Annotated in this window: 59 protein-coding genes and 1 pseudogene (1 of these 60 only partly in view); 31 read left to right on the top strand and 29 right to left on the bottom strand. The window is 69.3% G+C overall.

All coding sequences use genetic code 11. The annotated features are described in order from the left end of the window. Positions 1-938, bottom strand: partial view of a galactose oxidase-like domain-containing protein gene (locus ACWDOP_RS32565; RefSeq protein WP_456348117.1) — the start only. 1390 nt of this gene lie to the left of the window's left edge; the window shows 938 of its 2328 coding nt (coding positions 1-938); its start codon is at positions 936-938; its stop codon lies beyond the left edge, outside the window. A gap of 177 nt (positions 939-1115) precedes the next feature. Here ACWDOP_RS32565 and ACWDOP_RS32560 point away from each other — a divergent pair, with 177 nt between their 5' ends. Both ACWDOP_RS32560 and ACWDOP_RS32555 read left to right on the top strand, forming a co-directional pair. After that, positions 1116-1334, top strand: a complete 219-nt coding sequence (locus tag ACWDOP_RS32560) for a heavy-metal-associated domain-containing protein (RefSeq protein WP_454208069.1) — start codon at positions 1116-1118, stop codon at positions 1332-1334. Positions 1335-1430: 96 nt separating this feature from the next. Next, the gene (locus tag ACWDOP_RS32555; RefSeq protein WP_456348116.1) at positions 1431-2795 is read left to right on the top strand and encodes an MFS transporter; all 1365 of its coding nucleotides are present in this window, start codon (positions 1431-1433) and stop codon (positions 2793-2795) included. Positions 2796-2906: 111 nt separating this feature from the next. Here ACWDOP_RS32555 and ACWDOP_RS32550 read toward each other — a convergent pair whose 3' ends face one another. Then, positions 2907-4460, bottom strand: a complete 1554-nt coding sequence (locus ACWDOP_RS32550; RefSeq protein ID WP_456348115.1) for an amino acid permease — start codon at positions 4458-4460, stop codon at positions 2907-2909. Between the two features lie 219 nt (positions 4461-4679). Between ACWDOP_RS32550 and ACWDOP_RS32545 the strand changes: the two genes are divergently transcribed. Next, positions 4680-5093 (top strand): hypothetical protein, encoded by a 414-nt coding sequence (locus ACWDOP_RS32545; RefSeq protein ID WP_454208066.1) that lies wholly within the window; start codon positions 4680-4682, stop codon positions 5091-5093. Between the two features lie 126 nt (positions 5094-5219). Here ACWDOP_RS32545 and ACWDOP_RS32540 read toward each other — a convergent pair whose 3' ends face one another. Further along, on the bottom strand, positions 5220-6161 hold the full coding sequence (locus tag ACWDOP_RS32540; RefSeq protein WP_454208065.1) for a M23 family metallopeptidase: 942 nt from the start codon (positions 6159-6161) through the stop codon (positions 5220-5222). A 457-nt stretch (positions 6162-6618) separates the two neighbouring features. Here ACWDOP_RS32540 and moxR1 point away from each other — a divergent pair, with 457 nt between their 5' ends. The 7 genes from moxR1 (at position 6619) to ACWDOP_RS32505 (ending at position 13228) form a co-directional block, all read left to right on the top strand. Then, positions 6619-7815, top strand: a complete 1197-nt coding sequence (moxR1, locus tag ACWDOP_RS32535; protein WP_454208064.1) for a chaperone MoxR1 — start codon at positions 6619-6621, stop codon at positions 7813-7815. A 26-nt stretch (positions 7816-7841) separates the two neighbouring features. Further along, a complete protein-coding gene (locus ACWDOP_RS32530; protein ID WP_454208063.1) occupies positions 7842-8816 on the top strand; it encodes a DUF58 domain-containing protein in 975 nt (324 codons plus the stop codon). Then, positions 8813-9817, top strand: coding sequence for a VWA domain-containing protein (locus ACWDOP_RS32525; protein ID WP_454208062.1), 1005 nt, complete (start codon positions 8813-8815; stop codon positions 9815-9817). Before ACWDOP_RS32530 ends, ACWDOP_RS32525 begins: the two co-directional genes overlap by 4 nt. A 280-nt stretch (positions 9818-10097) precedes the next feature. After that, a complete protein-coding gene (gene fabG1, locus ACWDOP_RS32520; RefSeq protein ID WP_456348114.1) occupies positions 10098-10814 on the top strand; it encodes a 3-oxoacyl-ACP reductase FabG1 in 717 nt (238 codons plus the stop codon). A 74-nt stretch (positions 10815-10888) separates the two neighbouring features. Further along, the gene (gene inhA, locus ACWDOP_RS32515) at positions 10889-11725 is read left to right on the top strand and encodes an NADH-dependent enoyl-ACP reductase InhA (protein ID WP_454204170.1); all 837 of its coding nucleotides are present in this window, start codon (positions 10889-10891) and stop codon (positions 11723-11725) included. A gap of 21 nt (positions 11726-11746) precedes the next feature. Beyond that, the gene (locus ACWDOP_RS32510; protein ID WP_456348113.1) at positions 11747-12805 is read left to right on the top strand and encodes a ferrochelatase; all 1059 of its coding nucleotides are present in this window, start codon (positions 11747-11749) and stop codon (positions 12803-12805) included. Positions 12806-12946: 141 nt separating this feature from the next. Continuing rightward, positions 12947-13228, top strand: coding sequence for a hypothetical protein (locus ACWDOP_RS32505; protein ID WP_454204172.1), 282 nt, complete (start codon positions 12947-12949; stop codon positions 13226-13228). 18 nt (positions 13229-13246) lie between these two features. Here the strand turns inward: ACWDOP_RS32505 and ACWDOP_RS32500 are convergent, their stop codons facing one another. Further along, complete coding sequence (locus ACWDOP_RS32500) at positions 13247-13939, bottom strand: hypothetical protein (RefSeq protein ID WP_456348112.1); 693 nt, start codon at positions 13937-13939, stop codon at positions 13247-13249. 90 nt (positions 13940-14029) lie between these two features. On the opposite strand from ACWDOP_RS32500, the gene ACWDOP_RS32495 reads away from it, so the two are divergent. Continuing rightward, the gene (locus ACWDOP_RS32495; protein WP_456348111.1) at positions 14030-14638 is read left to right on the top strand and encodes a hypothetical protein; all 609 of its coding nucleotides are present in this window, start codon (positions 14030-14032) and stop codon (positions 14636-14638) included. A gap of 41 nt (positions 14639-14679) precedes the next feature. Here the strand turns inward: ACWDOP_RS32495 and ACWDOP_RS32490 are convergent, their stop codons facing one another. Then, positions 14680-15267, bottom strand: a complete 588-nt coding sequence (locus tag ACWDOP_RS32490; RefSeq protein WP_456348110.1) for an HD domain-containing protein — start codon at positions 15265-15267, stop codon at positions 14680-14682. A gap of 176 nt (positions 15268-15443) precedes the next feature. Here ACWDOP_RS32490 and ACWDOP_RS32485 point away from each other — a divergent pair. Next, positions 15444-15779: pseudogene (locus ACWDOP_RS32485) on the top strand (alpha/beta fold hydrolase); the annotation flags it as partial. Here the strand turns inward: ACWDOP_RS32485 and ACWDOP_RS32480 are convergent. The 5 genes from ACWDOP_RS32480 to ACWDOP_RS32460 all read right to left on the bottom strand — a co-directional run bounded on the left by ACWDOP_RS32480 (position 15743) and on the right by ACWDOP_RS32460 (position 20523). Then, positions 15743-16714: a glycine betaine ABC transporter substrate-binding protein gene (locus ACWDOP_RS32480; RefSeq protein WP_456348109.1), complete on the bottom strand. Its 972-nt coding sequence runs from the start codon at positions 16712-16714 to the stop codon at positions 15743-15745. The pseudogene ACWDOP_RS32485 and the gene ACWDOP_RS32480 overlap by 37 nt on opposite strands. Further along, complete coding sequence (locus ACWDOP_RS32475) at positions 16711-17448, bottom strand: ABC transporter permease (RefSeq protein ID WP_456348108.1); 738 nt, start codon at positions 17446-17448, stop codon at positions 16711-16713. The genes ACWDOP_RS32480 and ACWDOP_RS32475 overlap by 4 nt, the downstream gene beginning before the upstream one ends. Continuing rightward, positions 17445-18770 (bottom strand): ATP-binding cassette domain-containing protein, encoded by a 1326-nt coding sequence (locus tag ACWDOP_RS32470; RefSeq protein WP_454204181.1) that lies wholly within the window; start codon positions 18768-18770, stop codon positions 17445-17447. The genes ACWDOP_RS32475 and ACWDOP_RS32470 overlap by 4 nt, the downstream gene beginning before the upstream one ends. Further along, complete coding sequence (locus ACWDOP_RS32465; RefSeq protein ID WP_456348107.1) at positions 18767-19411, bottom strand: ABC transporter permease; 645 nt, start codon at positions 19409-19411, stop codon at positions 18767-18769. The genes ACWDOP_RS32470 and ACWDOP_RS32465 overlap by 4 nt, the downstream gene beginning before the upstream one ends. Positions 19412-19593: 182 nt before the next feature. After that, a complete protein-coding gene (locus ACWDOP_RS32460) occupies positions 19594-20523 on the bottom strand; it encodes a TauD/TfdA dioxygenase family protein (protein ID WP_456348106.1) in 930 nt (309 codons plus the stop codon). A gap of 111 nt (positions 20524-20634) precedes the next feature. Between ACWDOP_RS32460 and ACWDOP_RS32455 the strand changes: the two genes are divergently transcribed. The 3 genes from ACWDOP_RS32455 (at position 20635) to ACWDOP_RS32445 (ending at position 22198) form a co-directional block, all read left to right on the top strand. Then, entirely contained in the window at positions 20635-21069 is a 435-nt protein-coding gene (locus tag ACWDOP_RS32455) for a hypothetical protein (RefSeq protein WP_456348105.1), read from the top strand. 121 nt (positions 21070-21190) lie between these two features. After that, the gene (locus ACWDOP_RS32450; RefSeq protein ID WP_456348104.1) at positions 21191-21580 is read left to right on the top strand and encodes a hypothetical protein; all 390 of its coding nucleotides are present in this window, start codon (positions 21191-21193) and stop codon (positions 21578-21580) included. Positions 21581-21979: 399 nt separating this feature from the next. Next, positions 21980-22198 carry an EF-hand domain-containing protein gene (locus ACWDOP_RS32445; RefSeq protein ID WP_454204187.1) on the top strand — a complete coding sequence of 73 codons (219 nt, stop codon included), beginning with the start codon at positions 21980-21982 and terminating at the stop codon, positions 22196-22198. A 6-nt stretch (positions 22199-22204) separates the two neighbouring features. On the opposite strand, the gene ACWDOP_RS32440 is transcribed toward ACWDOP_RS32445, so the two are convergent. Beyond that, the gene (locus ACWDOP_RS32440; protein WP_456348103.1) at positions 22205-23347 is read right to left on the bottom strand and encodes an acyl-CoA dehydrogenase family protein; all 1143 of its coding nucleotides are present in this window, start codon (positions 23345-23347) and stop codon (positions 22205-22207) included. A gap of 75 nt (positions 23348-23422) precedes the next feature. On the opposite strand from ACWDOP_RS32440, the gene ACWDOP_RS32435 reads away from it, so the two are divergent. From ACWDOP_RS32435 to ACWDOP_RS32425, 3 genes are read left to right on the top strand one after another with little or no spacing between them, the layout of a single operon-like run. Continuing rightward, entirely contained in the window at positions 23423-24016 is a 594-nt protein-coding gene (locus ACWDOP_RS32435) for a TetR family transcriptional regulator (protein ID WP_456348102.1), read from the top strand. Positions 24017-24065: 49 nt separating this feature from the next. Next, positions 24066-24560: a pyridoxamine 5'-phosphate oxidase family protein gene (locus ACWDOP_RS32430; protein ID WP_454204190.1), complete on the top strand. Its 495-nt coding sequence runs from the start codon at positions 24066-24068 to the stop codon at positions 24558-24560. Next, the gene (locus tag ACWDOP_RS32425) at positions 24560-25273 is read left to right on the top strand and encodes a helix-turn-helix domain-containing protein (protein ID WP_456348101.1); all 714 of its coding nucleotides are present in this window, start codon (positions 24560-24562) and stop codon (positions 25271-25273) included. The genes ACWDOP_RS32430 and ACWDOP_RS32425 overlap by 1 nt, the downstream gene beginning before the upstream one ends. Positions 25274-25315: 42 nt before the next feature. On the opposite strand, the gene ACWDOP_RS32420 is transcribed toward ACWDOP_RS32425, so the two are convergent. Next, positions 25316-25708 (bottom strand): VOC family protein, encoded by a 393-nt coding sequence (locus ACWDOP_RS32420; protein WP_456348100.1) that lies wholly within the window; start codon positions 25706-25708, stop codon positions 25316-25318. 197 nt (positions 25709-25905) lie between these two features. Here ACWDOP_RS32420 and ACWDOP_RS32415 point away from each other — a divergent pair, with 197 nt between their 5' ends. The 3 genes from ACWDOP_RS32415 to ACWDOP_RS32405 all read left to right on the top strand — a co-directional run bounded on the left by ACWDOP_RS32415 (position 25906) and on the right by ACWDOP_RS32405 (position 27162). After that, positions 25906-26346, top strand: coding sequence for a DUF6069 family protein (locus tag ACWDOP_RS32415; protein WP_456348099.1), 441 nt, complete (start codon positions 25906-25908; stop codon positions 26344-26346). Positions 26347-26442: 96 nt separating this feature from the next. After that, entirely contained in the window at positions 26443-26577 is a 135-nt protein-coding gene (locus ACWDOP_RS32410) for a hypothetical protein (protein WP_454204194.1), read from the top strand. A 132-nt stretch (positions 26578-26709) separates the two neighbouring features. After that, on the top strand, positions 26710-27162 hold the full coding sequence (locus ACWDOP_RS32405; protein ID WP_456348098.1) for a flavodoxin domain-containing protein: 453 nt from the start codon (positions 26710-26712) through the stop codon (positions 27160-27162). 28 nt (positions 27163-27190) lie between these two features. On the opposite strand, the gene ACWDOP_RS32400 is transcribed toward ACWDOP_RS32405, so the two are convergent. The 5 genes from ACWDOP_RS32400 to ACWDOP_RS32380 form a co-directional block, all read right to left on the bottom strand. After that, positions 27191-28363 carry a thiolase family protein gene (locus tag ACWDOP_RS32400; protein ID WP_456348097.1) on the bottom strand — a complete coding sequence of 391 codons (1173 nt, stop codon included), beginning with the start codon at positions 28361-28363 and terminating at the stop codon, positions 27191-27193. A gap of 88 nt (positions 28364-28451) precedes the next feature. Then, positions 28452-29546 carry a chorismate-binding protein gene (locus tag ACWDOP_RS32395; RefSeq protein ID WP_456348096.1) on the bottom strand — a complete coding sequence of 365 codons (1095 nt, stop codon included), beginning with the start codon at positions 29544-29546 and terminating at the stop codon, positions 28452-28454. Then, a complete protein-coding gene (locus tag ACWDOP_RS32390) occupies positions 29539-30741 on the bottom strand; it encodes an AMP-binding protein (RefSeq protein WP_456348095.1) in 1203 nt (400 codons plus the stop codon). Before ACWDOP_RS32390 ends, ACWDOP_RS32395 begins: the two co-directional genes overlap by 8 nt. Before the next feature lie 844 nt (positions 30742-31585). Beyond that, positions 31586-32389, bottom strand: a complete 804-nt coding sequence (locus tag ACWDOP_RS32385) for a hypothetical protein (protein ID WP_454204199.1) — start codon at positions 32387-32389, stop codon at positions 31586-31588. Between the two features lie 72 nt (positions 32390-32461). Continuing rightward, a complete protein-coding gene (locus tag ACWDOP_RS32380) occupies positions 32462-33289 on the bottom strand; it encodes a DUF3097 domain-containing protein (RefSeq protein WP_456348094.1) in 828 nt (275 codons plus the stop codon). A 282-nt stretch (positions 33290-33571) separates the two neighbouring features. On the opposite strand from ACWDOP_RS32380, the gene ACWDOP_RS32375 reads away from it, so the two are divergent. Both ACWDOP_RS32375 and ACWDOP_RS32370 read left to right on the top strand, forming a co-directional pair. Beyond that, positions 33572-34003: an NfeD family protein gene (locus ACWDOP_RS32375; RefSeq protein ID WP_456348093.1), complete on the top strand. Its 432-nt coding sequence runs from the start codon at positions 33572-33574 to the stop codon at positions 34001-34003. Further along, positions 34004-35317, top strand: a complete 1314-nt coding sequence (locus tag ACWDOP_RS32370) for an SPFH domain-containing protein (RefSeq protein WP_456348092.1) — start codon at positions 34004-34006, stop codon at positions 35315-35317. 204 nt (positions 35318-35521) lie between these two features. Here ACWDOP_RS32370 and ACWDOP_RS32365 read toward each other — a convergent pair whose 3' ends face one another. From ACWDOP_RS32365 to ACWDOP_RS32340, 6 genes are all read right to left on the bottom strand, one after another. Beyond that, on the bottom strand, positions 35522-36508 hold the full coding sequence (locus tag ACWDOP_RS32365) for a TauD/TfdA dioxygenase family protein (protein ID WP_456348091.1): 987 nt from the start codon (positions 36506-36508) through the stop codon (positions 35522-35524). A gap of 65 nt (positions 36509-36573) precedes the next feature. Beyond that, a complete protein-coding gene (locus tag ACWDOP_RS32360; protein ID WP_454204204.1) occupies positions 36574-37917 on the bottom strand; it encodes an LLM class flavin-dependent oxidoreductase in 1344 nt (447 codons plus the stop codon). Between the two features lie 39 nt (positions 37918-37956). Continuing rightward, a complete protein-coding gene (locus ACWDOP_RS32355) occupies positions 37957-38844 on the bottom strand; it encodes an ABC transporter permease (RefSeq protein ID WP_456348090.1) in 888 nt (295 codons plus the stop codon). Then, positions 38837-39673: an ABC transporter ATP-binding protein gene (locus ACWDOP_RS32350; RefSeq protein WP_454204206.1), complete on the bottom strand. Its 837-nt coding sequence runs from the start codon at positions 39671-39673 to the stop codon at positions 38837-38839. Before ACWDOP_RS32350 ends, ACWDOP_RS32355 begins: the two co-directional genes overlap by 8 nt. Then, complete coding sequence (locus ACWDOP_RS32345; protein ID WP_456348089.1) at positions 39670-40752, bottom strand: ABC transporter substrate-binding protein; 1083 nt, start codon at positions 40750-40752, stop codon at positions 39670-39672. Before ACWDOP_RS32345 ends, ACWDOP_RS32350 begins: the two co-directional genes overlap by 4 nt. A 230-nt stretch (positions 40753-40982) precedes the next feature. After that, positions 40983-41789 (bottom strand): IclR family transcriptional regulator, encoded by an 807-nt coding sequence (locus ACWDOP_RS32340; RefSeq protein WP_456348088.1) that lies wholly within the window; start codon positions 41787-41789, stop codon positions 40983-40985. A gap of 484 nt (positions 41790-42273) precedes the next feature. On the opposite strand from ACWDOP_RS32340, the gene ACWDOP_RS32335 reads away from it, so the two are divergent. Together ACWDOP_RS32335 and ACWDOP_RS32330 are read left to right on the top strand one after the other, a co-directional pair. Beyond that, positions 42274-42603, top strand: a complete 330-nt coding sequence (locus tag ACWDOP_RS32335) for a transglycosylase family protein (protein WP_454204209.1) — start codon at positions 42274-42276, stop codon at positions 42601-42603. A gap of 193 nt (positions 42604-42796) precedes the next feature. Next, positions 42797-43267 (top strand): flavodoxin family protein, encoded by a 471-nt coding sequence (locus ACWDOP_RS32330; protein ID WP_456348087.1) that lies wholly within the window; start codon positions 42797-42799, stop codon positions 43265-43267. 51 nt (positions 43268-43318) lie between these two features. On the opposite strand, the gene ACWDOP_RS32325 is transcribed toward ACWDOP_RS32330, so the two are convergent. From ACWDOP_RS32325 to ACWDOP_RS32315, 3 genes are all read right to left on the bottom strand, one after another. Then, complete coding sequence (locus ACWDOP_RS32325; RefSeq protein ID WP_456348086.1) at positions 43319-44338, bottom strand: ABC transporter substrate-binding protein; 1020 nt, start codon at positions 44336-44338, stop codon at positions 43319-43321. A gap of 113 nt (positions 44339-44451) precedes the next feature. After that, on the bottom strand, positions 44452-45711 hold the full coding sequence (locus ACWDOP_RS32320) for an MFS transporter (protein ID WP_456348085.1): 1260 nt from the start codon (positions 45709-45711) through the stop codon (positions 44452-44454). Positions 45712-45944: 233 nt separating this feature from the next. Then, on the bottom strand, positions 45945-46340 hold the full coding sequence (locus ACWDOP_RS32315) for a nuclear transport factor 2 family protein (RefSeq protein ID WP_454204213.1): 396 nt from the start codon (positions 46338-46340) through the stop codon (positions 45945-45947). Between the two features lie 126 nt (positions 46341-46466). On the opposite strand from ACWDOP_RS32315, the gene ACWDOP_RS32310 reads away from it, so the two are divergent. Beyond that, the gene (locus ACWDOP_RS32310; RefSeq protein ID WP_454204214.1) at positions 46467-47084 is read left to right on the top strand and encodes a TetR/AcrR family transcriptional regulator; all 618 of its coding nucleotides are present in this window, start codon (positions 46467-46469) and stop codon (positions 47082-47084) included. A 10-nt stretch (positions 47085-47094) separates the two neighbouring features. Here the strand turns inward: ACWDOP_RS32310 and ACWDOP_RS32305 are convergent, their stop codons facing one another. Beyond that, positions 47095-47544 (bottom strand): MarR family transcriptional regulator, encoded by a 450-nt coding sequence (locus tag ACWDOP_RS32305; RefSeq protein ID WP_456348084.1) that lies wholly within the window; start codon positions 47542-47544, stop codon positions 47095-47097. A gap of 46 nt (positions 47545-47590) precedes the next feature. Here ACWDOP_RS32305 and ACWDOP_RS32300 point away from each other — a divergent pair, with 46 nt between their 5' ends. Then, a complete protein-coding gene (locus ACWDOP_RS32300; protein ID WP_456348083.1) occupies positions 47591-48457 on the top strand; it encodes an SDR family NAD(P)-dependent oxidoreductase in 867 nt (288 codons plus the stop codon). A 28-nt stretch (positions 48458-48485) separates the two neighbouring features. Here ACWDOP_RS32300 and ACWDOP_RS32295 read toward each other — a convergent pair whose 3' ends face one another. Next, a complete protein-coding gene (locus ACWDOP_RS32295) occupies positions 48486-49190 on the bottom strand; it encodes a nucleotidyltransferase domain-containing protein (protein WP_456348082.1) in 705 nt (234 codons plus the stop codon). A gap of 168 nt (positions 49191-49358) precedes the next feature. On the opposite strand from ACWDOP_RS32295, the gene ACWDOP_RS32290 reads away from it, so the two are divergent. Further along, positions 49359-49511 carry a hypothetical protein gene (locus ACWDOP_RS32290; RefSeq protein WP_456348081.1) on the top strand — a complete coding sequence of 51 codons (153 nt, stop codon included), beginning with the start codon at positions 49359-49361 and terminating at the stop codon, positions 49509-49511. On the opposite strand, the gene ACWDOP_RS32285 is transcribed toward ACWDOP_RS32290, so the two are convergent. Further along, a complete protein-coding gene (locus ACWDOP_RS32285) occupies positions 49512-50858 on the bottom strand; it encodes a hypothetical protein (protein WP_456348080.1) in 1347 nt (448 codons plus the stop codon). Positions 50859-51109: 251 nt separating this feature from the next. On the opposite strand from ACWDOP_RS32285, the gene ACWDOP_RS32280 reads away from it, so the two are divergent. The 3 genes from ACWDOP_RS32280 to ACWDOP_RS32270 all read left to right on the top strand — a co-directional run bounded on the left by ACWDOP_RS32280 (position 51110) and on the right by ACWDOP_RS32270 (position 54143). After that, positions 51110-52771 (top strand): bifunctional 3'-5' exonuclease/DNA polymerase, encoded by a 1662-nt coding sequence (locus tag ACWDOP_RS32280; protein WP_456348079.1) that lies wholly within the window; start codon positions 51110-51112, stop codon positions 52769-52771. A 61-nt stretch (positions 52772-52832) separates the two neighbouring features. Beyond that, complete coding sequence (locus ACWDOP_RS32275; RefSeq protein WP_456348078.1) at positions 52833-53549, top strand: TVP38/TMEM64 family protein; 717 nt, start codon at positions 52833-52835, stop codon at positions 53547-53549. Between the two features lie 57 nt (positions 53550-53606). After that, positions 53607-54143 (top strand): putative immunity protein, encoded by a 537-nt coding sequence (locus ACWDOP_RS32270; RefSeq protein ID WP_456348077.1) that lies wholly within the window; start codon positions 53607-53609, stop codon positions 54141-54143. Positions 54144-54456: the final 313 nt, after the last annotated feature.

Raw genomic sequence — 54456 nt, 5'->3', positions numbered from 1 at the left:
GCGGCGTGCCCGAGATCGGTCTCCAGTTCGAGGGTCCGCAGGTAGCCGGCGTTGGGTCCGTCCGGGGCGTCGATCACGCACAGCACGAGTTCCGGGGCCGGGCCGCCGGTGTCGAGCAGAGCCGTTGCCGCGCCCTGGTTCTCGGCGAAACGCCAGGGCGTCGTCGTCCATCCGCTCCAGCCGTCGATCGCGTGCCCGCTGCCGTCCAGGCCCCAGCCGATGGTGTAGACGCCGGTGTTGGGGCCGTCGGGATTGTCGACCGTGAACACCAGCAGTTCCGGTCTGCCGTCGCCGTCCAGATCGGCGGCCGCGATCCCCGCGCCCTGGTTCTGCCACCCGTACCAGTCCGGCACCGCCACCCACGGCGTCCACGCGGCGACCGTTCCGTCCGCAGTCAGGCCCTTGGCCAGGCGGAACTGCCCGGAGTTCTGTCCCGGTGGATTGTCCACGGTCAGCACCACGAGGGTGGCCTGTCCGTCGACGACGGTGAGGCAGATGTCGGCGCCCTGGTTCTCCCAGCCGTACCAGTCGGGCACGGGCAGCCACGGCGTCCAGCCGCCGGTGACCGCGCCGTCGGCGGCCAGGTCGCGGCCGATGCGGTAGTAGCCCTGGTTCTGGCCCGGCGGGTTGTCCACGACGAACACCACCAGGTCGAACGTGCCGTTGCCGCTCAGGTCGGCGACGGCGATGCCCGCGCCCTGGTTCTCCCAGCCGAACCAGTCCGGCACCGCCCGCCACGGCCCCCACGCGCGCACCGAGCCGTCGGGGCGCAGGCCAGCGCCGATCCGGTAGAGGCCGGCGTTCTGTCCCACGGGATCATCGACCATGAGCACCACCACGTCGGGCTCGCCGTCGCCGTCGACATCACCGATCGCGATACCGCAGTCCTGGTTCTGCCACGCGAACCACTCCGGAATCGGTACGAATTCTCCCGCCACACTTCGATACTCGCCGATCGCGTGCGATCTCGCCCGTCGACCGGCGAGGTTGTCCGGGGCTGCCCGAACGGTGCGAACCGGACGAGTTCACATACCCCTAGGGGGTAGGGGTTTACTTTCGTTCGATTTCGTCGTACGGTCTCCTCGGGAAAGCCCCGCGGCACAAGGAGGAGCGATATGAGCGCCGAGACGAGTACGAGCACCTACACCGTTTCCGGAATGTCCTGTGGCGGCTGCGTAGGCAAGGTCAAGAACGAGATCGGGAAGCTCGAAGGCATCGACGGCGTGGACATCGAACTCGCCACCGGCCGGATGACCGTCATCGGCGGCGCGCTCGATGACGACCTGATCCAGAACACCGTCCGAAACCTCGGCTACCAGCTCGTCCAGGACTGATTCCGCCCCGGGCGCCGATGCTCTCGGCGCCCGGGCCGGTGCCATTCTTGCGCCCTGGACGCGATGCGCGGCCCCTTCCCGGAAGGACCGACCCCGATGATTACCGCACTCCTGCGCAATCGTGACTACCTGCGGCTGTTCACCGCCCAGGTGTCCGCCCTGTTCGGCACCGGACTCACCACCGTCGCCCTGGGCCTGCTCGCCTACGAACTCGCCGGGGCGGACGCGACCGCCGTCCTGGGCACCGCCCTGACCATCAAGATGCTGGTCTACGTCACCGTGGCCCCGATCGTGGCCGCCTACGCCGACCGCCTCCCGCGCCGGGGATTCCTGGTCGCGCTCAACGTGATTCGCGCGCTGGTCGTGCTGGCTCTGCCCTTCATCGACCAGGTCTGGCAGATCTACGCGCTCATCGCCGTGCTGCAGACCGCCTCGGCCGCCTTCACCCCCACCTATCAGGCGATCATCCCGGACATCCTGCCGGACGAGCGCGACTACACCCGGGCGCTGTCGGCCGCGCAGCTGGCCGCGACCATGGAGACGCTGCTGAGCCCGATGCTGGCCGCCGCCGCGCTGCTGCTCATGAGCTACCACTGGTTGTTCGTCGGCACGGCGATCGGATTCGTGCTCTCGGCCGCGCTGGTGCTGGCGACCCGGATTCCGAGTGCCGGTGCGGTGAGCGCGGGCTCGTTCCGCGAACGCGTCGTGCTCGGCATGCGCATCTTCGCCGCCACCCCGCGCCTGCGCGGACTCATGGGGCTCAACCTGGTGGTCGCCGCGGCCGGCTCGGTGATCATGGTCAACACCGTCAACTATGTGCGCGACACCCTGGGCGGTACCCAGACCGGGGTGGCGATCCTGCTGGCGGCCAACGGTTTCGGCACCATGCTCAGCGCCCTGGCGCTGCCCCGGGTGCTCGATCGCGTCGACCCGCGCCCGGTCATGCTCACCGGCGCCGCCGTGCTGCTCACCGGACTCGGCTCGATCGTGGCGCTCTCGACCGCGCCGACCGGCGCATGGCGCTGGGGCGCGGCGCTGGCCGCGTGGGCGATCGTGGGCGCCGGCACCGCCGCGGTGCTGACGCCCACCGGGCAGGTGCTGCGTCGCTCCGCCCAGCCGGCCGATCGGCCCGCGCTGTTCGCCGCCCAGTTCTCGCTCTCGCACGTGGCCTGGCTGATCGCCTACCCGATCGCCGGATGGGTGACCGCGGGCGCCGGTTTCACCGCCGCCCTGGTGGCCCTGACCGCGCTCGCGGTGCTGGGAATCGGTGCGGCGGCGGGCATGTGGCCCCGCCACGATCCCGCCGAGATCACCCACCTGCACGCGGAGGGCACCATCGATCCCGCCCGCCTGGTCGACGCCGTCCGGGTGGGGGAGGGCATCTACCAGCACACCCACGCGTTCATCATCGACGCCGAACACCGGCGCTGGCCGCGTGGCCCGCTCGCCACGGTCGCGTAGCGCTCGCAACCCGCGGACCCTGCCGGCCTAACGCCCCATGGGAGACGATCCTCACGGATCGAGATCGCCGCCGGAAGTGATTCCGGCGGCGATCTTTTCGCCGGGTGGGCGTTACGCCGATTCCACGGCGGGCGCGCTCTCGGGCGGCTCGGCCACCGTTCGCTTGGGGCCGGTGAACCAGCGGCGCGCCGAGGCGAACCACCACACCGCGATCGCGCCCACCACCCCGACCAGGGTCAGCGGCGCGTAATTGACCGCGGTCCAGGTGAACTCGTCGTTCCACGGGTAGCCGCGGTCGTCCATCGGCAGGATGAACAGCAGGCTGATGAGCACGATCCAGACCAGGGCGACCGCGCCGACCGGGCGATACCAGCGGCCCAGTTGCCAAGGGCCGGTGTGGAATCGGCCGCCGTGCAGCTGACGCAGCAGAATCGGGATGCCGTAGGCGATGTACAGGCCGATGGTGGCGACCGAGGTGGCCGCGGCGTAGGCGGTCGGCGCGTTGGCCGCGGGCACCAGCATCGAGGGGATCAGCAGCACGAACGCGAAGAACGAGATGAACAACACCGCGTTCACCGGCACCTTGCGCGCCGAGAGTCGCGCCCACAGCGCCGAACCCGGCACCGCCCCGTCGCGGGCGAAGGCGAACAGCATCCGCGAGGCCGAGGTGACCGAGGCGTAGCCGCAGAACAACTGGGCGATCGCGGCGATCACCAGCAGCAGCCCGGACCAGAACGGGCTCAGCGCGTTCTCCAGGATGTAGATGACCGGATAGCCGCTGTTGAGCGCCGGATCCAGGGTCTTGTCCAGATCGCGGATCGCGAAGGTCACGGCCAGGATCAGCAGGTAGCCCGCCACCGCCGAGACGATGATCGTGTTGATGATGCCCTTGGCCGCCATCCGCGAGGCGTCGTGCGTCTCCTCGGACATGTGCGCCGAGGCGTCGTAGCCGGTGAAGGTGTACTGCGCGTGCAGCAGGCCCAGCAGGAAACTGAAGGCCACCCCGCCGAATCCGACGGCGCTGTTGTCCACGGTCTCGGTGAAGACCCAGCCCACGCTCTGATGGTGTTCGGCGCCGATTCCGAGCACCAGCACGAAGATGGCCACGCCGCCCACATGCCACCAGGCGGAAATGTTGTTGATGGCGGCGGACAGTTGCGGGCCTATCGCGTTCAATATCGCGTGCAGCACCAGAATGGCCGCGAACACCAAAAAGATTGCGGTGCGGTCGGTTCCGATTTCTATGCCGATCACATTGAGCACCGCGGTGGTGAAAATGGCGGCGCCGTAATCGATGGCGGCGGTGACCGCGATCTGCCCGATCAGATTGAACCAGCCGGTGAACCAGCCCCAGATGGGCCCGCCGAGTTCCGACGCCCACCAGTACAGGCCGCCGGAAGTCGGGTAGGCCGAGGCCAATTCGGCCATGGCCAGTCCGACGAACAGCACCATGAGCGAGACCAGCGGCCAGCCCCACGCCATGGTGATCGGCCCGCCGTTGGCCAGGCCGATGCCGTAGCTGGCCAGGCCGCCCGTGAGGATGGACACAATCGTGAAGCTGATGGCGAAGTTCGAGAACCCGGACCAGGACCGGGAAAGTTCCTGTTTGTAGCCGAGTTCGGCGAGGCGGCGTTCATCGTCGGACGGAGGAGAAGTAGCAGTCATTCGTGCTCCCGCGTGAAAACGCCGCTCGCGCACGGCGTTTGCCAGGAGATCAGTGTGCGGTAAGCGCGCCTGTCGCGCACGACAACGTGGAAACTGGTCGGTGTACGAATCGGGCCGCTACGGCGTGCCCGGCCGCCGGCGAGCGCCGGGGCCGAGTTGACGGCGGGGCCATTCGTGTGGAATATGCTTAGGCTAACCTATGCACAAGGAGACTTACCCATGATTCGCAAGTTCCTCGCGGCCTCGATGGCGACCGCCGGGCTGCTGCTGCCCGTGTCCGCCGCCGTGGTGCTCACCGCTCCCGTTGCGATCGCCGCTCCGGCCGCGCCTTCGGCCGGCGAGCTGCAGGGCAAGCTCCAGTCCGCGCTGAACGGCAATGCCTCCGAGCTCGAGTCGGGCAACGCCGCCGGCATCCAGGGTGTCGGCCGCACCATCGCCGCCATCCCCGGCTACAGCTGGGACATCGGCGGCCCGATCTCGGTGGACGGCGACGTGCTGAACGCGAACCTGAACAGCCGCCTCGGCGACCTCAACTACCCGATCCCGGTCACCTGGGTGAACGTCGGCGGCACCTGGAAGTTCTCGGCCGAGTCCGAGCAGCTGCTGATCGGCTACGCCTCGATGGCGGGCTAGTCACCCCACGCATCACCGACAACGGTCGGCGCACTGGAATCCAGTGTCGCCGACCGTTTGTCGTATCCGGGTGTGCGTTCGTACCGAGCCGCGCGGGTGCGCCCCGCGCGGCTCGGCCATACCGTGCTAGTCCGCGCCCCAGTGCTGTTCCATGATCACGCCCTTGGCGGCGAGCCAGGCCACGGGATCCATCTTGCCGCCGTTCTCGTCCCAGATCTCCAGGTGCAGATGCGGTCCGGTGGACTGGCCGCGGTTGCCGACCGAGGCGATCACGTCGCCCGCGTTCACCCGCTGCCCCTCCTGGGCGTAGATGTCGTTCACATGCCCGTAGACCGCGGTGGTGCCGTCGTCCTGCAGCACGCGCACCCACAGGCCGAAGCCCGAGGCCGGACCGGCCTCGATCACGGTGCCGCCCATGGCCGAGCGAATCGGGGTGCCCAGGGCGTCGGCGATGTCGACGCCGTAATGCATGGAGCCCCAGCGGGTTCCGAAGCCCGAGCTGATCTCGCCGCCGACCGGCAGGACCGCGGGCGCCGAGACCGGCGGGGCCAGCTGGGGAATCGCGGGCAACTGCGGAATGGCCGGCGCGGCCATCTGCTGGATGTTCTTGATGGCCTGTTCGGCCTGCGCCAGCGGTCCGCGAATCTCCTGGGGCAGATTCGCCAGACCGAAGGGCGCGGTCACCTCGGCCGCGGGGGCGGGCGCGACATCGCTGACGTCGCCCGGGGTTTCGGCGAAGACGGGCGCGGCCGGGGCGGCCGGCGGGGCCAGCTGCGGCACATAGGACGCGACCACGTCGACCGCGACCTGGAAGGGATTGGGCGCGACCGCGACCTCGGCCGCGTCGAGCGTGCCCTTGGCATCGGTGGGCGCGGCGGTCGCGGTGGCGGGGGTGAGCTGGACCGTGGTGGCGAGCAGCGCGCCCGCGGCGACGGCGGCGCCGGACAGGCCGCGCATGCCCCACGGCGAACCGCTGTCGGCGCGGTGACTGACCGCGCCGGCGGTGTCGGCTTCGCCGAGCAGGTCCAGGACGGATAGGGAACCGGGTGTCTCTCGGTGCAGCGGCACGGCACGTCCTCGGTAGATCAGCGAAGCAATCGGGGGGTCGGCGAACGCCGAATTCGATGTTGGTGTGGTGACGTTTCAGAAACTGTACCCAGGCGTGATCATTCCGTGTCCCTTTCGGTGAAATGCCCGGGCCTATTTTTCCGATGTGCTCTCGGGCCCCGGCCCGTCGCCGGTCCCGGACGCGCCCGAGCGCGGCGGATACCGGCGGGTTGCCGAACGTCCCGGTGACCGGCGTGCCCGAGCCGAGCTGGATCGGCGGCCGCGATCTCATCGTGATTCGACCCGGCGTTATAGCTAATGTGAATGCCCGGCCATTGTTCGGAGTTCGGGAATCCCGCGGGCGGCGTTCACCGATTTCGAGGCGGCTCGACACCCGCGATCGCAACCGGGTGCGGCGAACGCGCGGGATACCTGGAATAGTTGTGTCAGCACGCACAGGACCAAAGCGAAAGCGGGGATGTTGGTGACTTCGACTGATGGTGTGAGCGGGGTAAGCACGGTGAAGGACGCGCCGCCGCCGAACACCCTCGAGCGCGATGTCCAGACCCTGGAAAAGGCGATCTACGAAGTCAAACGAGTGATCGTCGGCCAGGATCGACTGGTCGAACGTTTGCTGGTCGGCGTGCTCGCGCGCGGCCACGTGCTGCTCGAGGGCGTGCCGGGTATCGCCAAGACCCTGGCCGTGGAAACGTTCGCAAAGGTGGTGGGCGGCAGCTTCTCCCGCGTGCAGTTCACCCCCGACCTGGTGCCGACCGACCTCGTCGGCACCCGCATTTACCGGCAGGGGCGCGAAGAGTTCGACACCGAGCTCGGCCCCGTCGTCGCGAACTTCGTCCTCGCGGACGAGATCAACCGCGCGCCGGCCAAGGTGCAGTCGGCGCTGCTCGAGGTCATGGCCGAACGGCACGTGTCCATCGGCGGCAAGACCTACCCGATGCCGAACCCGTTCCTGGTCATGGCGACTCAGAACCCCATCGAGAGCGAGGGCGTGTACCCGCTGCCCGAGGCGCAGCGCGACCGCTTCCTGTTCAAGGTGGTCGTGGACTACCCCTCCGTCGAGGAGGAGCGCGAGATCATCTACCGGATGGGCGTCACCCCGCCGGAGGCCAAGGCGATCCTGTCGCCCGAAGAGGTGGTGCGCCTGCAGAAGCTCGCCGCCAACACCTTCGTGCACCACGCGCTGGTGGACTACGTCGTGCGCGTCATCGCCGCCACCCGTAAGCCCGCCGAGTTCGGTATGCACGATGTCGCCGGCTGGATCTCCTACGGCGCCTCCCCGCGCGCCAGCCTCGGCATCATCGCCGCGGCCCGCGCGGTGGCGCTGATCCGCGGCCGCGACTACGTCGTGCCGCAGGACGTGGTCGAGGTGATCCCGGACGTGCTGCGGCACCGCCTGGTGCTCTCGTACGACGCGCTGGCCGACGAGATCTCGCCCGACGACGTGATCCGCCGCGTACTGCAGACCGTCGGTCTGCCGCAGGTCGCCCCGCAGGCCGTCGCCCCGGGTGCGAGCGCGCCCGCGCCGATCCCGTCCGCGCCGGCCGCCCCGCACGGCGGTGCGCCGCAGGGTATTCCGCAGCCGCCGCAGCAGAGCATCCCGCAGCCGCCCAACGGTCAAGTGCCCCAGGTCCCCGGCCAGCCCCAGCCTAAGTGAGGCGGGCCTCGGATCCGGTTGCGCCCGTGACGAACTCATCTCCCAGCGGTTCCCCGCACGCCCCGCCGTCGTTCCGGTCGGGCGAGCTGACCGACCCGCACCTGTCGGCCGCGCTCAAGACCCTCGAGCTCACCGTGCGCCGTCGCCTCGACGGCGTACTGCACGGTGATCACCTGGGCTTGATCCCCGGACCGGGTTCCGACGCCGGCGACGCGCGGATGTACCAGCCGGGCGACGATGTGCGCCAGATGGATTGGTCGGTCACCGCCCGTACCACGCACGCGCACGTGCGCCAGTCGATCGCCGATCGGGAGCTGGAGACCTGGCTGGTGGTGGACCTGTCCGCCAGCCTGGACTTCGGTACCGCGGCCTGTCAGAAGCGCGATCTCGCGGTGGCCGCGGCCGCCGCGGTCACCCATCTGACCAGCGGCGGCGGCAATCGCATCGGCGCGGTGGTCGCCAACGGCGAACAGCTGATCCGCATTCCGGCCCGCAGCGGCCGCGTGCACGCGCAGACCATGCTGCGCAAGATCGCCACCACCCCGCACGCCCGCGACGGGGTCCGCGGGGATCTGGCCGGGGCGATCGAGGCGCTGCGCCGTCCGCAGCGCAAACGCGGTCTGGCCGTGGTCATCTCCGATTTCCTCGGCGAGGTGAACTGGCAGCGTTCGCTGCGCGCCATCTCCGGCCGCCACGATCTGCTGGCGGTCGAGGTGCTGGACCCGCGCGATCTCGAACTGCCCGACATCGGCGATGTCGTGCTGCACGATCCCGAGACCGGCCGCACCCGCGAATTCAGTGTGACCCCTTCCCTGCGTGCGGATTTCGCACGCGCTGCCGAACGGCATCGCGTGCAGGTGGAGACGTCGCTGCGCAGCTGCGGCGCGCCGGTGATGAGCCTGCGCACCGATCGGGACTGGATCGCGGACGTGGTTCGATTCGTATCCACCCGGCGCCACACCTTCGGCGCCCCGACCTCCCGGCTGGTACCGCGACAGTGAGTATTTCAGGCTTCACTTCGTACATTTGGTTCCTGTTCCTCGCGGTGGTCGCGGCCCTCGCGCTGGGTTACGTGCTGGTGCAGCGCTCCCGGTGGCAGCACATGCTGCGCTTCAGCAACATGGAGCAGCTGGAGAAGGTCGCGCCGGCCCGGCCCGGCCCGCAGCGCCACATCCCGATGGCGCTGCTGCTGGTCGCCCTGGTCGCCTTCACCATCGGCGCGGCCGGTCCCACCGAGATCAAGAAGGTGCCGCGCAACCGCGCGACCGTGGTACTGGTGCTGGACGTTTCGCTGTCCATGGAGGCGACCGACGTGCCGCCCAGCCGTTTGCAGGTGGCGCAGGAGGCGGCCAAGGAGTTCGCCGACGGCCTGACCCCCGGCATCAACCTGGGGCTGGTCACCTTCGCGGGCACCGCCTCGGTGCAGATGTCGCCGACCACCAATCGGCAGGCGGTCAAGGCGGCCATCGACTCCATCAAGCTGGCCGAGCGGACCGCGACCGGCGAGGGCATCCTGACCGCGTTGCAGTCCATCGACACCCTGGCCTCGGTGCTGGGCGGCGCGGAGACCCCGCCGCCCGCGCGCGTGGTGCTCATGTCGGACGGTAAGCAGACCGTGCCCGCCGACGACGACGTGGACAATCCGCGGCACGGTTTCACCGCCGCGCGACTGGCCAAGGAGAAGGGGATTCCGGTCTCCACGATCTCCTTCGGCACCAGTTGGGGCACGGTGGAGATTCCGGATCAGGACGGCAAGGGCTCGCAGCGGGTCAAGGTGCCGGTCGACGACGACTCCCTGCGGGAGATCGCCAGGCTCTCGGGCGGCGAGTTCTACACCGCCCAGAGCCTGGAGGAGCTGACCCAGGTCTACGACACCCTCGAGGAGCAGATCGGCTTCGAGACCACCCGCGGCGACGCGTCGCGGCCGTGGATGTTGTTGGCGGGCTTGCTCGTCGCGGCGGGCGTGGGTGTGGGACTGATCCTGCGCCAGCGAATTCCGTAGCGGGATCATCGAACAGTGGCCGTCGCGCGAGTTTCTCGCGCGGCGGCCACTGTCGTTTTCACGGTCGCGGGGTGGGAATCCCATGATCATTCACAAGCGGTCATTCCAGACGAACGACGCATCCTACTGGTTTGAATGGGATCTGTTTCAGAAATGCGGGATCATGTCGCTGACCTGGGGTTCGCCGCACTCGAGGTAGGGTGTCGCGGCCCGCGCCGGGGAGAAGGAATTCCTCGCCCCAATGTAGGCAAAGGGAACGGCACCCGATAAGTTCTACGGCATGTCGAACACATCCAGGTCGGTTCTGGTTACGGGCGGCAATCGCGGTATCGGTCTCGCGGTTGCGCAGCGCCTTCTCGCCGACGGGCACAAGGTCGCCGTCACCCATCGTGGCTCGGGCGCGCCCGAAGGTCTGCTCGCGGTCAAATGCGATGTGACCGATGCGGCTTCGGTCGACGCGGCCTTCGCCGAGGTCGAGGCGAAGCAGGGTCCGGTCGAGGTCGTCGTGGCCAACGCCGGCATCGTGGAGAACACGCTCTTCATGCGCATGAGCGAAGAGGCTTTCACCAACGTCATCGACGCGAACCTCACCGGTGCGTGGCGAGTCGCCCAGCGCGCCAACCGCAACATGCTCAAGGGCCGCTGGGGTCGCGTGATCTTCCTCGGTTCGGTCGTCGGGCAGATCGGCGCGCCCGGTCAGGTCAACTACGCCGCCGCCAAGTCGGGTCTGGTCGGCATGGCCCGCGCCATCACCCGCGAGGTCGGCAAGCGCAACATCACCGCGAACGTGGTGGCCCCGGGTCTGATCGACACCGACATGACCCGCGAGGACATGACCCCGGAGATGCGCGAGAAGGCGCTCGAGTTCATCCCCGCCGGCCGCATCGGTCAGGCCGAGGACGTTGCCGGTGTGATCAGCTTCCTCGCCTCGGAAGACGCCTCCTACATCTCCGGCGCGATCATCCCCGTCGACGGCGGCATGGGCATGGGCCACTGAGCTTTTCGCTCCGATAGCCGCACCCGCACCACCAACCAGGCCAAGCACAGCACACGAGGAGAAGCGACCAACCCATGGGTGGATTGCTCGAAGGCAAGACCGTACTCATCACCGGCATCATCACCGACTCGTCCATCGCCTTCCACGCGGCCGCGGTCGCGCAGGAGCAGGGCGCGAAGGTGATCATCACCGGTATTCCGGAGCGGCTGCGGCTGATCGACCGCATCGCCAAGCGCCTGCCGCAGGAGGTGCCCCCGGCCATTCCCCTCGACATCACCAACGAGGAGAACCTGGGCGAGCTCGCCGCCAAGGTCCGTGAACTCGCGCCCGAGGGCGTGGACGGCGTGCTGCACTCCATCGCCTTCGCCCCGCGCACCCTCATGGGCCCCGAGGCGCTGCCGTTCCTGGACGCCCCGGGACCGGACGCCGCCAAGGCCTTCGAGATCTCGGCCTGGAGCTACGCCTCCCTGGCTCGCGCCGTGCTGCCCGCCATGAACGAGGGCGGCTCGATCGTGGGCATGGACTTCGATCCGCGCACCGCCATGCCGTTCTACAACTGGATGGGCGTGGCCAAGGCCGCCCTCGAGTCGGTGAACCGCTACGTGGCGCGGGAAGTGGGCGAGGCCAAGCGCATTCGCTCCAACCTGGTCGCCGCGGGCCCGATCAAGACCCTGGCCGCCAAGGCCATCGCCGGTACCGCCACCGACGACGCCAAGCAGCTGAACATGCTCAACACCTACTGGGACGGCGCGTCGCCCATCGGCTGGGACGTCGACGACCCGACCGTGGTCGCCAAGTCCGTGGTCACCCTGCTCTCGGACTGGCTGCCCGGCACCACCGGCTCGATCATCTACGTCGACGGCGGCGCCAGCCACAACACCTGGTTCCCGGAAAACGGTTTCACCAACTGAGCTGAAGGAGACCCGAGACCCGTGGCCGTCGAGGCACTGCTCCTGCTGTCCTTCGGCGGCCCGGAGCGCCCCGAAGACGTGATGCCCTTCCTGGAGAACGTCACTCGGGGCCGGGGCGTCCCACCCGAACGTCTCGCCGAAGTCGCACAGCACTACCTGCACTTCGGCGGGGTGTCGCCCATCAACGCGCTGAACCTGGACATCATCAAGGCAATCGAGGGCGAATTCGCCGCGCGCGGCATCGATCTGCCGGTGTACTTCGGCAATCGCAACTGGCATCCCATGGTCGAGGAGACCGTGGAGCGCATGCGGGCCGACGGAATCGGTTCGGCGCTGGTGTTTCCCACCTCGGCCTGGGGTGGCTACTCGGGGTGCCGCCAGTACCACGAGGACATCGTGCGGGCGCGCGCGGCGGTGGACGAGGCGCCGGAACTGGTGAAACTGCGCCAGTACTACGATCATCCGCTGTTGATCGAGGCGTTCGCGGACGGCATTCGCGCGGCGGTGGATTCGCTGCCGGAGCAGCGGCGCGCGGGCGCGCGGCTGGTGTTCACCGCGCACTCGATCCCGGTCTCGGCCGACAACGCCTCCGGGCCGCCCGGGGAGCAGGCGCTCTACAGTCGCCAGGTCGCCGAATCCGCGCGGTTGTGCGCCGCGGCAACGGGTTTCGACGACTACGACGTGGTGTGGCAGTCGCGGTCCGGGCCGCCGCAGGTGCCGTGGCTCGAGCCCGACATCGTCGATCACCTGGACGCGCTGGGGGAGCGGGGCGTGGACGCGGTGGTGGTCTGCCCGGTCGGGTTCGTCTCCGATCACCTCGAGGTGATCTGGGATCTGGACAACGAGGCGAAGGAGCGGGCCGCCGAGCTCGGTATGGCCTTCGCGCGGGCGGCGACGCCCGGACCGGATCCGCGGTTCGCGCGCATGGTCGTCGATCTGGTGCAGGAGCACCGCGTGGGGACCGCGCCCGAACGGCTCAGCGCCATGCCGGGTTTGGGCTGCACCGTGAACGGGGCGCCGTGCGTGGTCGGCTGCTGCGAGCTACCCGCGCGCCCGGCGGGCCGTCCGTCGGCCGGCTGAGGGCGCGCCCCGGGTGCCGCTCGGCGCGGACATCGCCGTCGTGCGGGCGGTACCCGGCCGATAGCGCGACACGCTGGGGGTTTGCCGGACAATCCGGCCCCCGGCGCGCGCTGACGGCGAACGAATTGTAATGTCGCGCAGGTGAGTACATCGGAGCGAGGGCCCGTACGTCGTCAGGGCGAGTACGCCGGAGCACAGCGCGCGAGCGGACCGCCGCCGCGCGCCGGAGCGCCGCGATCGGGCGGCGCGGCGGCCAAGAAACGGGCGCTGGGTTCGCCGGACGCGTTCGTGTGGGCGCCGGTGCTCGCGCTGTTCCTGGCCGCGGGCATCTGCATGACCATCGGGCAGTCCATGACGCTGACGGTGATCCTGGTCGTCGTCGCGGTGGTGCTGGTGCTGGCCGACATGTGGATCAACCGCTGATTCTCGTAGTGCGAACGCCTAATCGAAGACGTTCACCGCTCGGGCGATGACCAGACTCATGGTGACCAGGGCGATTCCGGACTGTGTCGCCATGAGGAACTTCGCGTAGCGGGACATGGGCATCACGTCGGTGGGACTGAACGCGGTGGCGTTGGTGAACGAGAGATACAGGTAGTCCGGGAATTCCGGCGTCCACTCCGGGTCGGCGAGATCCGGGTTCTGCATCTGCACGAACAGGAAATCCGGGTAGGGCCGGCGGTGATGGGCGCGCGCCGCCGGGCCGCCGCGGTCGAGTTCCCAGTACCAGAGCGCGAAGACGAGCACGTTCGACATCCACACCGCGGCGCCGGCGGCCAGCAGCCCGGCGGCGTCCTTGCTGACCGACCCGTCGATCAGGCCGAGCACCAACTCGACCACGGCCCAGATCATGCTGAAACCGAGCAACGCCATCTGCAGCAGACTGAAACGGCGGAACCAGATCTCCTCGCGATCGAGGCGGGTCGGACTGGCGACGATCAGCCCCGCCAGCAGGACGAATCCCAGGGCGGGCACGATCCAGCGGGGACCCGGGGTGAACCGGTCCGGCAGGAAGAACTGCAGGACCAGCAGGGCGATCACCGCCGAGGTGGCCAGCAGGCGTGATTCGCCCGCCGTCTTGCGCGCCCACGCCGGAACCCGGTCGTCGTCGGTCTGCTTCTCCGAGCCCGTCATCGCAGCAGTATCACCCGTCCGCCACTCCGCGCCCGTGAGCGACGCAGTTACCGATAGCATCTCGGCACAGCCGAGAAGAGGGGGAGCCCCGTGTCCCTGCCCGGGAATGCGTCATCGTCCCAGTCGCCGTACCCCCGCGCCGCGTCCCGGACCCCGGTGCTCGTCTCGCTCGTCTCGGCCGCGCTGGCTGTGCTGTGCGTACTGGGCGCGGGCGGATTCTTCCTGCTGTACGCCACCGCGAACGACACCGCCGAAACCCGGGACGGCACCATCGCCGAACTGCGCGGGCAACTCTCGGACGCCGCCGCCACAGATGCCCGCCGCGCCGCCGCCAAGCGCGCCGCGTGCGATTTCGTGGTCTTGCTGTCCACCTACGACTACACCGACCTCGACAAGTATTTCGCCGGTCTCCTCGCCGCGTCCACCGGCGAATGGCGCGAGGAGTTCCAGGAAACCATGCCGTTCCGGCGCGGCGACATCGCCACCGTGCGCGGCCGCGCCCAGCCCGCGGAGTCCCCGCACTGCGGCCTCACCTCGTTCGGCGCGCGTTCGGCCGAGGCCCTGGTCTCGGTCGAGCAGTCCCTCACATTCGGCGGCAACACCACCGACGCCCGCGTCGTGACCTACACGTATCTGGCGACCCTCGAGGAACAACCCGACAACCGCTGGCTGGTCAGCAGGGTGAGCCGCCGGCTCTGAGACCGGTTGCGGCGGTGCGTGTCCGGGGCCGCCGGTCCCGCTCACAGCGGGTAGCTCGCCTGGAATTCGAGGCGGCGGTCGGCGTCGGCGGCCAGCCGCTCGAGCTCACCGTCCAGCGCCAGGAAGACCTCCCAGTGCTCCGCGCCCGCGGCCGCCGCGAGCCGCTCGATCACGAGCTGCTCGAGCTCGGTGACCCGCTTGCCCTTCCATACCTTGTCCGCGAGGCTCACCAGCAGGTCCTCGAACTCGATCCCGTCCTCGTCCCAGCTCGCGTGCGTCCGCGCGAACCGCGCCAGCCGCTCCGGAACCCCGCTGCCACAGAGCAACTCGAATCCCGCCGCCTCGTGCGCGGCCCCCGGCCCCGACAACTCGTTCGGGAACCGGATCTTGCCGATGTCGTGCGTGGCGGCCCCGAAACACACCGCGCCGCCGTCGAACCGCACCCCGCCGTGGTGCACCCGCACCCAGTCCACCAGCTGACACGCCACGTCGTGGACGGCCCGCAGATGCGCCCCCAGCCGAGGCGGCGCACCCAGACCCCGCACCAGGTCCGCGGCCCGCTCCGGCAGCGGCCGCAGTGCGGGCGGGCCCACGTCCGTCAGGGCACGGTGCAACGCCGAGGAATTCACCCCCGCCACGGTAGCGAAGGATTCGTCAGGGCTGCGCCACCAAGAAGTCCGTGACCCGGCGAGCGGACGGCTCGGATACACCTGAGCGTTGGGCGTGACGGGTCGCGTGCCTCGGGTCATCGGGCGCTCTTTCTTGCCGAAACCGGTTCAGACGCAACCCCCGACCGCCGTATCGCTCGGTGAACAGCTGGCTGAAACACCCACCTGGGAAGGAAGATTCGAACTCACGGCGGAGTTCCTTACCGCGCGCCGGCGGACCGTTGCCCGGCACCGTTCTCACCCCGGCGGAACTGGCACGTATGGCCGTTCCGGCCGTGTTCGTCTGGGGTGAGCACGATGCGTTCCTCGCCCCGGAGGCCGCCCGGGACAGCATCGGCGCGATGCGTCATGCCCGTCTGGAAGTCGTTCCGGGCGGGCACAATCCGTGGTTCGACGACCCCGCCCGGTGCGCGTCGCACGTGCGGGACCTGCTCGGCTACTCGACGAGCTCCTCGCTCACCAGCCAGTCGTAGGCGACGTCGGACGGGTCCTGCCCGTCGATGTCCACCCGCCCGTTGAGTTCCTGCATCAGCTGATCGGTGAGGCGTTCGGAGATGGTGTCCAGCAGGGGGCGGATCTCGGGGTAGCGGTCCAGGACCGACGCGCGGACCACGGCGGTGCCGCTGTAGGGCAGGAAGAACTTCTTGTCGTCGTCCAGGACCGTCAGATCGAGGTTCTTCACCCGGCCGTCGGTGGTGTACACCATGCCGAAATTACAGGGTGAACTCTTGGCGGTCGCGGTGTACACGACGCCGGCGTCCATGCGGGTGACGTTCCCCGGCGGTACGCCGTTCGGGTCGTTGTAGGGGATGCCGTAGGTGGCGAGCATGGGGATGAAACCGTCGGAGCGGCTGAAGAATTCGTCGTCCACGCAGAAGGTGCGCTCACCCACCGGCAGGGCCGCCACCTCGGACAGGGTCTTCACGTTCAGGCGCTGCGCGGTGGCGGCGGACGCGGCGAAGGCGTAGGTGTCGTTGAAGTTCGAGGGGGCCAGCCACTCCAGGTCGTTCTCGGACTTCTCGATGTCGTGCACCCGCTGCCACAGCTCGGCCGGGTCGGCGATCGTCTCGGTCCTGTTGTGGTAGTTGACCCAGCCGGTGCCGGTGTACTCCCACAGGATGTCCGCGTCGCCGTTGAGCTGAGCCTGACGCGAGGACGCCGACCCGGGCGCGCCGGTCAGGTCCGTGACATCGGCCCCGGCCGCGGCCAGGTAGGTCGCGGTGATCTTGCCGAGCAGCACGCCCTCGGTGAAGCTCTTGGAGGTGACGACGAGTTGCGCTCCGTCCAAAGGCTTCTCGCCGCCCGGCAGACTCGCGTCGTGGAAGGTACCCGACGAGCTCACCAGACCGCAGCCCGCCAGCAGCGCGACGATCAGCAGCGCGAGCGACCCCGCCCGCACCCGCCTCATGACACGCCTCGCGGGGTCGCGGCCAGCTCGACCAGCCTGCCGAGCCAATCGATGGTCAACGCCAGCAGGCCGACCAGGATCGCCCCGGAGATCAGCAGTTTCGGCAGGAACAGGGTGACGCCGGTGGTGATGAGCGTGCCGAGGCTGGTCGCGCCGATGAAGGTGCTCAGCGTCGCGGTGCCGACCAGGATGACCAGCGCGGTGCGCACGCCGTTGAGGATCACCGGAACCGCCAGCGGCAGCTCGACCTGGATAAGCGTGCGCAGGGCCGAGAACCCGATCCCGCGCGCGGCCTCGATGGTGCGCTGATCCACCTGCCGCAGTCCGACGATGGTGTTCTGCAGAATCGGCAGGATCGCGTACACCACCAGACCGACCACCGCGGTCCGGAATCCGGTGCCGAGCCAGAACGTGAACAGCACCAGCAGTCCCACCGCGGGCGCGGCCTGGCCGATGTTGGCGATGTTCACCGCGATCGGCTCGAACCGCTTCAGCGCGGGCCTGGTCAGCGCGATCCCCAGCGGAATCGCCACCGCCACCACGATGAGCGTGGCCACCACGGTCAGTTCGATGTGCGCCAGGATCGTGGTCCGCAGATTCGACCACGCCAGCGACGCCTGCTCGGTCGAGGTGAACGTGGTCGATCGGTACCACAGCAGGTAGCCGACGGCGATGGCGAGAATGATGATCGGCTCGAACCAGACGTCGATCGGCAGGCGGCGCAGCCGGTTCATGAGCGCTCGTCCGAGCCGGGGACCGGATCGGGCTCCGGGGCCGCGTGCGGGGCGTCCGCGAGCGAGCCGGGTTCGTCCGCGGCCGCCACCACCGGCGTCGGCGCGGGATCGGTTCCGTCGACGTAGGTTTCGTACGACAGATCCTCGATCTCGGGATGTCCCTCCGCGAGCTTGGCGCGGATCAGTTCGGTCACCGAGTCGATACTCAGCGAGCCGACCACCGCGCCGCGCCCGTCGGTGACCAGGGTCGCGCCCTGACTCGTCGCGAGCATGGCGTCGAGTGCGTCGTTGAGCGTCGAGGAGCGCGCGACCACCGGCAGCCGGCGATCCAGGAAGTCCGACACCTCGGGTTTGCTGGCCACCTCGGTGAGCGAGGGCCACGACCGCGGGCGTCCGTGCCTGTCCACCACCACGATCCAGCTGTGTCCCGCGGCCTCGGCCCGGGCGATCACCTCCCGCGACGGTTCGCCGATCCGGGCGGTGATCACCCTGTCGTACTCCACATCTCGCACCCGGGACACCGTCAGGTACGCGAGTTTGGCTCCGGAGCCGACGAATTCCCGCACGAACGGCGTCGCCGGATCGGTGAGGATCTCCTCCGGTGTCGCGTACTGCTCGACATGCCCGCCCTCGGACAGGATCAGCACCTTGTCCCCGAGTTTGGTGGCCTCCTCGAAATCGTGCGTCACGATGACGATGGTCTTGCCCAGTTCGTGCTGGATCGCGATGAGGCTGTCCTGCAGGCGAACCCGGGTGATCGGGTCGACCGCGCCGAACGGCTCGTCCATCAGCAGCACCGGGGGATCCGCGGCCAGGGCGCGGGCGACGCCCACGCGCTGCTGCTGCCCGCCGGACATGTCCTTGGGCAGCCGGTCCGCGAAGACCGCCGGATCCAATCCGACCAGATCCAGCAGGTAGTCGGTGCGTTCGGCGATGCGCTGTTTGTCCCAGCCGAGCACGCGCGGGATCGCGCCGATGTTCTTGGCCACCGTCCAGTGCGGGAACAGGCCGCCGGACTGGATGACGTAGCCGATGGACTGCCGCAGCCGGTCCGGATCCTCCTTCGTGACATCGCGCCCGTCGATGAGGATCCGGCCCTCGGTCGGCTCGATGAGCCGGTTGATCATCTTGAGCGTGGTGGTCTTGCCGCAGCCCGACGGCCCGACGAACGCGACGATCTGCCCCGCCTCGATCTCGAGGTCCAGCCGCTTCACGGCCGGTTTCTCCTGTCCCCGATAGCGTTTGACGACGCCGTCCAACCGGATGGACGCACCCGTCACATTGCGTTCGGCCGGCACCTGCCGGTCGGTCAACTCGGTCATGCCAGACCCTTCGGGATGGTGAGACGTCCGAGGAGGACGAGGAGCGCGTCGAACACCAACGCGATGAGGACGATGAGAATGGTTCCGGTGAGCGCGGATTCGAGGGCGTTGGCGCCGCCGAGCCGGGACAGTCCGTTGAAGATGAGCGAGCCCAGACCGGGGCCGAGCACGTAGGCGACGATCGCGGCGACGCCGACCACCATCTGGGTCGAGATCCGGATGCCGGTGAGAATGACCGGCCAGGCGATGGGCAACTCCACGGTCAGCAGGATGCGCCGGCGGGAGAGCCCGATGCCGCGCGCGGATTCCACCACCGATTCCGGTACCGACCGCAGGCCCACGATGGCGTTGCCGATCACCGGCAGCGTCGCGAAGAACGCCAGCATGATGAACGAGGGGACGACCCCGAGCCCGAACGGGACCAGCAGCAGGGCCAGCAGGGCGAGCGAGGGGATGGTCAGCGCCACCCGGCTCGTGGTGAGCGTCAGCGCCGAGGCCAGCGGCAGGCGGTAGACCGCGATCGCGATGAGCACCGCGATGAGCGTGCCGACCAGCACGGTTTGGAAGGCCAGGGACGCGTGCTGATAGGTGAGGAAGGTCAGGACTTCGCCACGGCCTCGGATGTAGCTCCACAAATGCACGGGATTCCCCTCATCGGCCGGGAGGCCGGATCGGTTCCTGTCTGCGTTGCACCGGACATGCGAGCCGTTAGACAGTAGTCGAAATTCGCCGGTCGTTTGCCGGTGACATGCGATCCGGGTGGGACCGTTATGGGCTTGTGCCCGGCGGGCGGTGTCCGCCTGGTCTCGTTCGGAGCGGCGGCTCAGGCCGCGCGCGGTACCTCGGCGTCGGAGTAGTAGCCGGCATCGCCCGCGATCACCGTGCTGCGTGTGCCGTCGATTCCGGCCGGGATCTCACCGGCCAGGGTAATGCGGGTCAGCTTGCGGTGCTCGCCGCCGTCGTAGTCGTCGACGGCATAGTGCTGGGTTGCGCGGTTGTCCCAGATCGCGACGTCACCGAGCTGCCAGTCCCAGCGGGTGGTGTTCTCCAAGCGGGTGATCCGGTTCTGGAACAGCTGGAACAGGGCGCGCGACTCGCTGCCGGACAGGCCCACGAGTTCCTTGACGAAGCAGCCCAGCAGCAGAGCGCGCTCGCCGGTGACCGGATGCACCTCCACCACCGGGTGCTCGGTCTCGAAGTAGGTGGATTCGAACTCGCGGCGGTAGGCGGCCGAGTTCTGCTCCGAGGCACGGCCTTCGGTCGCGTAGTCGTAGCGGTTCGTGTGCCGGGCCCGCAGGCTCTCGGCCAGCCGCTTGAGCGGTTCGGGCAGCGCCTCGTAGGCGGCGACGGTCGAGGCCCACGTGGTGGAGCCGCCGTAGCTGGGCAGGGTCACCGCGCGCAGGATCGAGGCCTGCGGCACGCGGTCCACGAAGGTGACGTCGGTGTGCCAGACGTTCGAACGGCCGTGCTGGGAGTCGATGGCCAGGCTCTTCGCACCCGTGGACAGGGTCGGGTGCGGGGTGGTGGGGACGCCGAGGAGTTCGGCGAACTCGTACTGCCCGTCCTCGGTGAGATGATCCTGGCCGCGGAAGAAGATGACCCGGTGCTCGTTCAGGGCCGCGCGGATCGCGGCCACCGTCGGGGCGTCGAGGCCGCCGCCGAGCCGGACCCCGTCGACGCGCGCGCCGATGTGGGCTCCGAGTTTGACCACCCGCACGTCAGCGGCCGGCTCTGCGAATCTCTCGACGGACATGTGCGGGCCTCTCACTCGAACCGAATGGAGCCCAGATCAAACATCGGAAACGGGGTGCGTGACCACCTTTGCGATCACCCGGATCGAATCCCGCGCCTACAGTTCGGTGGCATGGTCGCTGTGCGTCGAATGTGGTGGGGAATGCTGGCCGTGCCGGTGCTGGCGGTGGCCGGGTGCGGGGACCCGGACCCGACGCCGGACGAGCCGGGTATCGAGAACGTGGCACTCGGTGCGGACTTCACGCTCGCACCCCGGGACGTCGCGGTCGCCGACGAGAATCGGCTGCGGGTGCGGTTCGACGAGGTGACCGGGGACAGCCGGTGTCCGGAAGATGTCGATTGCGTCTGGGCGGGCACGGCGACGATCGTCGTGACGGTGACCGCGGGGGCGGGCGAGTCGCGGCAGGAACTGCACCTCAACCCGAATACCGGGGTGACGGTGGAGGGGTACCGGATCGACGTGCGCAAGCTGGCTCCGGCGCGGCGCACCGACCGGGCGATCTCGGCCGGGGACTACCGGGTGACGCTGGTCGCGAACCGCTCCTGAACGGTCGCGGCGCGGGGTGGCACGGACTGCAAGGTTTCCATAAGCGTTCGCAAGGGCGCCGTCCCTACCCTCGTTCCATCCAAGCAGACTTCCACTCCCGGAAATCCAGATGGGGAACGCCATGCGAACCGCACTCACCACCGCCCGCCCCGCGAAGCTCGCCGCGTTCGCCGCGGCCCCACTGGCCGTCGCTGCGCTCGCCACCGCGGTCGTGACCGCGACCGCCGCCCCCGCCGCGGCCGAGCCGACCTACCCCGGCTCCTGCCTGGTGGTCCAGAACCACACCGGCCGGACCGTCGAGATCACCCTGAACTATCCGACTCACGCCGGCCGCTGGACCTTCGCCCCCGACGAGGTCTCGGTCCTGAGCTCGAAGGGCCGCGTGGTCACCTCCCCGACCGGCACCTGGAACGTCCACAACGAGCCCGACGCCGAGGGCGTGTGGGTCTACTCCGAGGACCGCAACGCCGGCAAAGGCTGCAACGGCTCCTGGATCCTGACCCTGAACTGACATCGACTCGACCGGACGTCCCGGGGAGAGGGGGTCGATGGCAGCAGCACTTCCGAGGGGAAGCAAGGGTTCGCAGGTGTCGTGACGGGTACCCGCGAACCCTTCGCCATGCCATGATCCAGATGCGCCCCACACCCTGGCGTTGGTGGGCAGTGCTTTTCTTTTTACAGGCCATACCGGCACCACTGGCAAAGCTCCAAGAGGGAACCTGATGTGGCGTAGCCGATTTCGGCAGGAGTGCGTCGAATGTGATCGTGCATCGAGTGCGAGTTCGGAGTAATCGATCTCGGGTGGGGTGGGGGAGGCTGCCGTATCGGCAGGTGTGAGGGGTGTTGGGGGAGAACGGATGCGATACTTCGGTGGCCGAAAACGGCTGTTGGACGTGTGAAGGAGTGGGTCATGGGTGGATTTACTGTTGCGGAAGCCAAAGCCGTGTTCGCCAAGGTCGACACGAACGGCGACGGGTTCATCAGCCTCGAGGAATACACGACGGCCGTGGAGGCGTACGGGTTCTCGACCGAGGCCGCCAAGCAGGCCGCGCTGGCGATCATCGCCCGGGCCGACCTCAACCGCGACGGCAAGCTCAGCCTCGACGAGCTATTGACCCTCGTCAGCTGAGCGAGGTCAGTTCGCGGCCAGACCGCGGGCGATCACCAGGCGCTGAATCTGGTTGGTGCCCTCGAAGATCTGGGTGATCTTGGCTTCGCGCATGTAGCGCTCCACGGGGAAATCCTGGGTGTAGCCGTAGCCGCCGAGGACCTGGACCGCATCGGTGGTGACCTTCATGGCGGCGTCGGTCGCCACCAGTTTGGCGACGCTGGCCTGGCGGGAGTACGGCAGGCCGGCGTCGCGGCGACGAGCCGCGTCGAGGTAGGTGGCGCGGGCGGAGTCGACCGCGGCGGCCATATCGGCCAGGACGAAACCCAGGCCCTGATGGTCGATGATGGCGCGGCCGAAGGCTTCCCGCTCCTTGGCGTAGGCGACCGCGTCGTCCAGGGCGCGCTGGGCAATGCCGGTGGCGACCGCGGCGATCCCGAGGCGACCGGAATCCAGGGCGCTGAAAGCGATCGACAGACCCTGTCCGGGGGCGCCGATCAGGCGATCGGCCGAGATCAGGGCATCGTCGTAGGCCGCACTCGTGGTGGGAACCGCGCGCAGGCCCATCTTCTCCTCGGGCTTGCCGAACGACAGGCCGGGGGTGTCGGCGGGAACCAGGAACGCGGAGATGCCGCGCGAACCCTCGCCCGTGCGCGCGAACAGGGTGTAGTAATCGGCCTTGCCGCCGTTGGTGATCCACGCCTTGGTGCCGGTGATCCGATACCCGTCGGCCGATTCCACCGCGCGGCAGCGCAGCGCCGCCGCGTCCGACCCGGCGTGCGCCTCGGACAGGCTGTACGCGCCGATCAGATTGCCGGACAACATCTCCGGCAGCCACCGCTGCTTCTGCTCCGCGGTGCCGTACCCGAACAGCGGATGGCACGACAGACTGTGCACGCTCACCGCCACCGCGACCGCGGCCCAGCGCGCCCCCAGCTCCTCGAGCACCTGCAGGTACACCTCATACGGCTGGGCGCCGCCACCGAATTCCTCCGGGTACGGCAGGCTCAGCAGCCCCGCCGCGCCCAGCGCCGCGAACGCCTCCTCCGGATAGCGCTCCTGCTTCTCGTATTCCGCGGCCTGCGGTTCGAGCACCTTGTCCGCGATATCGCGGGTCAGCTCGATCAGGTCGCGGGCTTCGGCGGTGGGCAGCAAACGATCGACAGGCATGGCCAGCACATTACGTCCAGCATCCAATTGCGTGCAAGGCAGCACGTAATATTCGGCGTTGGCTAGACTGAGCTCGTGGTTTCCGGTCTACCCCCGAACAAGCACCAGGAGAAGAGCCTGCGCACGCGGGCGCTGCTGCTCGACGCCGCCATCGACAGCCTGGCCGAGGTCGGCCACGCGAGCGCGTCCATCGCCGACATCACCGCGCGGGCCGGGGTGACCAGGGGTGCGCAGTTACACCACTTCCACACCCGGCAGGAGCTGTTCGCCCAGACCATCGAACATCTCACCCAGCGCCAGCACGAGGCCCTGCAGCGCCGCGTACGCAACTTCGCGCAGGCGTCGGCGGGGGAGACCCTGGTCGAACTCGTGACCGCGCCCTTCGCCGGCAAACTGGGCAAGGCGTCGGTGGAGTTGTACGTCGGCATCGCGAACGACCGCGAGTTGCGCCGCAACATGTTGCGCGTACAGCACGATCTGACCGTCGACCTGCTCGACGCCTGCGCCGCCCGCATAGACGTACCGCGCGACCGCCTGGAGTCGGCGTTCTGGCTCACCATCAACCTGGTGCGCGGCGCGACCTTGGACGAAATGGTCGGCCGCGACCGGGTACGCCGCAAACAGGTCCTCGCGGACTGGGCGCGCCTGGCCGACGGCCTGCTGAGCTGATCGGCGCGACGCGAGCACTCTGTCGGACCCCGCGAGTACGGTCGAACGAATGACGTCCTGGTCCGAGTTCGTTGAGTCCGCGCCCCGTATTTCGACAATCTTCGCCCGCCGGCACGCCGCGACCGGCAACCTCTGCATGCTCGGCACGACCCGTGCGGACGGATCCCCGCGCATCAGCCCCCTCGAACCCCGGATCTTCGAGGGCGACCTGTGGCTCGTGGGCATGCCCCGCACCACCAAGTTCAAGGATCTCGAGCGTGATCCGCGCTTCTGCCTGCACACCGCCACGGTCGATACGCAGGTCGGCGACGGCGACGCCAAACTCTTCGGCACGGTGCACGACGTGCTCGACGAGGGAGTGCGCGGGCGCTGGCTCGAGACCCTGTTCGAGGAAACCGGAATGGACTTCCGCGGGGAGAAGTTCGATCACTTCTACGCCGCGGACATCACCGGCGGCTCCGCGGTCGAACTGATCGACGGCAAACACATGGAGGTCACCATCTGGAAGCCCGGTAGTTCCGAGCGCGTGGTGCGCAAGGACTGATGCGCCCCGACACGGTGACGCCGACCGGCTATCGAGAGCGCCGGTCGGTCGTCGCGGGCGCGGTGGTGTGGGACCGCGAGGTCACGGCCGGCGCCGGCGCCCCGATCCTGCCCGACGGCTGCATGGATCTGCTGCTCATCGCCGACCGGCTCGTGGTGGCGGGCCCCGACACGCACGCCCAGCGCCCCGGCGCGGCCCCGGCCACGCGGGTGACCGGCATCCGCTTCCATCCCGGCACCGCGCCGGCGCTGCTCGGCGTCCCCGCGCACGAATTGCGCGACAGCAGAGTCGAACTCGCCGACCTGTGGAGCCGGGACAGGGTCCGCCGCGCCCGCGAACTGCTCACCGCCGCGCCGACTCCGGCGACCGGGCTCGAGACGATCGCCCGGTGGCTGGCGGCCGATGCCGCCCCGCCCAACCCGATCCTGGCCCGCACCGTGATCGAGTCGGCCGCGGGCGCGAGCGCGGCGGACACCGCGGCCCTGTTCGACATGACGCCGCGGCACCTGCACCGGCTGTGCCTGGACGGGTTCGGCTACGGCCCGAAGACCCTGTCCCGCATCCTGCGCATGCAGCGCGCGCTCGCCCTCGCGCGGGCCGGGGTGTCCCTGGCGGAGACCGCGGTGCTGGCCGGGTACGCCGACCAGCCGCACCTGTCCCGGGACATCCGCGCGCTGGCGGGGATGCCGCTCACGCGCCTGCTGCGGCAATAGTCGTGCGCGGCCGCATGATTCGGCCGCGCACGAGCCCCGCGTTCAGCTCAGCGGCGCGTACAGATCGATACCGTTCCCGTCGGGATCCAGCACCACCGCGTACCGCTGCCCCCAGAACGCGTCGAACGGCTTCATCTCCCCGCGATACCCCGCGGCGGTCAACTCCTCGAACTTCGCGTCGACCGCGCCCGCCGAATCGCACCGGAACGCCAAGCCCACGCGTCCGTCACCGTTGCCCGCCTTCCACTCGGGGTGGAACGAACGAATGGTCTCCTCGCTGTCCAGCGCGAACCGCATACCGCCCGGCAACTGCGCCTCCGCGTGCGGCAGATCCGCGGCGCCCGCCTCGAACTCCAGCCCGAGCAGCCCGTAGAAGGCCACGGCCGCACCCATATCCGAGACAACGACGCTGACGACATCAAAGTGAATGCTCATGGACGACACGGTAGGCGCGGGGCGCGCCCGGTGTCTTGAACGAATCGGACGTGGATCGCGTGTCCACCATGTAGCCCGGCTACGACCGGGCGATCGGTGACCCACGTCACTGTTGCCCGAAAAGCATTGACCTGAACAATTATCGAGGTTTCACGATGGAGTCCAGAACTTCATCGCTCTTCCACTCGGAGGTCATCATGACGACCGCAGCCACCAACACCACTCGTTCCCTCGTTCCCGTTCCCGCTCTGAGCCGCCCGGTCGCCGTCCTCGGCGCGGTCGCCGGCGCCGTGGTGGCCAATCTGATCGTCTGGGCGATCGGCGCGCTCGCCGGCGGATCCTTCGAAACGACCATGGACGGTCAGGCGCAGAGCGTCGCCCCCGGCGGGATCGTCACCCTGACCGTCGTGCCGCTGCTGGCCGGGCTCACCCTCGCGGCGCTGCTGTCGTACCGGTGGGTCGGCGTGCTCCGGCTCGCGGCGGTCGTCGGTTCGCTGCTCGCGGTGGGCACCATCGCCCTGACCGTGGCGGCCGACTTCGACACCACCTCGACGATCGCGCTGGCGGTCACCCACCTGACGCTGGTGCCCGCGCTGGTCATCGCCACCGAAGGCATGCGCCGCAAGCTCATCGGGTGAGTCTGCTCATGGAAGGCCCGCACCCCGGGGTGCGGGCCTTTCCCGTGTCCACGGCAGTCCAGGCATATCGGGCGCAATCCCGGGTAGGCGCTGATCATGGAGATTTTGTTGATCATCGCGCTCGCGATTCTGGTCGGTGTGGTTCTGCTGCGCCGGCGGCTGGCGGGCCGGGCGTCCCGCGACGATTTCACCACGGGAAACCCGCCCTCGAGCAACGACAAGTCGATCTGAGGATTCCCGGCGCGACGGCGGCCGGGCGGCAGTAGCGCACCGGCCGGGATCGATCGCGCGTGGCACTCTTCATGTATCCCTCCGAGACCCTGTAGGTTAGGTTAGGCTTACAAACCTTGAAGGGAGCTGTGCGTGCGCGTCGTCATTCTGTTCGGGTCCGAACTGGGCACCTCCGAACTCGTCGCCGAGGCCATCGCCGACGAACTGTCGGGCCATGACGTCTCGGTGTTCGACATGCTGGATTTCGATCCCGACGATCTCGACACCGGTGACTTTCACATCGTGGTGTGCTCGACCTACGGCGACGGCGAACTACCCACCGGCGCGGAGCCCTTCTTCGACGCACTCGACGCCACCGCACCGGATCTGACCGGCCTGCGCTTCGCGGTCTTCGGCCTCGGCGACATCATCTACGGCGACACCTTCAATCGCGGCGGGGAGATCGCGGCCGAGAAGCTCGCCGCCCGCGGCGCGATCCAGGTCGGCGAGCACGCCCGGCACGACTCCTCGACCGACATCAAGCCCAAGGACATGGCGTGCGAATGGGCGCGCACCCTGCCGATTCCCGCGCTCGCGAACAGCTAGCGGCACAGCGGAACCGGCGGTCGCGCGGCTAGAGCGCCTCCAGGATCATGGCGTTGGCCTGGCCACCGGATTCGCACATGGTCTGCAGCCCGTAGCGGGCGCCGCGGGCACGCAGCGCGTGCACCAGGGTCGCGGTGATCCGCACCCCGCTGGCGCCGAGCGGATGCCCGAGCGAGATCGCGCCGCCGTGCACGTTCACCCGCGCCGGATCCGCGCCGGTCTCGTGCGCCCACGCCAGGACGACACCGGCGTACGCCTCGTTCACCTCGAACAGGTCGATGTCGGACACGGCCAATCCCGTTCGCTCCAGCACCTTTTCGGTGGCGGGTACCACGGCGGTCAGCATGAGGAACGGATCGTCGCCGATCGCGATATGACTGCGAATCCGGGCCAGGGGCGTGAGCCCGAGCCGGCGCGCGTGCTCGGTGGTGGTCACCAGCACCGCGGCGCTGCCGTCACCGAGGCGGCTCGCGTTGCCCGCGGTGATGTGCCAGCGGATCTCCGGGAAACGGCGGGCGACGGCCTCGTTGTAGAACGAGGGCCGCAGCGCGCCGAATCCGGCCGCGGTGCCGTCGAATCGAATGTTCTCGTCGTACGACAGGCCGAACACGGGCGGGGTCAGCTCGGCCTCGAACAACCCATTCTTGCTCGCGTCCGCGGCGCGGCGATGACTCTCGAGCGCGTAGTCGTCCAACCGCGCGCGGCTCAGATCCCAGCGCGCGGTGACGAGTTCGGCGCTGATGCCCTGCCACGGCACGCCCTGCGGATAGCGTTCCAGGAACGCGGATCCGGTGAGATTGTCCGCGTCCAGCAGGCTGGTGCCCATGGGAATCCGGCTGACCGATTCCACCCCCGCGGCGATCACCACGTCGCAGTCGCCCGCGATCACCGCGTGCGCGGCGAACCGCAGCGCCTGCTGGCTCGCGCTGCACTGGCGGTCGATCGTGCTGGCGGGCACCGACTCCGGGAATCCGGCGGCCAGCGCGGCCCGGCGTGTCACATTGGTGGCCTGCTCGCCCACCTGACTCACCACCCCGCCGATGACCTCGTCGATGAGCGCGGGGTCGAGTCCGGTCCGCGTGACCAGCGCGCGCAGGCTGTGCGCCATCAGATCCACCGGGTGCACGCCGTCCAGGGCTCCGCCCGGTTTGCCCAGGCCGATCGGTGTCCGGACCGCGCCGACGATCACCGCGTCGCGCATGGAACCGCCGGTGCCGAAGTGGTCGTGCGAGGTGCGACCAGGCGTCGCGATGGATGTCGGCGGATCGCGACCTCGCCTCGGCGCGTGCTCACCGCACCGGGCCCAGGACGCGGCGCATGGTCGCGAGTTTCGTGGCGGTCCGGGCGAATTCGAGGTTCGCGCGGCTCTCGGGCAGCAGGCCGCCGCCGGCGCGCAGGGTGATGTGGCCGCGGTGGGTGTCGAGTTGCATGCCGCGCAGGGCGAGGTGGAACTCGCAGTCGCCGGCCGCGTCGAGCCAGCCGACCAGACCGCCGTGATAGTCACGGGGGGATTCGTGGTCGCGGATCAGGCGCAGGGCCGCGGGCTGCGGAGACCCGCACACGGCGGGGGACGGATGCAGTGTCCGAATCAGTTCCGAGACCGGCAGTTCGGTGTCCAGGAGGGTGCCGGTGACGGGTGTGCCCAGGTGCCACAGGTCCGCCGCAGCGATCAGTTCGGGCTCGGGCGGGTGCTCGACGCGCGAGCACAGCGGAGCCAGGGCCGCGACGAGGAAGTCGAGCAGTCGCCGGTGTGCGGTGAGGTACTCCGGGGTGAACAGCTCGGCGCGGGCGCGGGCGCGATCCTGGGACTCGGCGATCCGCGGATCGCGCGCCACGGTGCCGGCCAGCGGGGTCAGCGCGACCGTGGCGCCCGACTTGCGCAGGAACAGTTCGGGACTGGCCCCCATGGTGTGGACGCCGGGGGAATCGAGGTGTTCGACGTAGTAGTTCCGCGCCCGCGGGTAGAGCGTGACGATGCGTTCGAACAGCTGTGCCGAGTCGGCCGTGCCCTCGTAACGGAATCGTTCGGCACGCGAGACCACGATCTTGTCCACGCCCGAATCCGGTGCGCGCAGCAGCGGCAGGGCGTGATCCAGCAGGCGCAGGTAGGCCGCGATGGCGGCGTCGTTGAATTCGATGTCGGGACGCACGCCGCCGGGCGCGCTCGCGGGCACGGTCCGCTCGGGGGCGTCGCGCCAGCCCAGATACAGCGAAGCGTTCGCCGAGCGGGGATCGAAGGGGATCGCGCCGGCCACCAGATCGCCGTATTCGCCCGTGTGGACCGCGATTTCGGCTTCCTCGAGGTTCGAGTAGCAGATGAGCGGGCCGCGCAGTCCGACCCGGCCGTCGCTCCCGGCCAGTTGGAAGCGCGTCCGCTCACCCACGTGGCGCGCCGATCTCGGCGAGCAGCCGGTGGCGGATGGCCACGCGGTCGATCTTGGCGTTGGGTAGCAGCGGGAGTTCGGCGTTCAGGACGATGTGTTTCGGGACGGCCGCGCGGCCGAGCCGCTCGCGTACCAGTTCCCGCAGCGCCCCGGGATCTCGCGTCGAAAAATCATGGCGGGGAACGATATACGCGCCCACGATCTCGCCCCACTCGCTGTCGGGCAGACCCAGGACGACGGCGTCGTCCACCCACGGGACCTCGGCGAGCTCGCGTTCCACGGCGGTGGCCGAGACCTTGACGCCGCCGGTGTTGATGAGGTCGTCGATGCGGCCGGTCGGCACGAGCACGTCGCCGTCCCAGCGGCCCCGGTCCGCGGTGCGATACCAGCGCTGTCCGGCCTCGACGTAGAAACCGCCCGCATCCGGACCCGGATTCAGATATCCGTCCGCCAGCACGGGGCCGCCGATGTGGATGAGCCCGTCCACGATCCGGACCCGCACCCCGTCCAGGGGCCGCCCGTCGTAGACGCAGCCACCGCAGGTCTCGGTCATGCCGTAGGTGACGACCGGCCTGGTCACCGCGCGCAGTTGCCGCTCGGTACCGGGATCGAGGCGCGCCCCGCCGATGAGGACGGTGTCGAAGGTCGCCAGCGCCGCCCGCCCGCGCGCGTCGGCGAGCAGCCGCGTGACCTGCGTGGGAACCAGGGAGGTGTAGCGCCGCTCGCCGGTCAGGCGCGCGGCGGCCGCGGCGAAGACGGCGCTGTCGAAGGGGCCTGCCGGAAGGGTCGATACCCGGGTGCCGCCCAGGGTTGCCCGCGAGACCACCTGGAATCCGGCCACGTATCCGGCGGGCAGGCACAGCAACCAATCGCCCGTGCCGCCGAGCCGATCCGCGGTCGCGCGGCTCGAGGCCAGCAACGCGGTGCGCGACAGCAGTGTTCGTTTCGGCACGCCGCTGGATCCGGAGGTGGACAGCAGGACGGCGGTGCCCGCGGGTACGGTCGCCGGAAGCGCCTGCGCCTGTTCCTGGTTGGTGATCGGCGCGATGGCCTCCCCACCCCGGTAGGCGTGCTCGATGGCCCGGTGCAGCACCGTCACGGCCGCGTCGGCCGCGGTGGGCAGCGGGATCGGGCGCAGTGGGATCTCGGCCGCGGTGGTGCGGGCGGTGGATTCGGGGTGCGGCGCGGAGGTCATGCCGCGGCCGCGTGGTCGGGGCGAGCCGGCGTCGGCGGCTCATTGTGGGGAACCAGTTCACGGCTGGCTACCGATCCGATTCGGTGCCGAATGGAACTATGAGTTGCTGAACACGTTTCGACCTGGGAAATCATTTGCCCTGCCCGACTTGCTCACCGGGCGGCAGCCCGGCATCCACTTGCTGGTCGCCCGACCGGCAACCATTCAGCGGCACGCTATCCCCGCGCGCGGCACCTGTCAATCCGTGGCGGGGGCGGGCGAAGTGGATTCGCCTGGACCGTATTTGCGGGTAGCCGCCGGGGCGAGTAGGAGCTGCGATCTGTCGATGGCAAGCGGGGGTGCCCGGCCGTTTCGCCCCCTGTGCAGGGGATGTGCGGGCCGTGTTCGCGGTGTCCTCGCCGTGCCGGCGCTCGCCACTCCTGGTCCACCACCGGGCTCACCCGGACAGTCACGGCGAGTCGCGCGGGACACGCGGAAGGGTTCGCTGTCCGACCCTGTGAAGGTAACCACATCGACCGCGTCCGCCGAGCGTTCCCGCGTACTCGTTCGCGCGGATCATGCGGCCGCGCAAATGGATTCGGCTCCGCTCGCAGACCGGCAGGGTGGCCGCGTAACCCTGGGCAACCGGATTGTGACGGCGCGAGCTCGGACGACCACGTGGTGCCGTGGGAAGAATCTATGCGAGAAGCTGTGCGGTGACCCGTGGGCGAACTGCACCGCACCCGGTGTGGGGGCGAGCGGCCACCCGGCGCGGCGACGGCCCGGAACGCGGCAGCCGCGGCCTCGTCACCCGGCGGTGAGATGCGGAGCCGCCGGACCCCAGGTGGCCCGGCACGGACCGTCGCTAGCCGCGGGCGTGGACCGCGGCCAGGCGCGCCGCGCGGATCGCGTTCCAGAGCGGGCGCAGCAGGGACTCCTGAGCCGCGATGGCGGTGCCGGACACCGGGGCCGAGGCGGGTGCGCGTTCGGCGACGGTGAGGATGGCGGCCACCTGGTCGGCGGTGTCGAGGATGCGGCGGGCGCGCAGCGGAAGCGAATCGGGGTAGCCGTGCTGGGAGTAGGCGGCGAGTTCGTCCTCGATGAGATCGCGGGGGCTCGGGCCGTTGGAGTCGACGCGGGTGGTGTGCAACTGCTGCAGGGCGTCCGCGGCGTCGCGCACGGCCTGGCGCATGGTGTATTCGGCCTCGCCGAGCGGCATCTCGGGCTCGGTGGCGAAAGGGATGGGTGTGGTGTAGACCCGCCACTGCAGGGCGTCGTCGTCGGTCCATACCGGGACCAGGCCGGTGCCCCGGGTGCCGGGGGCGCCGACGTACAGCCCTTCGCCGGCTTCGGTTGCCGCGGCGGCGAATTCGGTGCCGACCGGCAGGCCGCGCACGTCGCCGGGAATCGGCAGCACCAGTCGGACCTGCGCCTCGGGGGAGGCGGTCGCCTCGCGAATCAGCTTGAGCAGCACCATGATTCCGGCGCCATCCGAGGTCTCGTCGTCGGCCCACGGTAACCCGGTGTGACCGCCGGTAACCGGGTCGCCCGCGGTCACGCTCTGCCGCGCGGCCCACAGGCGCAGCGCGTCCAGCACGTCATCGGGCGCGCTGCGGCCGGCGACCCAGGAACCGGCCCACACCGTCAATGTGGCACTCGGGCTACTCATGACTACGAGGATAACTGGCTGGCTACTACGCTTCGGTGCGGAAACCGAGGAGCGAGGGATCCGGACTTCGGGTTACTCCGGTTCGGTGACGAAATCGATGAGCCGTTCCACCGCGCCGATGAGCGGGGTCTCGAGATCGCGGAACGATTCGACCGAGTTGTAGACCCGGCGCCAGCCCTCCTGCGGGGTGCCCCATTTCAGGCGCCGGCAGATGCCGGTCTTCCAGTCCTCGCCGCGCGGAACCTCCGGCCACGCGGCGATGCCGACGGCGGCGGGCCGGACCGCCTGCCACACATCGATGTACGGGTGTCCGGTGACCAGCACGTGCGGTCCGAGGCCGGTGGTGAGCCCGGTCTCCTTCGAACCGGTCACGAGGTGATCGACGAGCACGCCCACGCGCGCGCCCGGCCCCGGCCGGAACTCGGTGAGCCGCGCGGCCAGGTGATCCAGGCCCTCGAGCTGTTCCACGACAACGCCCTCGACCCGCAGATCGTGCCCCCACACCCGCTCGACCAGAGCGGCGTCGTGCACGCCCTCGACCCAGATGCGGCTGGCCCGCGCGACCCGGGCCTTGTGGTCGACCACCCGGGTGGATCCGGAGGCGGAGCGCGTCGGCTGCTTCGGCGCGGCGGCGACCGGGCGCACCAGCGTCACCGGGCTGCCGTCGATGAGGAAGGCCGCCTCGCGCATGGCGAACAGGCGCACGCGCCGGGCCCGGTCCTCGAGTTTGACGAAGTCGCCGTCGTAGGTGCGGTCGAAACCCACTACCGCACCGCAGAATCCGGTAGCCGCGTCCTCCACCACCAGATCGCGTTCGGCCGCGACCTTCGGTATCTCGCGTTTGCGGTTCCGTGCGTGCCCGCTGAAGATGTCACCGCCGTAGCTGTCGCGCCCGCTCATCCGATCGACGGTACCGGTGCCCCGCCCGCCCGGCGGTGCTGCGACACGGTGCTTTGCGGGTGGGAATCGGTGAAATCCCTTGTGACATAGCGGACAAGCCGGGCGATTCATGCCGGATGCACATCGAATAGCGGTGTGGCGCAGCGTAAGTGCGGGGTGGCCGGCCGGCGGGTAGATCACCACCGCCCGGCCGGGTCACGGCGAGTTATCGGATCCGGGGGCCGGGGGTGCGAGGTTGTCGATCTCCGGCCGGGGCGCGCCGGAAGGTTTACTGTGGGTGATGTGGCCGCAATAGTGTGGCTGGTCGCGGGGCTACTCCTCGCGGCGGCCGAAATGCTCGTCGGAGAACTCACGCTGCTCATGCTGGGCGGCGCGGCGCTGGTCACGGCGGGGGTGAGCGCGCTTGCCGATACGAGCATCGTGGTCGACGCCGTGGTTTTCGGTGTCACCGCCGTCGCCCTGCTGCTGCTCGTCCGCCCGATGCTCCTGCGGCGCTACGCGAGTCCCCCCGCCACGCCCACCGGCATGGACGCGCTACCGGGGAAGTCCGCGAAGGTGCTCGAGACGGTGGACGAGCACGGCGGGCGAGTGAAGTTGGACGGTGACGTCTGGAGCGCGCGTCCTTTCGACGCGCAGGAGAGTTATCCGGAGGGAACCACCGTCTATGTCATGCGGGTCGATGGCGCGCACGTCGTCGTTTGGAAGGGGCCGTAAATGGCTGTCCTCATTGTCGCCCTGGTATTGATCCTGCTGGTCGTGGTGGTGATCTTCAAGTCGGTGGCGCTGGTGCCGCAGGCCGAGGCCGCCGTCATCGAACGGCTGGGTCGCTATTCGCGCACGGTCTCGGGTCAGCTGACCTTCCTGGTCCCGTTCGCCGACCGCGTCCGCGCCAAGGTGGATCTGCGCGAACGCGTGGTGTCCTTCCCGCCGCAGCCGGTCATCACCCAGGACAACCTGACGGTGCAGATCGACTCGGTGGTCTACTTCCAGGTCACCAGTCCGCAGGCCGCGGTGTACGAGATCAGCAATTACATTGCCGCCGTTGAGCAATTGACCATCACCACCTTGCGCAACGTCGTCGGTGGTATGACGCTCGAGGAAACCCTCACCTCGCGCGACCAGATCAACAGTCAGCTGCGCGGCGTGCTCGACGAGGCCACCGGCCGCTGGGGTCTGCGCGTCTCGCGCGTGGAGCTCAAGGCCATCGATCCGCCGCCGTCGATTCAGGAATCGATGGAGAAGCAGATGAAGGCGGATCGCGAGAAGCGCGCCATCATCCTCACCGCCGAGGGTCAGCGCGAGGCGTCCATCAAGACCGCCGAAGGTCAGAAGCAGGCCCAGATCCTGTCCGCCGAGGGTTCCAAGCAGGCCTCGATCCTCTCGGCCGAGGGTGAGCGGCAGTCGCGCATCCTGCGCGCCCAGGGTGAGCGGGCCGCCGCCTACCTGCAGGCCCAGGGCCAGGCCAAGGCCATCGAGAAGGTGTTCGCCGCGATCAAGAGCGGCAAACCGACCCCCGAGCTGCTGGCCTACCAGTACATGCAGACCCTGCCGCTGGTGGCCAAGGGCGATGCCAACAAGGTGTGGCTCGTCCCCAGCGATTTCGGCAAGGCCCTCGAGGGGTTCGCCCGCAACTTCGGCACCCAGGGCGAGGACGGCACCTTCCGCTACCAGCCCACCCCAGACGACACGGGATCCGAACGCCCCGAGGACGATTCCGACGAGGTGGCCGACTGGTTCGACACCGCCACCGACCCGGCCGCCGAACGCGCGGTGCGCGCCGCCGAAGCCGACGCCCGCGCCCCGGCCGACCCCACGGCCCTGCCCTCGACGTCCCGCCCCCGCGCCGACCACCCCAGCTTCCCGGATCCCGAGGCCCTCCCGCAACGCCACGACGCCCCGCCCCCGCAACAGCCCCTCCGCCGCCCGGAGGATCCCCAGCACCAGCCGCCACCCCACCGCCCCGAGCCCCCGCAGGGCGACGAGCGCTGGCAGCAGCCACCGCCCCCGCACCGCCCCCTGGGCCGCTAGCTCGCGCGTCCCAAGGCTCTCGAGCCGCCGCGTGGTGTGGCCGGGTAGCGCTAGCGCGCCCGCTTCGTTCGGCTTGCGCTGACCGATCGGCCGGCCCGTCCAGGCGGAAGAGCGGTGGCGGTGAGAGCGCCTGGATTCGGCGCACGCGGTCCCGGTATCGGAACGACTCCGGTACCGGGACCGCGGTCCCTCTGGGCCTGCGTGTCAGTCCGCGTCGCGCTCCGGCGCCACCGCGTTCCCCACGAACTTCGCCCCGCTGATCGAGCGCGACGGCTCACCGTCCACGCCGACCGGCACCTCGCCTTCCAGGGTGGTGCGGTACAGCACCCGGGTCACGTCGAGGTGGTTCAGGTCGCTCGGGGCCAGGTGCGCGGTCGCGCGGTTGTCCCAGAACGCGAGACTGCCCTGCTCCCAGCGGAATCGGACGGTGTACGCGGTGTCGGACAGTTCCGCGTACAGCAGCTCGAGCAGCGCGTCGCTCTGGCGGGGGCTCAACCCGACGATGCGCGTGGTGAAGCCGGGATTGACGAAGAGGATCTTCTCCCCGGTCACCGGGTGCACCCGGACCACCGGATGCTCGGTCACCAGCGGCGCCGCGGCCACCTTCTTGGCGTAGTCGCTCTCGGAATCCCAGGCCGGGTTCTTCCCGCCGAACCGGTGTTCGGCACGCAGCCCGTCCAGCAGCGACTTGAGCGAATCGGGCAGTCCGGCGTACACGGCGGCCAGATTCGTCCAGTGCGTGTCCCCGCCGCGCTCGGGCGCGATCTCCGCGCGCAGCAGCGAGGCCGCGGGCGGATTGATGAGCGGGGACACATCGGTGTGCCAGTGGTTGGTGTAGCTGAACTTGCGCACCCCGAAACGCTTTTCGTACAGCCGGCTGTCGACGGCCAGGATCTCCGGGTACTCGGTCGGCGCGTCATCGTCGTAGGGATGGGAGGGGGTGACCGCGCCGAACCGGCGCGAGAACGCGATCTGCTCGGCGTGCCCGATCCGCTGATCCCGGAAGAACAGCACCTTGTACTCGTACAGCGCCGCGGTGAGTTCGGCGATCTGCGCGTCGGTGAACTCGGTCCGCAGATCGATGTCGGTCACCTCCGCGCCGATGTGCCCGGCGACGGGAACGACGCGGAAGGTCCCGGCGGTGCCGGTGGCGCCGGTGTCGGTGACGGTGGGTTCGGAGACAGTGGTCATGATCGTGCCCTTCGTTCTCGAAAAAGATTGGGGGACATGCGTTGTGCGCATGCCCCCCGGTACTGCTAGGCGGTGGCCTGAATGTCGGTTCGTGCGGCGAACTGGCTGTCCACGGGCTCGAGCCCGTAGTGCCCGCGCAGCGTGGTGGCGGTGTACTCGGTGCGGAAGAGCCCGCGCTCCTGCAGGATCGGCACCACCTTGTCCACGAAGTCCTCGAGCCCGCCCGGCAGGTACGGCGGCATGATGTTGAAGCCGTCCGCCGCGCCCTGCTCGAACCAGGCCTGCAGGTCGTCCGCGATCTGCTCGGGCGTGCCGGCCAGGGTCCGGTGCCCGCGCCCGCCGCCGAGCTTGCCGATGAGCTGGCGCACAGTCAGCTCCTCCTTCTCGGCGAGCTCCTTGACCAGCGTGAATCGGCTCTTGCCGCCCTCGATCTCGCTCTCGTCCGGCAGCGGCGGCAGCGGTGCGTCGAGCGCGTGTTCGGTGAGATCCACACCCAGCAGCGTGGAGAGCTGGCGCAGCGCGTAGTCGGGGGAGATGAGGTCGGTGAACTCCTGCTCGAGCGCGCGGGCCTGCTCTTCGGTGTCCGCGATGAACGGCACCAGGCCGGGCAGCACCTTGAGCTCGTCGGCCGAACGCCCGTACTTGGTCAGGCGTGCCTTGAGATCGCGGTAGAACGCCTGCCCCTCCTCGATGGTGCGCTGCGCGGTGAACACGGCCTCGGCGTAGCGGGCGGCGAATTCCTTACCGCTCTCCGACGATCCGGCCTGCACCAGCAGCGGCCGTCCCTGCGGGCTGCGCGGGGAGTTCAGCGGCCCGCGCACCTGGAAACGATCACCGCGGTAGTCGATGGTGTGCACCTTGTCCGGGTCGGCGAACACCCCGGCCTCGGGATCGAGCACGATCGCGCCGTCCTCCCAGCTGTCCCACAGCTGGATGGCCACGTCCACGAACTCCTGGGCGCGCTCGTAGCGCCGGGCGTGCTCGGGAATCGAGTCGTAGCCGAAGTTGAACGCCTCCTCCTCGTTGCCGGAGGTGACGATGTTCCAGCCGGCCCGCCCGGCGCTGATGTGATCGAGCGAGGCGAACTTGCGGGCCAGGTTGAACGGCTCGTTGTAGGTGGTCGAGGCGGTGGCGATGAGCCCGACGTGCTCGGTCGCGCTCGCGATGGCGGCCAGCAGGGTGACCGGCTCGAAGACCGCGAGGGTGTTGCGCTTGATCCGCGGGCCCACGGCCAGGCCGTCGGCGAAGAACACCGAATCCAGCCGTCCGCGTTCGGCGATGCGGCCCAGTTCCTGGAAGTGCTTGACGTCCAGCACCTGGTGTTCGCTGGTGCGCGGGTGCCGCCAGGCGGCCTCGTGATGGCCCACACCCATGAGGAAGGCATTGATGTGGAAGGGCTTGCGTGACATGAAGAGTGTTCCTCCGGAAGCGTTGTCGGGGGCGAAGGGTCAGTGATCGGCCTGCACGCGCCAGCGCGAGAGCCTGCGCTCGAGCAGCACGATCAGCCCGTTGAAGGTCAGACCCACCAGCGAGATGGCGACGATGCCGGCGTACATGGCCGGGATCTGGAAGTTCTGCTGCGCCGAGGTGATCAGGTAGCCCAGACCCGCTCGCGCCCCGACCATTTCGGCGGCGATCAGCACCAGGATCGAGGCCGAGGCCGCCATCCGGATACCGGTGAAGATGGCGGGCACCGCGGCGGGCAGCACCACCTTCGCGAACAGCGGAATAGGTGAGAATCCCAGCGAGACAGCGGATTTGATGAGCAGCGGATCGACCGTGCGCACACCGCTGATGGTGTTGAGCAGGATCGGGAAGAAGCTGGCGTAGACCACCAGCGCGACCTTGGAGGTCTCGCCGATGCCCAGGATGAGCACGAAGACCGGCAGCAGCGCGAGCGCGGCGGTGTTGCGGAAGAGCTCGAGGAACGGGCTCAGGAACTCCGCGACCGGCCGGTACCAGGCGATCGCGATGCCCACCGGCACCGCCGCGGACAGTGCGATGGCGAAGCCGACCAGCGACCGCGACAGGCTCGCGCCCACGTGCTCGGCCATCTGCCCGGAGCGGATCAGCTCCTGACCCGCGTCGACCACGGTCGTGAACGGCGGCAGGAATACCGGGTCGACGATGCCGACCCGGGGCGCGACCTCCCAGAACACCAGGAACAGCGCGATGACGACACTGGGCTTGAACACCCGCCACAGCAGGTGCGCGGCGGCGCGCGCCAGGCGGGTGGCGGTCTCGCGCCCGGTCGAACGGGCCGGGGTTCGCGGTGGCGCCGTCGTCTCCGGCTCGAAACGGACCGGGGTTTCGGCGATCTGGATCGCGCTAGACATGGGTGTTCCTCCGATCGGCTCCCGCGATGGCGGCCGCCTCGAGATCCTGTGCCCGCGCGACCTCGTCGTGCAGGAGCGACCAGATGTGATGGCGGACTTCCCGGAAGCGTTCGCTCGAGCGCACGTCCGGGTCGCCCGCGCGATCGAGGTCGATGTCGACGATGGCCTTGACCCGGCCGGGCCGCGAGGTGAGTACCGCTACCCGCTGGCCCAGGTACACGGCCTCGTCGATGCCGTGGGTGATGAACAGGATCGTCTTGCCGGTGGCCTGCCAGATTCGCAGCAGTTCGTCCTGCAGCGATTCGCGGGTCTGCGCGTCCAAGGCCGCGAACGGCTCGTCCATCAGCAGCACCTCCGGATCGAAGGCGAGGCTGCGCGCGATGGCCACGCGCTGCTTCATGCCGCCGGACAGCTCGTGCGGGTACCGGTCGCCGAACCCGCCGAGCCCGACCAGCTCGAGGTAGTGCTCGGCGATGGCGCGCCGCTCTTTACGTCGAATTCCCTTGGCCTCCAAGCCGAATTCGATATTGGTGCGGGCGGTGCGCCACGGCAGCAGCGCGTACTGCTGAAAGACGATGCCGCGATCCAGGCCCGGCCCGGTGATGGGCGAGCCGTCCAGCAGGATCTGTCCCGAGGTGGGCGAGCTCAGCCCGCCGAGCAGATCGAGCAGGGTGGATTTGCCCGAGCCGCTGGGGCCGACCAGGACCAGGAACTCCCCGTCCCGCACCTCGACGCTGATGTCCTCGAGGGCCGTGAACGACTCCCGGGTCCCGCGAATCGCGAATTCCTTGCGTACCTCGCTGAGTGCGAGCTTGACCGCGGTGCTCATTTCGCCGCCACCGCCTCACCGCTCGGCCCGCCGGTGGCGGGGTAGGTGCCGTTGCTGTACGGGTTGTACTCGTTGGTGAACAGGTCCTTGGCCGCGAACTTGTCCGCGGGGAGCTCACCGTTGCGCACGAGCCAGTCGAGCCAGACCTGGAATTCGCGCTCCTCGACCACAGCGCCCGGAATCGGGATGCCCGAGCTGCGCCAGTACTTCAGCAGCGCGACGTTCTCGTTGCGGCCGCGCTTGGCGATGATGTCCTCGAACTTCTTCAGCACCTCGTCGCGCGGGGTGAGCTGCAGCCAGCGGGTGGCGCGGGCGGTGCCCTGCACGAAGTCGGCGACCTCCGCCGAATGCTGTTCGACGTAGTCCTTGCGGAAAACGTAGGTGCCGTAGTCGAACTGGCCGAACAGATCCTTGTCGGTGTACAGCGGGTGGATGCCGCCGCGCTCGAGCGCGTTGTCCCGGAAGATCGAGCCGAGGGCCGCGACGTCGATCTGCCCGTTACGCAGCGCCTCCTCGGTATTGGCCGGCGGCAGGACCACCAGCTGCACCTGCTTGATCTCCGCCGCGCTCAGGCCCTGCCGGTGCAGCCATTCGCGGGTGACGAATTCATGATGCGCGCCAAGGGTATTGACGCCTACCTTCTTGCCGATCAGGTCACGCGCGGAGGTGATGGGCGAGCCGTCCTTCACGAAATACCCGGTGAAGGACTTGTCGTCGGCCCCGTAGGAACTCAGCACCGAGGTGACCGGCGCGCCGCCGGCGACGAGCTTGATGACCGCGCCGTTGAACGCGCTGCCGAATTCGATCTGCTTGGTGGCCGCGGCCTGGATGTTGGCCGGTCCGCTGGTGGTGTCGCCCTCCCAGTGCAGGCTGATCTTGCTGAAGTAGCCGAGGTCCGCGGCCAGCTCGAACGGCGTCACCTGGCCGGTCTGGCCCTGGTACCGCAGCACCGTCTTACCGTCGGCGGTGGTGGCGGATTCGGAGCCGCCGCAGGCGGTCACCGTCGTGAGGACGGCTGCCGCGGTGAGCGCGGCGGCCACGACGCGCAGCACGCGCGGTGGTCGGAGCGATGAGAACATGGGTGTTTCTTTCGGTGAATGCGGCTGTCGCGCGGGCTGTTTCGGGCGGGGCGATCAGGGCCGACAGGCACCGGGCGCCAGGCGCATGAGATCCACGGCCCGGCGGCGCGTGAGCGGGGTGTGCGAAGTCATTCCAAGCCCTAGGGGAGAGTGCGGAATCGGCGGATCGAATGGCACTCATCGTGCGGGCGGGCCGGTGGGGGAGCAACCGCCATTTCACGATGTGGAAATCAGCGTGATTCTAATTGCTGGTCGGAATCCATTGTGTCGCCGCCATTTTGGAAAAGCGGCCCGATCCGCCCGGCGGCGATGCGCATAGCCGGGACGATGCTGCGCACCAGATCGGCGTCCAGCCGGGCCGAGCGCGCCTGCACGGCCAGCGCCCCGTGCACGCGCCGATCCGAGCCGACGATGGGCACCGCGATGGCGCGGATCGGGTCGGCGGTGTCCAGGACCTGCGAGGCGAACCCGGTGCGCCGGACCCGGTCCAGATCCGAGTGCAGCAGCGTCGGGCGCCGGCGGTCCCGCCGCCGGGCGTCCTGTTCGGCGGCGCGCTCCTGTTCGGCCACCGTTCCGGTGGGTGCGTAGGCCAGCAGCGCGTGCCCGACCGCGCTCGCCCGCAGCGGCTGGCGGGCCCGGGGCACCTGGTTGTTGCAGAAGAGCACGGGCGGGCGGGCCTGGAAGACGGTGACGGCGTCGCGGTCCTCCATCACGCTCACGCTCACGGTGATGCGGATGCCGGCGGCCAGCGCGTACAGGTGCGGCGCCGCCGACTCCAGGCCGAGCCGGGCCAGGGCGGGCCGGGCCAGCGCGGCCAGGCCCTGTCCGACCCGGTAGCGGTCGGTCGTGGGGTCCTGTTCGAGCAGCCGGCCGCGCACCAGCGCCTGGGCGAGCCGGTGCGAGGTGCTCACGGGCAGATCCGCGAGCACCGCCAGTTCGCTCAGCGAGAGCTCGGGATCGTCGCCCTCGAAGCAGTTCAGGACCTGTACGGCACGGTCGACTGCGCGGGCGCCGGAGCGCGGTTCCTCGGGGCTCATGGTTCCTCCTGCGAGACCGAAACGGTGTCCCCAGCACTATTTACATGCTTCTGACCGGGGGCAATGGTTCCGTGCAGCCGGATTCCAGCAGGTCGGAAAGGGTATGCGACAACCCCGATAAAGCGACCGATCGTCCGAAAAGATTTCGAATTCGCGACCGGCGTCACGATTTTTCAGTGGTCTCGGTCACAATTTCGGGGGTAAATCCCGACCGTGTAATTAATACCGCGTCCGAATTGCGCTGCGAAAACGACGTGAGTAAGCACGAGTCCAATTTGTCAACCAGCTGTGATCGCCCCGTGATTAGTTGTGATTGTTCCGTTACCGTCGTTCTCGGCTCGGATCAACGCCAAGCCCGAACTCGAACCGCCGAACATCGGCAACCCCGTCCCGCGGTTCGCAGTGCCATCGACTTCCCTGGGGACGGGGACCCGCAGCACAAGCTCGGAGCGCGGGCCGGATGGGCGCAGGCCAGGAATCCCCTATGACTCGTAAGTTCAGCACCCGCATGCTCGTCGCCACCGCCGCCACCGGCATCCTCGCCGCCGTTCCGTTCGCGGTCGGCACCGCGACCGCCTCGGCCGCCTCGGGCAACTGGGACGCCGTCGCACAGTGCGAGAGCAGCGGCAACTGGGCCGCCAACACGGGCAACGGCTTCTACGGCGGCCTGCAGTTCACCCAGAGCACCTGGAACGCCTACGGTGGCCAGGGTAATGCCGCCAACGCCAGCCGCGAGGAGCAGATCCGCGTCGCGGAGAACGTGCTCGCCGGCCAGGGCGTCGGCGCGTGGCCGCACTGCGGCGCCTACCTCTAAGCAGGCGTCCGCCGGGCTCGGCCCGGTACCCGTACCATCGATGACCCCGTACCCCGCTGACGCGGTACGGGGTCATCGCCGTTTCCCGGCCGAGGTTGTGCTCGGGTCCGAACTGCTGAACGGTGGGGGAGGAGCTTCGCTACCGAAGCTCGCTGTACCGCAAGTGAGTTCGAGACAACTGGAGGGGAATCGTATGAAGGCCATCATCGTCTGTACGTCGGTCTCGCACGGCAACACCCGGCGGGTCGCCGACATCGCCGGGGAGGTCCTGGGCGCGCGGGTGGTCGCGCCCGGGCAGGTCGAGCCCGCCGAACTGGCCGGGTACGACCTGGTCGGCTTCGGCTCGGGGATCTTCCTGGGTAGGTTCCACGCCGACCTGCGCGGATTCATCGACGCGCTGCCGCAGCGCCCCGGCCGGGCGTTCGTCTTCGCCACCAGCGGCTTCGCCGACGCCGGACCGCAGCGCTTCTCACGGCCGCTGATCCGGCAGCTCGAGGGCAGGGGGTTCGAGGTGCTGGACACCTTCTCCTGCCGGGCCCACGACACCTACCTGCCGTTCAAGCTGGTCGGCGGCATCCGCAAGGGCCGGCCCGACACGGCGGACCTGGCCGCCGCGCGTGCCTTCGCCGAGGGCCTGCTGGCCCGGGTGAGCACGCCGTCCTGAGACGAACTCGGGCCCCGCGAGCGTTCGCGGGGCCCGAGTGTGCGGCACGGTCTACTTCGGGGCGTTCGGGTTGTACTCGTTCGTGTAGAGCTTGCGCACATCCAGCTCGCCGGTGACCGCGCCGGTGTCGCGCAGCCACGGCTCCCAGCGCTGGAAGTCGATATCGGTGATGACGCCGTTCGCCGACGGCACGCCCACCGACTGCCAGTACTTCACCGAGGAGGCGTCCTCACCGGATCGCTTGCGGTCGTTGATGATCTGCGTGAACTTCGCGATGACCTGATCGCGCGGGGTGGTCTTCTGCCATTCGATCGCCTTGGCGATGCCGCCCACGAACGCCTCGACTACCTCGGGATTCTTGGCGAGGAAGTCGTTGCGGAACACGTACTGCCCGCCGTTGAACGGGCCGAACTGCTCGAAATCGGTGAACACGGCACGCAATCCGCCGTTCGAGAGCGCGCGCTGCTGGAACTGGCCGCTCAGCCCCGCGACGTCGATCTGCCCGCGCCGGAGCGCGTCCTCGGTGTTCGGCGGCGGCAGCACCACCAGCTGCACCGAGCGGATCTGCTCCTCGCTGAGCCCGTTCTTCTTCAGCGCGGTGTGCACGTCCGCCTCGGCCTGCCCGCCGAGGGTGTTCACGCCGATCTTCTTGCCCAGCAGGTCGTTCGGCGTCCGAATGGGGCTGTCCTCGGGGACGTAGAAACCGGTGAAGGTCTTCTCGTCCGAGCCGTAGTAGTTGATCACCGCGGTGATCCCGGCGCCGGCCTGGGCGAGCTTGGCCACCGCGCCGCCGAACGCACCGCCGAAATCGACCTGGCCGGTCGCGGCGGACTGCACGTCCTGCGGCCCGCTGATGGTGTTGCCCTGCCATTCCAGCTTCACCTTGCCGTCGAAAAAGCCCAGATTCTCGGCCAATTCGGGGATGGTGACCTGTGAGGCCCAGCCCTGGTAGCGCAGCACCGGCACGCCGCCGTCCTCGCGGATATCCGATCCGCCGCCGCACGCGGTCACCAGCATCGACACCGTCACCGCGACCAGCGCGCTCGCCAGGAACCTTTTACGGGCCCTCATAGTGAAACCTTCCCTCGGTAATTCCGCATCGCCTATATCGCGGTGCGTTGAAAAGAGATTCGAGTACTCGCGACCGCCGGTCGATGGTTGGCGTCGCGGAGATTTCGAGAACGTCAACTCGTGCGGGCGGTTGCCCCGAACTGTTCGCCGGGAGATCGCCCCGCGCGCTGCGGCCACGGAATGTACACGGGGATATAGCGACCCATCGTCACCGCGCCGAGAATCGATATCGCGCCGATCGAGAGCACCGCCACCGCCAGCGGCGCGACGGCTACCAATCCACTGATCGCCAAGGGCCCCACGAAGAATCCGCAATCGTGCGTGAGTCGCCAGGCCGCCAGGAATTCGGCCCGGGTCGCCGCCGGGGCGACGTCCGCGCCGATGGTCATGATCACCCCGTTGCCGATGCCGTTGCCCACGCCCATGATGACCGCGGCCAGAGCCAGGGTGAACGCGGTATCGGTGAACGGCACCGCGAAGTACCCCAGACCCAGAATCACCAGCGACGGCACGGCGATGAAACGGCGGCCGTAGCGGTCCATCAAATGCCCGGCGGGATAGGCGCACAGCACATCCAGGCCCGCGCCGATGCCGTAGATCAGGCTGGCGGTGGCGGCGGTGGTGCCGAGGTGATCGGCCCACAGCGGCAGCACCGCCTCGCGCGAGGCCCGCGCCGCGCCCATCAGCAGCGATCCGGTGCCCAGGGTGAGCAGCAGCGTACGGTGCGCGCGCCCGATACCCAGCAGGGACTGCGGCGGTTGCGCGGTGTCGCGGCCCGCGGCCGATACCGGATCGGGCAGGCGTGCCATCAGATACCCCGCCAGGGCGATGGCCAGCAGTTGCACCACGAAACCGCCCCGGGTGCCCACCCCGAAGATCACCGCCGCGCCGAGGAACGGGCCAATGAAGAACCCCAGCCGCATGGCCCCGCCGAACAGCGACATCGCGCGCGCCCGGCGGTCGAAGGGAATCACCTCGGACAGGTAGCTCATGCGCGCCAGGCCCCAGATGGCATTGGAGAGCCCGACCACGATGAGCCCCGCGCACAGCACCGGCACGCTCGGCGCGAGCAGGCACAGCAGTACCCCGAGCACCCCCGCGGTGCTCGCCCCGACGATCGAAAGTCGTTCCCCGAGACGGGAAACCACCTGCCCCGCCGGGATGTCCCCGATGATCTGACCGAGCCCGACCAGCGCGACGGTCAACCCCGCCACGGCGGGGGAGGCGCCCAGATCCAGCGCGGTCAAGGTCATGACCGGCGCCGCGGCCCCCATTCCGACCCCGTACGCGGCGGCGGGCACGTACACGGTGAACAACAGCGGCCGCAGGGAACTCACCTCGGCCGGCTTCGCTTCCTGCGGGCAGGAAGTCACTCGACAACTCGACTACTGGCCGACACGACCCTCACGACCTTCGCATACTGGACGACAACAACATCGATCCACTCTGCGAACCGGTCCGGGGCGAATCAACACTCTTTCCACAGTGTGGAAATCACGCTGATCGCAATCCCCGCGCGGGGCCGGCCGTGCCCCGGGAACGGCGACCGGAGGTCCCGGTGGCGTGCGCCCGATCCGATCGCCGTTCGTGCAGCGCCCGATGGCCGTCAGGAGACCTCGGCGGGCGCCGTGAGCGCGGCCTGCATGGCCACGCCGTCGACGTACGAGTGCTTCTCCAGCACCGCGCCGTCGCGGACCACCACGAAGTCCGCGAGGTCGACATCGACCGCCGCCCCGGTGACCGAGGTGCCGCTCAGCTTCCACCGGACGACCCAGAAGTCTTCGCCGACGCGCAGATCGACCTGGGTGAAGGTGAGATCGGGGACCAGGGCGAACGTGCCCGCGGCCGAGGCCCGGATCTCCGCGCGCCCGCGGGCGGGTTCGCTGCCGGAGTGCAGGTGGAAAACCGAATCGGGAGTGTGCATTTCGGCGATGCGGTCGGGGTCGTGATCGGCCCAGCACGCGTGGTAACGCTCGAAGAGATCCTTGGTGGCATCGGACATGAGGGGAGTCCTTCTAAGATACAAACAGGATGACTGTATGTTCCCGGACTCGGGTGGCGCCGGTCAAGGGCCGAACCGCCTTGCGTCGAAACCGGATTCGGGCTTGCCCTAGACTTCGACGTCGCCATGAACCCTGACCGCCGCACCCAAGCCGAACGCTCGGCCGCCACCCGCGAGGCCGTGGTCCGCGCTGCCCGGGAGCTGTTCGGACAGCACGGCTACGGCGCGGTGAGCACGATCGCGGTCGCCGACGCGGCGGGTGTGAGCCGGGGCGCGCTCTATCACCAGTTCAGCGAGAAGCGCGAGCTCTTCGAGGCGGTGTTCGAGGATCTCGAACGAAGTCTGGTGCAGGTCATCGGCTCCGCGGTGGCGCGAGCGCGCGCGGCCGATCCGCTGGCCGGGCTCATCGTGGGCTGCCTGGCCTGGCTCGAGGCCTCCACCGCCCCGGAGGTGCGCCGGATCGCACTGCTCGACGGGCCCGCGGTGCTCGGCTGGAAGCTGTGGCGCGAGATCGAGTTGCGGCACACCATCGGCCTGGTGGAGAACGCGCTCGCCGGCGCCATGGCCGCGCGGCGCGTGCGCGAGCAGCCGGTGCGCCCGCTGGCCCTGATCATCGTCGGCGCGCTGGACGAGGCGGCGCAGTGCCTGGCCAACTCCGACGACATCGAGGCCGATACCCCCGCCATTCGCGCGGTGATCGAACAGCTGATCTCGGGGCTGGCGCTCGACCCGCGCGGTGAGTGAACCGCGTACGTCAGGACTCGGCGCGCGGCTCGGGATCGGCCGCCCCGATCAGGCCCGCGAGCTCGTCCAGTAGTTCCACCGCCCGCTTGCGCTGTGCCGGAGCCAGTTTCGGCAGTTCGGCCGCCAGTGCGGAGTCGATCGGCGCCCGGCCGCGGGTTTCGAAGACCTCGGTGACGATGACCGGATCGACGCTGACCAGCACGCGCCGCCCGTCACCGGGATCGGGCGCGGTGCGCAGCAGGCCGTCGGTGCGGTAGCGCGCCACGATGCGTGAGACCAGGGGCTGGGCGATCGCGGTTCGCTCGGTGATCTCGCGAATCGAGGAATGCGGGTGCAGCGCAACGTCTTCGATCACGGCGTACTCGCTCGGGGGAATGCGCCGCCTGCCGGTCGCGCCGGTCGCGGTGAAGGCGATGGAACGCAGGCGGCGTGCGATCAGGTGCAGGGTGGCGGCGTCCATGGCCGACAATTTACATCACTAGTTATATAAATTAGCATCGAATACCATGTACGGATTGGGCGAGCTCGCCACCCTGATCAAGAACGGTCTCGACACCCAGGTGAACCTGGACCGCCTGCGCCGCAAGCACACCCTCGACGACCGAGTGGCGGGCCGGACGGTGCTCATCACCGGCGCGTCCTCGGGTATCGGACGGGCCGCGGCCATTCGAATCGGCGCGGCGGGGGCGACCGTGGCGCTGGTCGCGCGCCGCGAGGCCGAACTGCGGGAGGTGGCCGAGCTCATCGAGTCCCAGGGTGGCAAGGCGGCCGTATACCCTTGCGATCTCAGCGATTTCGATGCCCTCGACGCCATGGTCGCCCAGGTGCTGGCCGATCACGGCGGCGTGGACATCCTGGTCAACAACGCCGGCCGGTCCATCCGGCGCCCGCTCGAGGAGTCCTACGACCGCTTCCACGACTACGAGCGGACCATGCGGATCAACTACTTCGCGCCCGTGCGGCTCATGCTCGCGGTGCTGCCGGGCATGCGCGCGCGGCGCTCCGGGCAGGTCGTCAGCGTGCTCTCGGTGGCCAACCTGTTCGGCGGCGCGGGGTACTCGGCGTATGTGGCCTCCAAGGCCGCGCTCGACTCGCTCACCTCGAACCTGCAGGTCGAAACGCACGCCGAGAACGTGCGCTTCACCTCGCTCTACATGCCGCTGGTGCGCACGCCCATGATCGCGCCCAACCCGCTGTACCGGGACGCGCTCGCCCTGACCCCCGAGCAGGGGGCGCAGGTCATCTGCGATGCCATCATCGACCGCCCGCGCCGGCTCGGGCCGCTACTGGGCAAACTCGTCTACTTCATGGACGCGATGTCCCCGCACCGCATGGACGCCATGCGGAACGGGCACTTCCAGCGCGGAATCTGACCGCCGCGGATCGGAGTCCGCGCTCGGCCTAGGCGGGCCAGGCGTCCAGATGCGCGCGGCGCAGGCGCTGCAGGAAATCCTCCAGCGGCGCCTCGTTCGGGCGCTGCGGCAGGGCCGGGGTGGCGGCGTCGAACTTCTCCTCGTACTCGGCCAGCAGCGCCTTGGCGGCGGCTTCCCCCGATTCGTCCATCATCTGCCGCCCGAACTCGAAATACGGTTCCGGATCGGGCAATCGGACCGGCAGGACGCCGGTCGAGTACAGCTCGTACCCCTGCCACAGCAGTCGCCGGCAGTGCCGGGCGTGCTTGGCCAGCCGCTTGTCCCCGAGCCCCTCGGTCTCGCGCCGGTGCAGCATCCTGCGGAACTGCGCCATCGCGTACCCGAAGTACGCGTCCCGAACCCGCTGCGCCGAAAGGAAATTCGACCGCAGCCCCACGAGCTCGGTCCCGAATTCGGTGGCCACGATGTACTCGTCCAGCCACAGCACCTCGGTGACCGTCGGGTTGCAGGCCAGGATCAGCCCCATGGCCTTACCGACCTCGTGGTAGGTGGCGTCCGCCCCGTCCCGCCCCAGCCGCGTCCCCTTGTCCCGCGCCGGCGGATGCAGTCCCAGAAAGGTCCCCGTCGGCGCGACATACACCCCGAGGTAGTCGACGTCGCTCGCCGGCGTGTTCAGCCCGTAAGCGAACGACCCGACAACCCCCTCCAACAACAGGTCACTACGCTCACCCATACCGAACCTCCCTCTCGAATGCCCCGAGTATCAACGCTCGCCGCGCGGAACGACACCGAATATCGGTGTGCGGCAGACTCGATGCCAACACCATCGCCACCGGCGGCATCCTCCAAGAGCGGTGCCGCGCACTACGCTGCGCGGACTTTTCCCGAACGGTGGCATCGGGTGATCGAGGAAGCGCTGCGCCTGCGGAACGGCGCGCGCTCGCACTACCGGAACCCGCTGACTCGGCGGCGGGACGTGCTCGCCTTCGGGCGCATGGCCATCGACGACGCGCACCGAATCCACGAGAGTCGTTCCACGGCAACCGATGTCTGACTACTCGGTGTCGGACCCGCGGGGTGTCGGGGTGCGCCACTGGCGCAACAGATAGATGCCCGCCGCGCAGCCGATCGCTATCGCCAGTGCGGCCCAGCCGGGGGCGGGTTCGGTGGGGAGGGAGGACAGGCGGTACCACTGGGGGGAATAGCTGACCCGGCCGAAGGAGCGGCCGCGCAGGCCCGCGGAGGCGGCGGGGACGAACAGCACGGCAATCGCCACGATCGCGCTGGTCGGGCGAATCGGGAGCGCCGAGGTGAGGCTGTAGCCGCCGATGAGGCCGATGGCCACCACTCCGAACACCGCACCGGGGACGGTCGCGCCCACGGTCAGGGCGAGTAGCGCCGCCGTCGCCGACAGCGCGGCCGACGCCGCGACCGCCGCGTAGGGGTGCGGGCGGCGCCAGCCGGCGATGAGTCCCGAGGCGGTCGCCACGACGATCAGCGGATCGGCCCACCACGGGCGCGGCAGGGTCACCACGGCGCTCGCCGCGGTGGAGAAGGCGACCATGAGCAGCACCAGAATGCCGTCGCGACCGGGCAGGAGCAGGGCCGAGATCATCGAGCCCACCAGCACCAGGGCGATCGCCATGACGATGACGCTCGAGCGTTGACCGCTGTCCGCGAGCCAGCGCGAGGCGATCGCTATCGAGAGCACCGCCACGACCGCCGAGAAGATGGGCGCGAGGGGTGAGATGAGAACCGGACCGGGCAGCGGGGTCACGTGCCCGCGCACCAGGGCCGTTCCCGCGATCAGCGCGAGCGACAGCACGATCAGCCACAGCGGCGGCGCACCCCCGAGCATGCCCTCGAACTCGTTGGCCGGACCCGTCACGGCCGGGGACTGCACCAGATCACCCATGATGTTCGAGGCCAGACAGCCGAACAGGTACGCGCCCGCGGCGACCGCCTGGTTCCACACCACCGGCAGCAGACTGCCGATGATCACACCCGCCCAGAGCGAATCGATGAAATTGAAAGTGGTCAGCGAATCGATATCGACCCAGGGCAGACCCGCGTGATTGGCGAGAATGCCGAGCATCGCCACCGTCGTGGCGAGCCAGGCGATGCGGCTGCTGCTGAGGCTGACGATCGCGGCCGTGGCCAGCACCGCCACCATCGCACCCGCCTCCATCGCGCGCGGCACGCTGCGAATCATGAGATCGACCTGCTGCGGTTCGGCGTCGAACCAGCCGGTGCTGATGGGCATCATGATCGCGATCCCGGCCGTGGCCGTCGCCGTGCATATCGCCGCGAGCCGGATCAGGTCCCGCCAGCCTCCCGCCCGGACCCAGGCGGTGAAGTCCGCGGGACCGTACTGTCCCGCGCGGATGCCGGCCGAACTCACCGGCTCACGCGGGTCGGGGCTGGGGGTTGGCAACCATGATGTGCCACGGTAACTACCCGAACCGGGAGCCGTCCACCTGCGTGTTCACTCGCGTTTCGTCGCGAATGACGCGCTGATCTGCGGCAACGCCGGTTGTGTTTGCCAACCTTTTGTCCGAATGGCTACTGATTCGCAACCTCGAGCCGCGCCGGGCCGGTGACACGATGCCGGGTTCACCGGCGATGTCGGTGCCCGCTGAAAGACTCCTGATCATGCGATGGGCCGTGGCGCGAACGAGCGAGGGTGGTGCGCGGCTGTGTCCACTCGGCCCGGACGGGCGGCCCGCCGGGCCCATCCTGGAGGAACCATCGCTGGCCGCGGCGGTGTCATCCCGGCCGGAGGTGGCGCGCTGGGTATGGCGCTCCACCGCCGACATCTACCGGCACCTGCTCGCGGCCGGCGTCCGCGTCGACCGGTGCTACGACGTCGAGGCCGCGGAATCGCTGCTGATCGGCCACGAACAGGGGCAATCCGGGCAGGCCCGATCCCTGGCGGCGGCCTGGGCGCGACTGCACGATCTCCCGGTGCCCGCCGACGCGCCGGTGCGAGCCGCCGACACACAGCCCTCGCTGTTCGAATCCGGCCCGACCCCACTGCCTTCGGGAACGGACGAGTTCACCGCCCTGCTGGAGGTGTACGCCGGCCAGGTCGCCCGCACCGCCCGCGCCGAATTCCCGGACCGCATGCGACTGTTGCTGGCCGCCGAATCGGCGGGCATGCTCGTCGCCGCCGAAATGTCCCGCGCGGGCATACCCTGGCGAGCCGACGTGCATCGCGAACTACTGGAAGAGATGCTGGGCGAACGCCTTTCGGGCAACTCGGAACCGCGGCGCATGGCGGAACTGGCCGAGGAGGTCTCGCTAGCCTTCGACCAGGGCGTCCGAGTGCGCCCCGATCTGCCCGCCGACATCATCAAGGCGTTCAATCGCGCGGGAATCCTGCTGACCTCCACCCGCAAATGGGAACTGAGCGAAATCGACCATCCCGCGGTCGAACCGCTGCTGGCCTACAAATCGCTGTACCGGCTGTACACCGCGCACGGCTGGTCCTGGCTCGATCAGTGGGTGCGGGACGGGCGCTTCCGGCCCGAATACCTACCCGGCGGAACCGTAACCGGCCGCTGGACCACCAACGGCGGTGGCGCACTGCAGATTCCGAAGGTGGTGCGGCGCGCCATCCGCGCCGATCCGGGCTGGACACTGGTGGTCGCGGACGCCGATCAGATGGAACCGCGCGTGCTGGCGGCGATTTCGCGCGATGCTGGACTCATGGAGGTGGCCGGGCGCGGGGAAGACCTGTACGCGGATCTGGCCGCACGCGCCTTCGGCGGGGATCGGGCGCAGGCCAAGATCGCCATGCTGGGTGCGATCTACGGGCAGACATCGGGGGACGCGCTCACCCACATGGCCGAACTGCGACGCCGATACCCGGCCGCGGTGGCCTACGTGGACGATGCCGCGACCGCCGGTGAACAGGGCAGGCTGGTGCGAACCTGGTTCGGCCGCACCAGCTCTCCCACCGCGACCGGCACGGACGACGCCGATCCGGTGGGGGAGAACGGCCGATACGGCAGCCAGGCGCGCGCCCGAGGTCGCTTCACCCGGAACTTCGTGGTGCAGGGCAGCGCCGCGGACTGGATGCTCCTCGTACTCGCGGGCCTGCGGCACGCCCTGAGTCAGGCCGGACTGCGCGCGGAGCTGGTGTTCTTCCAGCACGACGAAGTCATCGTGCACTGCCCCGCCGAGGAAGCGACCGCGGTGGCGGAGGCCATCGCGACCGCCGCTGCCACCGCCGGGCGCATCGCCTTCGGGCCCACGCCGGTGCGATTTCCCTTCACCACCGCCATCGTGGAGTGCTACGGCGACGCCAAATGACGTGGTGAGTGGACAGCCCGATTCGCACCCGAATTCCGCATACGGCAGGGTTGCACCCATCATGACCGACATCGACGATCCCATTCCGGCCCGCCGCTGGCGGCCCGCCGTACGCCTGGGCCTGTGCGTGGCGTTCCTGCTGGGCATGTTCTACCTCGTCGCCATCGCGCGCGTGATCGATGTCGAAGCCGTGCGCGACGCGGTCGATGCGACGGGCCCGGCAGCGCCCTTCGTCTACGCGGTGGTGGCCGCCCTGCTCGGCGCACTGCTGGTGCCGGGACCGATCCTGGCCGGTGGCAGCGGAATCCTCTTCGGGCCCTTGGTCGGAACCTTCGTCACCCTGAGTGCCACGGTGGGCACGGCCGTCACCTCGGCATTCCTCGGCCGCCGCGCCGGGCGCGCGAGTGCCCGCGAACTACTCGGAGCCGAACGAGCGGACCGCCTGGACGGGCATATCGAACGGCGCGGCCTGTGGGCGGTGGTCGGCCAGCGCTTCATTCCCGGCGCTCCCGATGCCCTGTCCTCCTATGCCTTCGGTGCACTCGGAATTCCGCTGTGGCAGATGGCGGCCGGTGCCTTCATCGGCTCGGCGCCGCGCGCCTTCGTCTATACCGCACTCGGGGCATCCATCGGCGATCTCTCGGCGCCACTGGCCTATACGGCCATCGCGGTCTGGTGCGTGGTCGCGATCATCGGGGCATTCGCCGCCCATCGCGGTTATCGGGGTTGGCGCAGTTCCCGCGCCGAATCGAGCGCGAAAGCCGGCGGACTCGAGTGAATACCACTCCTGCGCAATATTTCTGGTTGGTAGGGAGCGATATAGGAGGATATTCCCATGGCGGACTCCCTGACCTTTGACCTGACCCTCCCCGAACTACGCGAGGTCACCGCCTTCGCGGCCGCCTGCGCAACCCCCGCACTGCCGCTGTTCGAGCAGTTCTTTCCCGATGACGATCGCCCCCGAGCCGCTCTCGCCGCGGCCGCGGAATTCGCCGCCGGCGCCAAACGCGGCAAAATCCTGCGCGACACATCCTGGGCCGCCCACAAGGCCGCCCAGGAAGCACGCGACGCGGGCCACCAATCCGCCAGCGACGCCGCCCGCGCGGCCGCCCACGCCGCGGGCGCCGCCTACCTCCACCCCCTCCCGAACCCCACCCAGGTCAAACACATCCTCGGCGCCGCCGCCCACGCCGCCCGCGCCTTCGAACTCACGTCGGATGCCGCCGCTCCCTCCGCAGATGAGTACCTCGCCACCGCCGCCGCCCTGGCAACCCCGACCGTCCTCTCGGTCCTGCGCCGCTACCCGCCATCCCCGCCGAGCGGTGGCCGGATCGGCGAGCTGCTCCGCAACCTGGATACCGCACTGCGCTGAGCGAGGCGGCGGTTGGGCGCTCTGCAGGGGAAAGGACGCCTGGATGACGGAGTACCGGCGGGGGCACGTCGGGAGACTCGACTGGGGTTGGGTGCCCTACCGGGGAAAGGACGCCTGGATAACGGAGTAACAGCCGGGGCGGGTTGGGTGCCTCGACTGCGGTTCCGGCCCTTCCAGGCCGATCAACGGGATCGAAGCCGTCGGATGCGTGGCCGAGTTTCCAACCCCGGGCCGGGTGTAGCACGTCTCCGATATCGAGCAGCACATCTGGACCTACAACGGGGTGCCCGGATGCCGGCTCGAGCTGACCTGG

The sequence above is a fragment of the Nocardia sp. NPDC003693 genome, from assembly GCF_053981095.1.
This window is presented reverse-complemented; position numbering and strand designations above follow the sequence as displayed.

Excerpts from the sequence above, each read along its gene's own strand:
- ACWDOP_RS32560 (WP_454208069.1), top strand. The coding sequence starts at position 1,116 with ATGAGCGCCGAGACGAGTACGAGCACCTACACCGTTTCCGGAATGTCC.
- ACWDOP_RS32555 (WP_456348116.1), top strand. The coding sequence starts at position 1,431 with ATGATTACCGCACTCCTGCGCAATCGTGACTACCTGCGGCTGTTCACC.
- ACWDOP_RS32550 (WP_456348115.1), bottom strand. The coding sequence starts at position 4,460 with ATGACTGCTACTTCTCCTCCGTCCGACGATGAACGCCGCCTCGCCGAA.
- ACWDOP_RS32545 (WP_454208066.1), top strand. The coding sequence starts at position 4,680 with ATGATTCGCAAGTTCCTCGCGGCCTCGATGGCGACCGCCGGGCTGCTG.
- moxR1 (WP_454208064.1), top strand. The coding sequence starts at position 6,619 with ATGTTGGTGACTTCGACTGATGGTGTGAGCGGGGTAAGCACGGTGAAG.
- fabG1 (WP_456348114.1), top strand. The coding sequence starts at position 10,098 with ATGTCGAACACATCCAGGTCGGTTCTGGTTACGGGCGGCAATCGCGGT.
- inhA (WP_454204170.1), top strand. The coding sequence starts at position 10,889 with ATGGGTGGATTGCTCGAAGGCAAGACCGTACTCATCACCGGCATCATC.
- ACWDOP_RS32500 (WP_456348112.1), bottom strand. The coding sequence starts at position 13,939 with ATGACGGGCTCGGAGAAGCAGACCGACGACGACCGGGTTCCGGCGTGG.
- ACWDOP_RS32480 (WP_456348109.1), bottom strand. The coding sequence starts at position 16,714 with ATGAGGCGGGTGCGGGCGGGGTCGCTCGCGCTGCTGATCGTCGCGCTG.
- ACWDOP_RS32475 (WP_456348108.1), bottom strand. The coding sequence starts at position 17,448 with ATGAACCGGCTGCGCCGCCTGCCGATCGACGTCTGGTTCGAGCCGATC.
- ACWDOP_RS32470 (WP_454204181.1), bottom strand. The coding sequence starts at position 18,770 with ATGACCGAGTTGACCGACCGGCAGGTGCCGGCCGAACGCAATGTGACG.
- ACWDOP_RS32460 (WP_456348106.1), bottom strand. The coding sequence starts at position 20,523 with ATGTCCGTCGAGAGATTCGCAGAGCCGGCCGCTGACGTGCGGGTGGTC.
- ACWDOP_RS32455 (WP_456348105.1), top strand. The coding sequence starts at position 20,635 with ATGGTCGCTGTGCGTCGAATGTGGTGGGGAATGCTGGCCGTGCCGGTG.
- ACWDOP_RS32450 (WP_456348104.1), top strand. The coding sequence starts at position 21,191 with ATGCGAACCGCACTCACCACCGCCCGCCCCGCGAAGCTCGCCGCGTTC.
- ACWDOP_RS32445 (WP_454204187.1), top strand. The coding sequence starts at position 21,980 with ATGGGTGGATTTACTGTTGCGGAAGCCAAAGCCGTGTTCGCCAAGGTC.
- ACWDOP_RS32440 (WP_456348103.1), bottom strand. The coding sequence starts at position 23,347 with ATGCCTGTCGATCGTTTGCTGCCCACCGCCGAAGCCCGCGACCTGATC.
- ACWDOP_RS32430 (WP_454204190.1), top strand. The coding sequence starts at position 24,066 with ATGACGTCCTGGTCCGAGTTCGTTGAGTCCGCGCCCCGTATTTCGACA.
- ACWDOP_RS32425 (WP_456348101.1), top strand. The coding sequence starts at position 24,560 with ATGCGCCCCGACACGGTGACGCCGACCGGCTATCGAGAGCGCCGGTCG.
- ACWDOP_RS32420 (WP_456348100.1), bottom strand. The coding sequence starts at position 25,708 with ATGAGCATTCACTTTGATGTCGTCAGCGTCGTTGTCTCGGATATGGGT.
- ACWDOP_RS32415 (WP_456348099.1), top strand. The coding sequence starts at position 25,906 with ATGACGACCGCAGCCACCAACACCACTCGTTCCCTCGTTCCCGTTCCC.
- ACWDOP_RS32410 (WP_454204194.1), top strand. The coding sequence starts at position 26,443 with ATGGAGATTTTGTTGATCATCGCGCTCGCGATTCTGGTCGGTGTGGTT.
- ACWDOP_RS32400 (WP_456348097.1), bottom strand. The coding sequence starts at position 28,363 with ATGCGCGACGCGGTGATCGTCGGCGCGGTCCGGACACCGATCGGCCTG.
- ACWDOP_RS32390 (WP_456348095.1), bottom strand. The coding sequence starts at position 30,741 with ATGACCTCCGCGCCGCACCCCGAATCCACCGCCCGCACCACCGCGGCC.
- ACWDOP_RS32385 (WP_454204199.1), bottom strand. The coding sequence starts at position 32,389 with ATGAGTAGCCCGAGTGCCACATTGACGGTGTGGGCCGGTTCCTGGGTC.
- ACWDOP_RS32380 (WP_456348094.1), bottom strand. The coding sequence starts at position 33,289 with ATGAGCGGGCGCGACAGCTACGGCGGTGACATCTTCAGCGGGCACGCA.
- ACWDOP_RS32370 (WP_456348092.1), top strand. The coding sequence starts at position 34,004 with ATGGCTGTCCTCATTGTCGCCCTGGTATTGATCCTGCTGGTCGTGGTG.
- ACWDOP_RS32365 (WP_456348091.1), bottom strand. The coding sequence starts at position 36,508 with ATGACCACTGTCTCCGAACCCACCGTCACCGACACCGGCGCCACCGGC.
- ACWDOP_RS32360 (WP_454204204.1), bottom strand. The coding sequence starts at position 37,917 with ATGTCACGCAAGCCCTTCCACATCAATGCCTTCCTCATGGGTGTGGGC.
- ACWDOP_RS32355 (WP_456348090.1), bottom strand. The coding sequence starts at position 38,844 with ATGTCTAGCGCGATCCAGATCGCCGAAACCCCGGTCCGTTTCGAGCCG.
- ACWDOP_RS32350 (WP_454204206.1), bottom strand. The coding sequence starts at position 39,673 with ATGAGCACCGCGGTCAAGCTCGCACTCAGCGAGGTACGCAAGGAATTC.
- ACWDOP_RS32345 (WP_456348089.1), bottom strand. The coding sequence starts at position 40,752 with ATGTTCTCATCGCTCCGACCACCGCGCGTGCTGCGCGTCGTGGCCGCC.
- ACWDOP_RS32340 (WP_456348088.1), bottom strand. The coding sequence starts at position 41,789 with ATGAGCCCCGAGGAACCGCGCTCCGGCGCCCGCGCAGTCGACCGTGCC.
- ACWDOP_RS32335 (WP_454204209.1), top strand. The coding sequence starts at position 42,274 with ATGACTCGTAAGTTCAGCACCCGCATGCTCGTCGCCACCGCCGCCACC.
- ACWDOP_RS32330 (WP_456348087.1), top strand. The coding sequence starts at position 42,797 with ATGAAGGCCATCATCGTCTGTACGTCGGTCTCGCACGGCAACACCCGG.
- ACWDOP_RS32325 (WP_456348086.1), bottom strand. The coding sequence starts at position 44,338 with ATGAGGGCCCGTAAAAGGTTCCTGGCGAGCGCGCTGGTCGCGGTGACG.
- ACWDOP_RS32315 (WP_454204213.1), bottom strand. The coding sequence starts at position 46,340 with ATGTCCGATGCCACCAAGGATCTCTTCGAGCGTTACCACGCGTGCTGG.
- ACWDOP_RS32310 (WP_454204214.1), top strand. The coding sequence starts at position 46,467 with ATGAACCCTGACCGCCGCACCCAAGCCGAACGCTCGGCCGCCACCCGC.
- ACWDOP_RS32305 (WP_456348084.1), bottom strand. The coding sequence starts at position 47,544 with ATGGACGCCGCCACCCTGCACCTGATCGCACGCCGCCTGCGTTCCATC.
- ACWDOP_RS32300 (WP_456348083.1), top strand. The coding sequence starts at position 47,591 with ATGTACGGATTGGGCGAGCTCGCCACCCTGATCAAGAACGGTCTCGAC.
- ACWDOP_RS32295 (WP_456348082.1), bottom strand. The coding sequence starts at position 49,190 with ATGGGTGAGCGTAGTGACCTGTTGTTGGAGGGGGTTGTCGGGTCGTTC.
- ACWDOP_RS32280 (WP_456348079.1), top strand. The coding sequence starts at position 51,110 with ATGCGATGGGCCGTGGCGCGAACGAGCGAGGGTGGTGCGCGGCTGTGT.
- ACWDOP_RS32275 (WP_456348078.1), top strand. The coding sequence starts at position 52,833 with ATGACCGACATCGACGATCCCATTCCGGCCCGCCGCTGGCGGCCCGCC.
- ACWDOP_RS32270 (WP_456348077.1), top strand. The coding sequence starts at position 53,607 with ATGGCGGACTCCCTGACCTTTGACCTGACCCTCCCCGAACTACGCGAG.